We start from the raw sequence: 57,671 nt of genomic DNA on the forward strand, positions 1-57,671 counted from the left end.
CAGGTGTTGCCCGCTTTCGCTGACTCGTCCGATTCATTGCCGGACATGGGCACCACGGCAGGAAGCACGCTCTCTATCGGCCAGGAGATGCAAATGGGCGATTACTATGTGCGTCAGCTGCGCGGCAGTGCCCCGCTGATCAATGACCCCCTGCTGGTACAGTACATTAACGGGCTGGGGATGCGTCTGGTGGCGCATGCCGACTCGGTAAAAACGCCCTTCCATTTCTATTTAATCAATAATGACGAAATCAACGCCTTCGCCTTCTTTGGCGGGAACGTGGTGCTGCACTCGGCCTTATTCCGCTACTCAGACAACGAAAGCCAGCTGGCTTCGGTGATGGCGCACGAAATTTCGCACGTCACCCAGCGCCATCTGGCGCGTGCGATGGAAGATCAGAAGCGTAACGCCCCGCTGACCTGGGTAGGGGCGCTGGGCTCTATTCTGCTGGCGATGGCCAGCCCGCAGGCCGGGATGGCGGCGCTGACCGGTACGCTGGCGGGAACACGTCAGGGGATGATCAGCTTCACCCAGCAAAACGAGCAGGAAGCAGACCGCATCGGCATTCAGGTTTTACAGCGCTCCGGCTTTGACCCGCAGGCGATGCCGAGCTTCCTCGAAAAACTGCTCGACCAGGCGCGCTACTCGTCGCGTCCCCCGGAAATTCTGTTAACCCACCCGCTGCCGGAAAGCCGACTCTCGGACGCGCGTAACCGTGCCAACCAGATGCGTCCGGTGGTCGTGCAGTCATCGCAGGATTTCTACATGGCGAAAGTGAGAACGCTTGGCATGTACAATTCCGGACGTAACCAGCTCACGAGTGACCTGCTGGATACTCTGTCAAAAGGCAACGTGCGGGAGAAGAACGCCGCGCAGTATGGCCAGGCGTTGCAGGCGATGGAAGCCAGCAAATATGACGAGGCGCGTAAAGCGCTCCAGCCGCTGCTGACAGCCGACCCGAACAATCCGTGGTATCTCGATCTCTCGACAGATATCGATCTGGGGCAGAAAAAAACCACCGATGCGATCAACCGCCTGAAAGGGGCAAAAGAGATCCGAACCAACCCGGTGCTGCAGCTCAACCTGGCGAACGCATACTTACAGGGCGGCCAGCCTGCGCAGGCCGTGACCATTCTGAACCGCTACACCTTTAACAATAAAGACGACCAGAACGGCTGGGAGTTGCTCGCCCAGGCCCAGGGACAGCTGGGTAACCGCGACCAGGAGCTGGCGGCGCGGGCGGAAGGCCTGGCCCTGGCGGGTCGTCTCGATCAGGCTATTTCCCTGCTCAGCAGCGCCAGCTCGCAGGTGAAGCTCGGCAGCCTGCAGCAGGCCCGCTATGATGCGCGAATCGACCAGCTGCGCGGTCTGCAACAGCGCTTTAAGCCGTACGAAAAGATGTAATCAAGGAGAAGTCATGACAGACGCGGTAAAAATTTACCATAACCCCCGCTGCTCCAAGAGCCGCGACACGCTCAGCCTGCTGAAATCTAACGGCATCGACCCGGACGTGGTGCTGTATCTCGAGACGCCGCCGGACGCACAGACGATCCACCATCTGCTAAAAATGCTGGGGATGGGCAGCGCGCGCGAACTGATGCGTCAGAAAGAAGATCTGTATAAATCACTGAATCTGGACGACGCGCATCTTACCGAAGAGCAACTGATTCAGGCGATGGTCGAGAATCCAAAGCTGATTGAGCGCCCGATTGTAGTGGCGAACGGCAAGGCGCGCATTGGCCGTCCGCCGGAAGATGTGCTCGACATCCTCTAGTCCTTACGCCGCAGCGCTTCCAGAAACGCCTGCGGCGTCCTTTCTCCCAACTTTTTCTGCGTTTTTCCCCGGTTATAAAACTCACACAACGTGATTAACACCTCTCCTGCTGGCACATCATTCACGCGCGGAATAACGTCGCGTAATGGCACCGCCACCTGAAGCACGCTGTGTTTTTGGGGATGCATTTTTACCACCACATCGTGTGCAAGCGCCGTCGGCTCAAAGCCAAAAGTCTCAATAGATTGTATATCAGCCGGACAGGCATCGAGCAGCGCCCGCGTCCAGGTATTGAGCAGTTGAGGCGACAGCCCCGCATAGAGCCGGGCATAACACCAGCCGCTCACCGGTTCGCGCGCCCAGAGCAGGTGCTGCTCACCGCCATCGTCCATGTGAAGGGACAGAGGCAAATGATGGAGCACCAGCGTGTTTGGCCGCATGCCAGCCTTGAGCGCTTTTATTCCCTGCAACGGCCCCCCTTTTAACTTCGCGGAGGCCGGTTTGAGATAGCGGTTCAGCGTTGCCCTTGAAACGGGGATCCCCAGCACGTCATTAACCATCTGCAGCAGTTCATCCAGCGGCGCCCCCGAGATGTCGCGCAGGGCATTGACCAGCGCAGCCTGCTCCTGTCTCAACGCTTTGTGTATCACTTTTGGCGTCGTGTGATTATCCGAAACCTGTTCACGGTTGCGCCAGCGCCTGACGGTGGTAACGGAGATCCCCAGCTCGGTAGCCAGCTCCCTGTCGCTTTTATCTGACTGTTGAAGGTAGCGGCGGATGCGCGGCGTGGTGGTCGCATTGGCGTGCAGTTTAATTTCCATCGCAACAGTTCCGTTAACTAAACATATGAGATTTATATAACACAGGCGATTGCTTTGTGACCGATTTCACCTTTCGCTCGCCGCGCTTCACTGATAATCCACAGACATAACATAAACCATGCCACTCAATCTTGTACGGAGTTCACAATGAACAATGTTCTGGGATTTCTTGAAGCAAAACTGATGCCCCTGGCGGCGAAAACGGCCCAGCAGCGTCATCTCGGGGCCATCCGCGGTGCCTATGTTTCATTCATGCCGTTTATCATCGTCGGCTCCATTCTGCTGGTGATCTCCTCTTTCCCGAACCAAACCTATCAGCAGTTTATGTCTCAGGCCTTTGGTGAGAACTGGAGCGCGATTATTGAAATTCCGTTCAACGCGGTGTTCTCCACTATGTCGCTGTTCATTAGCTTCCTTGTCGCCTTCCGCCTGGCGGAACACTACGGCGAGGACCGCATCTCCTGCGGCATTCTGGCGCTGGTCGCGTTTCTGATCCTGACCCCGTTTATTAAGGTGGCGGAAAACGGCGGTATTACCGTCATTCCAGTGGAGTGGATTGGCAGCAAAGGATTGTTCGTGGCGATGATCGGCTCTCTGCTCTGGACGGAACTGTTCTGCTGGCTGAAGCGCAAAAATCTGGTCATAAAAATGCCGGACGGAGTGCCGCCGGCGGTGCAGGAGTCGTTCGCCGCGCTGATCCCGGCCCTGCTGGTGATGATTCTGGTGCTGGGTATCCGCATCGTGTTTGAAAACACCCACTACAACACCATCCACCAGTTTATTTATGAAGTGGTTGCCACGCCGGTGCGTCATTACGGCACCTCATACTTTGGCGCGCTGATGACGGTGTTCAGCATCACCATTCTCTGGTCAGTGGGCATTAACTCCGGCTCGATGATTAACGGCATTATTCGTCCGCTGTGGATGGAAAACCAGACCGACAACATCGCCGCGATTCAGGCCGGCACAACGCCGCCGCACATCATTACCGAACAGTTTTTTGACATGATCTGGATGGGGGGCGCGGGCGCCACGCTGTCGCTGGTGATAGCGATGCTGATCTTCGCCCGCAGCAAAAACATGCGCGAAGTGGCGCGCCTCGGTGCCGGGGCTTCGGTGTTTAACATCAACGAGCCGATTCTGTTTGGCCTGCCGGTGATCATGAACCCGATCATGCTCATCCCGTTCAACCTGGTGCCGCTGGTGCTGGTCACCGTGCAATACGCGGCGATGAAAGTTGGCGCGGTCGCCGTCACCACCGGGGTGTTTATCCCCTGGACGCTGCCGCCAGTCATCAGCGGATTTATCGTTACCGGGCACCTGAGCGGCAGCGTGATGCAGCTTATCAACCTGCTGATTGGCGCCATGCTGTACCTGCCTTTCATGCGTATCGTGGATAAACAGTACCGCGCGGCGGAAACTGCCACCGTATCGCAAACCGACGCAACCCTTGCAAAACAGGAGTAAAGCATGTGGGGAATTATCGCCACCTGGCGAATGGCACTTGAAGGCGTCACGGAGTCTGCGTCTGCCCTCGCGGCGGGTAAACCGGTCGCTTCGGCAGTAGTCGATGCCGTCGCGGCCGTGGAAGACTTTCCGTTTTATAAATCCGTCGGCTACGGTGGCCTGCCGACCGAAAACGGCGAGGTGGAGCTGGACGCGGCGTATATGGATGGCGACACGCTGGCCTTTGGCGCGGTGGGTAATCTGGTGGATATCGCCAACCCGGTGCGCGTGGCGCACGCACTGAGCCGTCAGCGCTACAACAGCCTGCTGGTCGGCCAGGGCGCGCGGGAATGGGCTCTGAGCCAGGGCTTTGCCGACAAAACCATGCTCACCGACCGCGCGTTGCAGCACTACCGCAAGCGCTGCCGCGAGACGCTGGATAAGGGCTTAAGCCCCTACGACGGGCACGACACCGTCGGCATTATCGGTCTCGACAAGCAGGGCTCGATGAGCGTTGCCACCTCCACCAGCGGTCTGTTTATGAAAAAGCGCGGCCGCATTGGTGATTCGCCGATTATCGGTTCCGGCTTTTACTGCGACAGCGAAACCGGCGCGGCCACCGCCACGGGCGTCGGCGAAGATCTGATGAAAGGCTGTACCAGCTATGAAATCGTTCGCCGGATGGCGCAAGGGATGACGCCGCAGCAGGCGGCAGACTCCGTGGTGTTCGAACTGGAGGACAAGCTGATGTCGCGGTTTGGCCGCGTGGGCGATCTCTCCGTGGTGTGCATGAACAACAGGGGCGAGTTCGGGGCCGCGACCAACATCAAAACCTTCTCGTTTGTGGTAGCGACGGATCGTCAGCCTCTCACTGTTTATCGTACCGAACGCCTGCGGGAGAAAACGCACTATCACGCGGTGGATGATGAGTGGATGCAGGCCTATGCCGCACGGATCCGCGCGCCGATTGAGGAGTCATGATGATCACGTATCAGTTTATCACCGCGCTTTCTGACGCGAAGCCGCAAAGCCATTTCCTCGCGTCCGCCTCCTGTACGCTATTGCCTGATACGGCGCTGTTTGCCGAAATGCGCGAGTCTGACCACATCGCAGACACGCGCTTTGGCTGCGCGCCGTTTGCCCGTATCACTCTGCTGCCCGATGCGCTCTGGCATGACAACCTGACCGAAGGGTTGCTCACTGCGCTGCGGCCGCTGCTGGCCTCACCCGTTAGCCCGAATGTGATACTGGACGTCACGAATATTGACGACGTTGTGCTGGCACAGGTGCTGCGTTTTCTCTTTAACCAGGCGCACAGGCTGAGCGATCTGAAGCTGAAGAAAACCGATGAATCGTCGGTACGCCTTGCGCACATCACCGCCCTCTGCCTGCCGGAGCAGCAGGAAAAGCTGGAAACAATCTTCCGCCAGCAGGATGCCATCGCCCACGGCATGGTCGCGGCGCGACGCCTGGCGGATGTTCCTTCCGACCACTGCACGCCGCAGTTTGTGGTGGAAGAGGCGCAAAAAATGTGTGCCGCCTTCCCTGCCCTGCGGTGCGACGTGTTGGATGAAAAACAAATCGTTGAGCGAGGGCTTGGACTGCTGCACGCCGTCGGCAAAGGGGCGACCTGCCCGCCTCGTCTGCTGGCGATTCATTATGATGGTGTCAACGACGGCCCGGTACGCTGCTATGTGGGAAAAGGAATTACCTTCGATACCGGAGGCCTGTGGCTGAAGGAAGGCGCGGGCATGTACACCATGAAATATGACATGTGCGGCGCAGCTAACGTGCTGGGGCTGATGCAGACCGTGGCAGAGCTGGCGCTCCCCGTACGCATCATGGGCGTGCTGGCGCTGGCGGAAAACGCCATCGGGCCGGACGCCATGCAGCCCGGCACGGTGGCAACGGCCTGCAACGGCATGACGGTTGAAATCAACAATACCGATGCCGAAGGCCGGTTGGTGCTGGCCGACGCCATCGCCTGGACCAGCCAGCGGCACCCGCAGGCGCGCTATATTATTGATATGGCGACCTTAACCGGTGCGGTCGTGAAAGCGCTGGGATATGAGTTGAGCGGGCTGATGACCCAGGATGAGCCGCTGCGCGCGGCGCTGACAATGGCAGGAAAACGGAGCGGCGACGAAGTATGGTCCCTGCCGCTGGATGCGCGACTGAAAAAGCAGACCGACAGCGCCATCGCCGATCTGTGCAACACGCCGACCAACAACGCGGCGATCAGCGCGTCGGCGGCCTGGCTGCTGCACCACTTTTGCCCGCCGACAATCCCGTGGGCGCATCTGGATATTAGCGGTACGGCGCTGTGGCGAGAGAGCGGCAGAAGCGTGGCGTCGGGAAGACCGATTCCGCTTTTGGTTGAGCACCTGATGGGGGATCTTTAGCCGCCACCGGGCAAAAACTCAAAGCTTAAGAATATCTTTCACAAACGGAATGGTCAGCTTGCGCTGGGCGGTAATGGAGGCGCGGTCGAGCTGATCGAGGGTATCAAACAGCGTGCGCATTTCGCGATCCAGACGCTTGAGCAGGAAGCGCCCCACGTCCTCCGGCAGCTCAAACCCACGCTGCTTTGCGCGCAGCTGTAAAGCCTGCAGCTTATCTTCATCAGATAACGGCTGAAGCTTGTAGATTTGCCCCCAGTCCAGACGAGACGCCAGATCCGGCAGCCCCAGATTCAACTGGCGCGGCGGGCGATCGCCGGTGATCAGCAGCCGGGTTTTACCTGATTCCAGGATGCGGTTGTAGAGGTTAAAGATCGCCATTTCCCACGGCTCGTCCCCCGCCACGCATTCGATATTATCGATGCAGACCAGCGAGAGATGTTCCATTCCCTCAAGCACTTCAGGCACGAACCAGGTACGTTTATCCAGCGGCACATAGCCTACCGCGTCACCGCGCGCCGAAAGCTCCGCGCAGGCGGCATGCAGCAGGTGACTGCGCCCCGCGCCTTCGCGTGACCAGATATAGATGTATCCGCTGTGATCCTGGCGCAGCACGTTTTGCAGTGCAGCCAGTAAAGAGGGGTTATCACCCGGCCAGAAACTCGCGAAAGTTTCGTCGTCAGGGAGATAAAGTGGCAGAGAGAGCTGTGCCGGTCCGTTCAGAAATACCTCAACCAGAGATCTTGCATAAAATCGGAATGAAGTTTAACACGGAACCTGCGAGGAGAGAACCGGGCGATCCTTCGCCCGGCTTTTCGATCAATGTGACGCTTTTTCGCTTTCGTCCGCGTCCAGCACCACCTCTTCCGGGCGGATCACTGAGATCAGCTTGAAAATCAGGCTCAGGCCGACACCGACGATGGTCGCCAGCGCCATGCCTTTCAGCTCCGCCGCGCCAATGTGCACCTTCGCGCCGCTCACGCCGATGATCAGGATAACGGAGGTCAGGATCAGGTTCTGCGCCTTACTGTAATCCACTTTGGATTCAATCAGCACGCGTATACCGGAGGCACCGATCACCCCGTACAGCAGCAGGGAAACGCCGCCCATCACCGGCACCGGGATGATCTGAATCGCCGCCGCCAGTTTACCGACGCAGGAGAGCAGAATGGCGATGATCGCCGCGCCGCCGATAACCCAGGTGCTGTAGACGCGGGTGATCGCCATTACGCCGATGTTCTCGCCGTAGGTGGTGTTTGGCGTGGAGCCGAAGAAACCGGAGATGATGGTGGAGAAACCGTTGGCAAACATGGAGCGGTGCAGGCCCGGGTCGCGGATCAGGTCGCGCTTCACGATGTTCGCCGTTACAACCAGGTGCCCGACGTGCTCGGCAATTACCACCAGCGCCGCAGGCAGAATGGTGAAGATAGCAAACCATTCAAAGCGCGGGGTGTAAAAGGTTGGCAGCGCGAACCAGTGCGCCTCGGCAATCGGCGTGGTATCCACAACGCCCATCACGAAGGAGAGCGTGTAGCCCGCCAGCACGCCGATCAGGATCGGGATAATCGCCATGAAACCGCGGAACAGCACGGAGCCAAATACCGTCACGCCCAGGGTTACCAGCGAGATGATGATGGTTTTGGAATCCGGTGACTGACCGTCCGCAGGCAGCAGGCCAGCCATGTTCGCCGCCACGCCCGCCAGCTCCAGGCCAATGACGGCAACGATGGCACCCATCGCCGCAGGCGGGAACATCACGTCCAGCCAGCCGGTACCGGCTTTCTTCACGATGAAGGAAACGAGGCAGAACAGCACGCCACACATGATAAAGCCGCCCAGCGCGACCTCATAACCCAGCGGCAGCAACAATAACACCGGCGAGATAAAGGCAAAGCTCGACCCGAGATACGCCGGGATTTTGCCTTTACAGATGAACAGATAAAGCAGCGTACCAATGCCGTTGAACAGCAGCACGGTAGCCGGGTTAATGTGAAACAGGATTGGCACCAGCACGGTTGCGCCAAACATGGCGAACAGATGTTGCAAACTAAGCGGGATAGTCTGTAAAAGCGGCGGTCTTTCACTCACCCCGATAGCACGGCGCGTCATAGTGTTTTCCTCTGAGATGGTTAGTTATGTGTGTTTTATTCAAAAAAAAGCCGACTATCAAAGTCGGCTTAGTTATCGTTATTCGATTATTTCGTACCAAAGATCTTATCGCCGGCATCGCCGAGCCCCGGAATAATGTACCCGTGCTCGTTCAGACCCTGGTCAACAGACGCGGTGTAAAGCTCAACGTCCGGGTGCGCTTTTTCCAGCGCCGCGATACCTTCCGGTGCAGCCACCAGAACCAGCACCTTAATGCTGCTGCAGCCCGCTTTTTTCAGCAGGTCGATGGTGGCGATCATAGAACCGCCGGTCGCCAGCATCGGGTCAACCACCAGCGCCATGCGCTCGTCGATGTTAGAGACCAGCTTCTGGAAGTAAGGCACCGGCTCCAGCGTCTCTTCATTACGGTAGATACCGACCACGCTGATGCGCGCGCTTGGGACGTGCTCCAGCACGCCTTCCATCATGCCAAGACCGGCGCGCAGGATTGGCACCACGGTAATTTTCTTACCTTTGATCTGCTCAACCTGCACCGGGCCGTTCCAGCCTTCGATGGTCACTTTTTCTGTTTCCAGATCAGAGGTCGCTTCGTAGGTCAGCAGGCTGCCCACTTCAGAAGCCAGTTCGCGAAAACGCTTCGTGCTGATGTCATGCTCACGCATCAGGCCCAACTTGTGTTTAACGAGTGGGTGTTTCACTTCCACAATCTTCATTCTCTTTCTCCTCTGAGGTGGCATCCGCAAAAAAATCGCGGGATTATACCGCTTTTTTCGGATTAGACCATACCCATCTTGCTTGACGTACATCAATCAAAAACAAAAATGCCGGAGGCTGGGCTCCGGCTTGGGTGCGGGATTCTGCCGGGTGGCGCTAACGCTTACCGGGCAATTATAGCTGCTCGCCGTTGCTCGCAATCACCTGCTTATACCAGTCGAACGATTTCTTCTTGCTGCGGTTCAGCGTGCCGTTGCCTTCATTGTCTTTATCGACAAAGATAAAGCCGTAGCGTTTTTTCATTTCGCCCGTTCCGGCAGACACCAGGTCGATACAGCCCCATGGGGTATAGCCCATCAGATCCACGCCGTCTTCCACCACCGCTTTTTTCATCTCGCGGATGTGCGCGGAAAGGTAATCGATGCGGTACTGGTCGTTCACCGTGCCGTCGCTCTCCTGCACGTCGATCGCGCCAAAGCCGTTTTCAACAATGAACAGCGGCAGCTGATAGTGATCCCAGAACCAGTTCAGAGAGTAGCGCAACCCGACCGGATCAATCTGCCAGCCCCAGTCGGATTTCTGCACGTACGGGTTGGAGACCAGGCTCTTGCTTTCGTCGTAGTCCAGCGCCGGGTTATCTGCCGTCGCTTTGGTGGCGAAGGACATATAATAGCTAAAGCCGATGTAATCCACGCAGCCCTGCTTCAGCGCGGCTTTATCTTCTTCGGTAATATCCAGCGCGAAGCCCCGACGCGCAAAGTAGTTGAGCAGATGCTGCGGGTACGTGCCGCGCACGTGAACATCGGTAAACCAGTAGCGGCGGTGCATGGCGTTCATCGCCATCATCATGTCGTCCGGCGCGCAGGTCAGCGGGTAGATAGGACACATGGCAATCATGCAGCCGATCTGCAGCGACGGGTTGATCTCGCGTCCCGCCTTCACCGCCAGGGCACTGGCCACCAGCTCGTAGTGCGCCGCCTGGAACATCACCGGCTCGCGGTCTTCGCCCGGCGCATATTTCAGCCCGGAGTTGGTAAACGGCGCAAAGTCTTCGTGGAAGTTGGCCTGGTTGTTGATCTCGTTGAAGGTCATCCAGTACTTCACTTTATGCTGATAGCGCTGGAAAACCACTTTTGCGAAACGAACGAAGAAGTCGATCAGCTTACGGTTGCGCCAGCCGCCGTATTCCGTGACCAGGTGGAACGGCATCTCAAAATGGGAAAGCGTAATCACCGGTTCGATGCCGTACTTCAGGCATTCGTCGAACAAATCGTCATAGAATTTCAGCCCGGCCTCGTTCGGTTCAAGCTCGTCGCCTTTCGGGAAGATACGCGTCCAGGCGATGGAGGTGCGGAAGCATTTGAACCCCATCTCGGCAAAGAGTTTGATGTCTTCTTTATAGCGATGGTAGAAATCGATGGCCTCATGGTTAGGGTAATTTTTCCCCTCCAGCACGCCGTTGGTGATTTCACGCGGCACGCCGTGCGCGCCCGCGGTCATGACGTCGGCAACGCTTACGCCTTTGCCGCCCTCTTTCCAGCCGCCTTCAAGCTGATGTGCCGCAACGGCCCCCCCCCACAGAAAACCTGCTTTGAATCCTGACATTCGCTTTCCCTCATTCTGCGTTATTTTCTGCAAAAACAATTACAGAAACCGGTTTCAGTCCGATGATGTGCAAAGGCGATATTCGTTGCAAGCAGATTGCCGAAACCGGTTTCATTTTCGTGAACGGAGTCAAGTTTGGCTGCATTAACAGATCGCTAAGAAAAAAAGATCCCCGCGCCGAGAATAGGCTCGCAAACGTTTGCCTGGACTGTTAGAATTGCGCCGATTTTTCTTACTAGCTATGCAATCGCGTGGGGATTTAAGCCGTGACCAACAAAACTTCTCTCAGCTACAAAGATGCCGGTGTTGATATTGACGCAGGTAATGCGCTGGTTGACCGAATCAAAGGTGTGGTGAAGAAAACCCGCCGCCCGGAAGTGATGGGTGGTCTGGGTGGCTTCGGCGCACTGTGCGCGCTGCCGCAAAAATATCGTGAACCTGTTCTGGTCTCGGGTACTGACGGTGTAGGCACCAAGCTGCGCCTGGCGATGGATTTAAAACGTCACGACACGATCGGTATCGACCTGGTCGCGATGTGTGTGAATGACCTGGTGGTTCAGGGCGCAGAGCCGCTGTTCTTCCTCGATTACTACGCGACCGGCAAACTGGATGTGGATACCGCAGCCAGCGTCATTAACGGTATCGCCGAAGGCTGTCTGCAGTCCGGCTGTGCGCTGGTGGGCGGCGAAACCGCTGAAATGCCGGGCATGTACCACGGCGAAGATTATGACGTCGCGGGCTTCTGCGTCGGCGTAGTAGAAAAATCAGAAATTATCGACGGCAGCAAAGTGGCCGATGGCGATGTGCTTATCGCGCTGGCCTCCAGCGGCCCGCACTCTAACGGCTACTCTCTGGTGCGTAAAATCCTCGAAGTGAGCGGCTGTGACCCGCTGACCACCGAGCTCGACGGCAAACCGCTGGCCGACCACCTGCTGGCCCCTACCCGCATTTACGTGAAAAACGTGCTGGAGCTGATCGAAAACGTTGACGTTCACGCTATCGCTCACCTGACCGGCGGCGGCTTCTGGGAAAACATCCCGCGCGTTCTGCCGGACAACACCCAGGCGGTGATCGACGAATCCTCATGGCAGTGGCCAGCCGTCTTCAACTGGCTGCAAACCGCAGGCAACGTGAGCTCTCACGAAATGTACCTCACCTTTAACTGCGGCGTGGGCATGGTTATCGCCCTGCCGGCAAGCGAAGCGGATAAAGCGGTTAAGCTGCTGACTGAAAAAGGTGAAAACGCGTGGAAAATCGGTACGATTAAGGCTTCCGACTCCGAACAGCGTGTGGTCATTGAATGAAAAACATCGTGGTGCTCATTTCCGGCAACGGAAGCAATTTGCAGGCCATCATAGACGCCTGCAAACAGAAGAAAATCAATGGCACCATTCGGGCAGTTTTCAGCAACAAGGCCGACGCGTTCGGCCTTGAGCGCGCGCGGGAAGCGAACATTCCCGCGCACGCGCTGGAAGCCAGCCAGTTTGCCGGGCGTGAAGCCTTTGACCGCGAGCTGGTGCAGGAGATTGACGCCTACGCGCCTGACGTGGTGGTGCTGGCGGGCTATATGCGTATCCTCAGCCCGGCCTTCGTCGAACACTACGCCGGTCGACTGCTGAATATTCACCCTTCCCTGCTGCCGAAATATCCCGGCCTGCACACCCATCGTCAGGTGCTGGAAAACGGCGACGAGGAGCACGGTACCTCTGTCCATTTCGTGACCGACGAGCTGGACGGTGGCCCGGTGATCCTGCAGGCGAAAGTGCCGGTCTTTGACGGCGACAACGAAGACGACGTGACCGAGCGCGTGCAGACCCAGGAACATGCCATTTACCCGCTGGTGGTAAGCTGGTTTGTTGACGGGCGTCTGGCGATGCGCGACGGCGCAGCCTGGCTGGACGGCGTGAAGTTACCCCCGCAGGGTTATGCAGCCGAAGAGTAGTTTGTTATGTCGGGTGGCGCTGCGCTTACCCGACGTACACATTGCATTACCCGATATTCCCTTCTCCAACCTTCTAAAATCCCCAACAAAAAAAATAACTGTCATACTTTTCTGGCACTGTTGGACATATCGTGGAAATGCTCGCCATAATAAGGACGAGACGGATTTACCACGTCCTGTGATTGAACTGGAGTGTGAGCTGTAATGGGTCAGGAAAAGTTATATATCGAGAAAGAGCTAAGCTGGTTAGCATTTAACGAACGTGTACTCCAGGAAGCGGCAGACAAAAGTAACCCGCTGATCGAACGCATGCGTTTTTTAGGCATTTATTCCAACAACCTGGATGAGTTCTACAAGGTTCGCTTTGCCGAGCTGAAAAGACGGATCATCATCAGCGAAGAACAGGGCTTAAACTCGCACTCGCGGCATCTGCTGGGCAAAATCCAGTCCCGCGTGTTGAAAGCCGATCAGGAATTTGACGGCCTGTATAACGAACTGCTGCTGGAGATGGCGCGCAATCAAATCTTCCTGATTAACGAACGCCAGCTTTCCGTTAACCAACAAAACTGGCTGCGCCACTACTTTAAACACTATCTGCGCCAGCACATTACCCCAATACTGATCAATCGCGAAACCGATCTGGTGCAGTTCCTGAAGGATGACTACACCTATCTGGCGGTGGAAATTATTCGCGGTGAATCCATCCGTTACGCCCTGCTGGAGATCCCGTCCGACAAGGTGCCGCGCTTTGTGAACCTGCCGCCGGAAACTCCGCGCAGACGCAAGCCAATGATCCTGCTGGATAACATCCTGCGCTACTGTCTGGACGACATTTTTAAAGGCTTCTTCGATTACGATGCGTTAAACGCCTACTCGATGAAGATGACCCGTGACGCCGAATATGACCTGGTGCACGAGATGGAAGCCAGCCTGATGGAGCTGATGTCCTCCAGCCTGAAACAGCGCCTGACCGCCGAGCCGGTGCGCTTTGTCTATCAGCGCGACATGCCGGACGCCATGGTGGAGATGCTGCGTGAGAAGCTGACCATTTCGCGCTATGACTCCATCGTGCCGGGTGGCCGTTATCACAACTTCAAAGATTTTATTGGCTTCCCAAATGTCGGCAAAGCCAATCTGGTGAACAAGCCGCTGCCGCGCCTGCGCCATATCTGGTTCGATAAGTTCCGTAACGGATTCGACGCCATCCGCGAGCGCGATGTGCTGCTCTACTACCCGTACCACACCTTTGAACACGTGCTGGAGCTGCTGCGTCAGGCCTCCTTCGACCCGAACGTGCTGGCGATCAAAATCAACATCTACCGCGTGGCAAAAGATTCCCGCATCATCGATGCGATGATCCATGCCGCACACAACGGCAAAAAAGTCACCGTGGTGGTTGAGCTGCAGGCGCGCTTCGACGAAGAGGCAAACATTCACTGGGCGCGCCGCCTGACGGAAGCGGGCGTGCACGTGATCTTCTCCGCGCCGGGGCTGAAAATTCACGCCAAGCTGTTCCTGATCTCCCGTAAAGAGGGCGATGACGTGGTGCGCTACGCCCACATTGGTACCGGGAACTTTAACGAAAAAACCGCGCGGATTTACACCGATTACTCGCTCTTAACCGCTGACGCCCGCATCACCAACGAGGTGCGCCGGGTCTTTAACTTTATCGAAAACCCGTACCGTCCGGTGAGCTTTGACTATCTGCTGGTCTCGCCGCAGAACTCGCGCCGCCTGCTGTACGATATGATCGACAAAGAGATCGCCAATGCCCAGAAAGGCTTGTCGTCCGGCATCACGCTGAAGCTCAACAACCTGGTTGACAAAGGGCTGGTGGACAGGCTGTACGCGGCGTCCAGCTCCGGCGTGCCGGTTAACCTGCTGATCCGCGGCATGTGCTCGCTCATCCCGGAGCTGGAAGGCATCAGCGACAATATTCGCGTCATCAGCATCGTTGACCGCTACCTGGAACACGATCGGGTCTATATTTTCGATAATGCGGGCGATAAACAGGTCTATCTCTCTTCGGCTGACTGGATGACGCGCAATATTGACTACCGAATTGAAGTCGCGACACCGCTGCTGGATCCGCGTCTGAAACAGCGTATCCTCGACATTATCGAGATCCTGTTCAGCGATACGGTGAAAGCACGCTATATCGACAAAGAACTCAGTAACCGCTATGTACCGCGCGGCAACCGCCGTAAAGTGCGGTCGCAACTGGCGATTTACGACTATATCAAATCACTCGAGCAACCCGATTAACCTATGCCGATAAATGATAAGACCCCACGCCCGCAGGAATTCGCCGCGGTCGATCTAGGCTCAAACAGTTTCCACATGGTCATCGCCCGTGAGGTGGATGGCGCGCTGCAGATCATCGGTCGTCTGAAGCAGCGCGTCCACCTGGCGGATGGTCTTGATGAACGCAGCATGCTCAGCGAAGAGGCGATGGAGCGCGGGTTAAACTGCCTGTCGCTGTTTGCTGAACGCCTGCAGGGCTTCTCGCCCTCCAGCGTATGCATCGTGGGCACCCACACGCTGCGCCAGGCGCTGAACGCGCCGGAGTTCCTCAAGCGGGCCGAAAAGGTGATCCCCTACCCGATTGAGATCATCTCCGGTAACGAAGAAGCGCGTCTGATATTCATGGGCGTGGAGCACACCCAGCCGGAAAAAGGGCGCAAGCTGGTGATCGACATCGGCGGTGGTTCAACGGAACTGGTGATCGGCGAAGACTTCGAGCCACGGCTGGTGGAAAGCCGCCGTATGGGCTGCGTCAGCTTCGCGCAGATGTATTTCCCGGGCGGTACCATCACCCGCGAGAACTTCCAGCGGGCGAAAATGGCGGCTGTCCAGAAGCTGGAAAATCTGGCCTGGCAGTACCGTATTCAGGGCTGGAACGTGGCGCTGGGCGCGTCGGGCACCATCAAAGCGGCGCATGAAGTGCTGCTGGCGATGGGTGAAAAAGACGGCTTTATCACGCCCGAACGCCTGACCCTGCTGACCGAAGAGGTGCTGAAGCATAAAAGTTTTGACGCCTTAAGCCTGCCGGGGCTTTCCGACGAGCGTAAGGCGGTCTTTGTGCCGGGGCTGGCGATCCTCTGCGGCGTGTTTGACGCGCTGGCAATTAAAGAGCTGCGCCTTTCTGACGGTGCGCTGCGTGAGGGTGTACTGTATGAGATGGAAGGCCGCTTCCGCCATCAGGATATTCGCAGCCGTACCGCGCAGAGCCTGGCCAACCAGTACAACATCGACCGTGAACAGGCGAAGCGCGTGCTGGAAACCACGGTGCAGATGTACGAGCAGTGGGAGGAGCAGAATCCTAAGCTCGCGCACCCGCAGCTTGCTGCGCTGTTGAAATGGGCCGCAATGCTGCACGAGGTGGGGCTGAACATCAACCACAGCGGCATGCACCGCCATTCCGCCTATATTCTGCAAAACAGCGACCTGCCTGGCTTCAACCAGGAGCAGCAAACCATGATGGCGACCCTGGTGCGTTATCACCGCAAAGCCATCAAGCTCGACGACCTGCCGCGCTTCACGCTGTTCAAGAAAAAGCAGTTCCTGCCGTTAATTCAGCTGCTGCGCCTGGGCGTGCTGCTGAACAACCAGCGTCAGGCGACCACCACCCCGCCGACGCTGAAGCTCAAAACCGACGACCATCACTGGACGCTGAGCTTCCCGCACGACTGGTTCAGCCAGAACGCGCTGGTGCTGCTGGACCTGGAAAAAGAGCAGCAGTACTGGGAAGCGGTCACCGGCTGGATGCTCAAAATCGAAGAAGAGAGCGCGGACGTCGCCGCCTGAGGGCTCAGGCGTCCCCGGTGGACGCCTCTGCTTCCGGCAGTGACTCAAGCGCAACAGTGCTGCCAATCAGGCAGCCCTGGACATAATCGATACCCAGCGCGTGAACCGCGCAACGTATCTCTTCGGTCTCGACATATTCCGCCACCACCAGCATCTTCTTCATGCGCGCCAGATGACAGATAGACGCCACGATCTGATAATCCAGGCTGTTGTTGACCATATTGCGGATAAAGCTGCCGTCAATCTTGAGAATGTCGGCATCCACGCTTTTCAGCCGCGCATAGCTCGCATACCCGGTACCAAAATCATCAATCGCAATGCGTACCCCCATTTTCTGCAGCTGCTGGAGAATGTGTAGCGCCTGCTCCCCGCTGCCGAAGGTGCTGCACTCCGTCACCTCAAAAATCAGCTGCCACGGCTCAATGGCGTATTTCGCCAGCAGGCGGCTCACCTCGATCGGGAACTGCACCCGGCACACGGTCGACGGGGCCAGATTAATGGCAAAGCGCTGGCCGGGCAGCCTTTCGCGATGCGCGGCGAGGAAGCGCAGCGTGTGGTCCAGCACCCACAAATCCACCCGCGAAGAGAGGCCAAACTCCTGGGCGACGGGCAGGAACTGTTCAGGCGAGATTAACAACCCGTTTGCATCTGGCATGCGCAGCAACACTTCGTGATAGCCATCACCGCGCAGGCCGCGAACGGGCTGCACTAACAGCGTGAATTCGTCATTATCCAGCGCGTGCTGCAGGCGGCTCATCACCGCGACTTTATCCTTCAGGCTGCGCTGCAGATGGACGGCACCGCGCTGCTGAAGATTTTCCGGATGGTTAGAAGAGAGCGACAGATCGGCAACGACACCGAGTTCCCCCAGTACCAGATAGAGGTGGTTAACCGGCGAACGCACATAGCAGTAGCTCACGCCCACCTGCGGCTGCAGCGGCATCCCGTCCCAGACAAAGCGGAACTGCTTGATGTGCTCGTCCAGGGTCTCGATCCGCTGCTGATGCGACTCGGCGTTAAGACGAACCGCCATGTCACAGCCCGTCAGGTGATAGACCTGCTCATTGGGCTGGAGCGTACCGTTAATCCACTGCGCCAGCTGCTGCTTGTACTGAATGCGCAGCAACACGCCATAGTTACGGCCCAGAACCTCCAGCTCAGGAATGCGCAGTAAACAGAGCGCCGACCAGGGGGTTTTCGCCAAATCGCGCGACAGCGCCCGCAGGTTAGGCATATGCACGACCGGGTCAAGCAGCGCCAGCCTGCGGGAACGTTTGTTCACCGTGCGCTGCCGTGTCGCCAGCATCGACATGTAAATCACGACAAACGAAAAGACCAGATAACTGGAAGAGGTGATCGCCAGCTGGATATCGTACCCCTGGTTCACAGGGATATAGCGGTAAAAATAGTGAATAGAAACCAGCAGCACCGGCGTCCAGATCAGTGAAATCAGCTTATAGCCAAAACGCATCGCGCCCCAGAGCATCACCGGCATCAGTAGCGACAGGGTATAGTTGGTGGTGAAAATCGAACTGTTTTCATTCATCGGGAGCAGCAGCAGCGAAAGCAGCCCGCCAAGTGCCACCGTCCACAGCAGAAATTCTGTTGCCGTCACCTTTTTGTCTATTTGCACACGGATTTGCGAGATGAGGCTTTTGATATACCTTGGATGGCGAATCAGGCGGATAAGCAGATAGCTCAGCGGCACGCCCGTCAGCCCGCTGACCAGCAGCGCCTGATAGTTGATCAGCGTGCGAATATTGAGCGGGTTTAGCCCTGCCAGGCTCTGACGACTCTCATACACGCCCAGATACACCGCGAACTGGAACAGCAGCAGAAACAGCGTCGCGGGGCAGAAAGCCTGCCAGAAGATGCGCTGCGCCATCAGCCGCACGTCGCCGTACGCCGTCATATTACGTCTGGGGGCAAACACCCGGTAGCCGCCCCAGCTGAGCACTAAAGGAACGACAAAATGGAGGATCCCTGCGACGGTTTCAAACAGCCCGACCGAGGGGTAATAGCGGATAAACAGGGATAATATAATCCCGGGAAGCGCTTCCAGACCAAAAAACATCATCAGTGAAAGCAAAAATGAGAGCGGTAAATAATAGAGGGCCGCAATACCGTCCCCCAGCTGCGTGAACGTATTCGCCACGCTCAGTACGGGAAGTAAAGCCACGGGTAAAATAAGCGGCAATGCCCACCAGCGGTGTTTATTATTTTTCAAAAAAGCGAAAATGTTCATAGATGCCCGGTTAAACCCCTTTTTCTCCAGAGGGAAAATAAAGACAGGCATCCAACCTGACCTGGCGCCGCCCGGCGACGTGCGGGGCGAACTGTGTGGAGGAGGGATTTTAAATAGCAGGGCCGGAAATCTGTTGACTTAAATCAAACTATTTTACGCAAATAAGCCTTACTTGAGATTTTTTTGAAATAATTTTCTTCATATTATCAATATGGTAAATGCAAATATTAATTTCAATAACAATAATTAATGTAAACGTTGACGGTTATTTACACATTACGGAATTGACCCTCACATCCCGCTGTGCCTTAATATCCCCGTCGCCCAAAAGGGCATACCCAGGAAAAAGAGAGTGAGTCAGGCCACGCGTATGCGCAAACGACACCGTTTTAACACCCGGATGACCCGCATCATACTGCTCATCAGCTTTCTGTTTTTCTTTGGCCGCTTCGTTTACTCTTCTATCGGCGCCTGGTATCACCACCAGGATAAGGCCCAGGCGCAGCAGTCCAGCCTGAACGTCGACGCCGCCGATCGCTAACCCGCTGAAGGGTTTTGCACCAGCCGAATGATTCCTGCTATCCCTTTGCTGAGAATTTTATCCTGCCGCATCACAATGGCGAGCTGGCGCTGCGGCATGGGCGTGAGCGACATGACGCAGAGCCCTTCACGGTCAGCGTCATGCTCTACCGCCATTCGCGGAACGATACTGTAGCCTAGCCCAACCCGAACCATACGCTTGATCGCCTCAATGCTGCCAAGCTGCATTACCGTGGCGATCGTTAACTCATTGGCCGCAAACCAGCCATCAATGAGCGCCCGGGTACCGCTGCCAGACTCAAAGGCAATCAGCGGCTGAGCATGAAGCGCCTCTGGGGTTAACTCCCTGAAAGCGTCCTGCTGCTCCCGCGACGCGATAAAAACAAACTCCTCGTCCATCACCGGCATAACCTCCAGCGCGCGCCCGTTAACCGGCAGCGTCACCAGCCGCGTTTGCAGAAACTGCTCCAGCTGGCGTATTTGCAGGCTGACGGCGGGCTGGGAAATGCCCAGCAGATCCGCCGCCGCGGAAAAACTGCCGCGCTGAATCACCAGACGGAACGTCGCGAGATAGCCGAGATTAAGCGTCGTTATTCTAAGTTTCTCTTATACAGCGCATAAGGTCGCTGCTCCGCCAGCACCATACCGCGCCCGCTATGCTCAGGACAACTGCCCGACGGAATGAAAAACAATGGAAACACCTGCCCTGCCTCGCCGCCTTGCCCTCACAGCCGGATGTAATCAGCTCATCAACTGGGGGATCTCGTTTATATGCCCGGCACCTTTGCGCTGGCCATTTCAGCCGACCGGGGCTGGTCATCACCGCAGATTTACCTCGGCCTGACGCTGGTGATTGCCGGGCTGGCGATAGCGATAGTGCGCCGTCCCGGCAGGCAATCTGTATCGCACTGTATCCAGAACCCTGCGCTGACAAACGGGTACAAAACGCCGCCTCCGGCAAATATCTCCGATACATAAAAATGGTTTTCTTTCCCTGTCGCCATTCAGAACCGATAAGGAGAGAACCATGATTCGTCGTTACGCGCTTTTCCCCCTGCTTGTCCTGGCATCTGTAGCACATGCCCAGGCCACACCGCTGGACAACCTCAGCGCCGCAGACGTTAACGGCCCCGCCGCCGTTGCGCCGCTGGCGCAGCCGCAGCCGCCCGCAAAGCTGATCGTCGATCCGCCGCTCGCAGGCCCGCTAAGCAAAGGCGCGGTGTTTATCCAGTACCGTGCCGAAAACCTGCGCATCGAGCCGGTATTTGGCCCCGAGGCGCTCAAGATCACCCCGCGCATCGGACACATTCACGTGGTGGTGGACGGTGCGCCGTGGCACTGGGCTGACGCCAGCGGCGAGCCGGTGATCCTGGTGGGGCTGCCCGCCGGTAAGCACAAGGTAACGATCATCCTGGCCGACCCGACACACAAGCCGCTCGACCACAAAACTATTGAATTCACCGTACCGCCCCATGCGGCGGTCCACCACTTTTAAGGAGTCTGAAGATGAAAGCACTGTCTGTAGTGACGGCGGGCCTGCTGGCGCTGTCCGCCAGCGCCTTCGCGGAAAGTAAAACCAGCGTCGTGCTGGTGCACGGCGCGTTTGCCGACGGCAGCAGCTGGAATAAGGTGATTACCCTTCTGCAGAAACAGCACGCAGAGGTCATTGCCGTCCAGCTCCCGCTCACCTCGCTTAAGGATGATGTTGCAGCCACAAAACGGGCCATCTCCCGGGCGCACGGCGACGTGGTGCTGGTGGGCCACTCCTGGGGCGGCACCGTCATTAGCGAGGCGGGCAACGATGCGCGGGTAAAATCACTGGTGTATGTGGCGGCATTCGCGCCGGACTCCGGCCAGTCGACGGCGGATCTGGCGGGAAGCTACCCGCCGCCACCGGGCAGCGCGGGCATTGCTAAAACGGCGGACGGCTATTTATACCTGCCGACGGATGCCGTCAGGAAGGACTTCGCGCCTGATGTGAAGCCTGGTGAACAAAACGCTATCGCGGCCACGCAGGGGCCAATTAAGGCCGAGGCGTTTGGTGAAAAGGTCACCCACGCGGCGTGGCATGACAAACCGAGCTGGTTTGTGGTCAGCAAACAGGATCGGATGATCAACCCTGAGCTGGAACGGGCGATGGCGAAGGCGATCCACGCGAAAACCACCGAGGTGTCCGCGAGCCACGTGTCGATGGTCAGTCAGCCGCAGATCGTTGCCCGGACGATTGAGCAGGCGAGGCGGATGCACTGAGGACCATTCGCCCGGCGGCGCTGCGCTTGCGGGGGCCTACGGTTTCACAGGTCGGGTAAGCGCAGCGCCATCCGACAAGAAAGGCCGCCTCAGCCACCCCTCTCTGCAGGATAATCGCGATTAATCCACGCGTGATCCTCTTCCCAGGTGAACATCCATTTGCGCACCGGTCCCGCCATCACGTTGAGATAGTAGCTGTCATACCCGGCCATTGTCGCCACAGGATGGTAGCCCTTCGGCACCATCACCACGTCACGGTTATAGACTGCCATACACTCATCCAGCGTTCTGTCGTCGGTGTAAACCCGCTGCATGCAGAACCCCTGCTCCGGGTTGAGGCGATGGTAGTAGGTCTCCTCCAGATACGTCTCCTGCGGCGGGTTATCCGTGTCGTGCTTGTGGCTCGGGTACGAGCTGGTGCAGCCCTCATTGGTCCACACCTCCACCACCAGCAGGCTGTCGGCGGTCTTGTCTTCCGGCAGAATGTTGTGCACATAGCGCTGGTTGTGGCCTTTGCCGCGCGCCTCGGCGTCGATGTCCTGCGGGGCTATCAGCCGCGTCGGGTACGTGCCGTTGCCGGGGGCGGCGCAGACCGCCAGCTCCAGTTTCGTCAGCGCCTTCACCTGCACCGTCTCCTGCGGGGTGACGTACACCGCCCACGGCTTTATGCGCTCGAACGGGCTCATCCGCTCGCCGATATCGTTAAACTGCGCGGAAGAGGTGCTGATGGAGGCGCGCCCGGCGACCAGCACCAGGCAGCGCTCTTCGCTGACGGCGGGCAGCGTCAGCGTCTGCCCCTCCTGTAGCTCATACGCCTCAAAGCCGACGTAGCCCCACCCTGCGCTTTCCGGCGTGACGGACTGGGTGCGTCCCTCCGCGTTCGGCTGTTGCCAGCGTGATAACAGACGTGACATGTCGCCTCCTCAAATCAGTCCGGCGTCGCGGGCCAGACGGCTCAGGTTGTTATACCCCAGACGGGCATAGGTCAGCGGATGGGCTATCGCCGGATCCTGCTCTGCCTCAACCACCAGCCAGCCGTGATAGTCCTGTGCTTTCAGCAGGCTCATGATCGGCGGGTAATTGACGCAGCCGTCTCCCGGCACGGTAAACACGCCGCTCAGCACCGCATCGAGGAAGCTGGTTTTGCGGTTTTTGACCTCCGCCAGCACGTCAGCGCGCACGTCTTTACAGTGAACGTGGTTGATGCGCGACGCCCAGCGCTGCGCCACCGCCAGCGGATCGGCCCCGGCAAAGGTCAGATGACCGGTGTCCAGCAGCAATCCGACCTCCTCGCCGGTATGGGTCATCAGATTGTCCACGTCGTCAGCGGACTCAATCACCGTCCCCATATGGTGGTGATAGGCAATCTGCACCCCCTGCTGCTGGGTGTAGCGGGCAAATTCGGTGAGCTTCTCGCCGTACTCCTTCCAGCGCGCCTGTGGGAAGCGCGGGCGCAGGTGAACCGGGGTTTGCTGCTCGCCGTGAATGCAGCCGCTCACTTCCGCAAAGACCAGTACCTTCGCCCCCAGCTCGCGCAGCAGCGTCAGGTGTGACTGCACGGCGGCGATCTCTTCCTCCACGCTGCGCTCCAGCAGGCGGCCGGAGTACCAGCCGGAGACCAGCTGCAGGTCGTGGCGCTGCAGGATGGGGCCGAGCAGGCGCGCTTCGCGCGGGAATTTATTGCCCAGCTCGAAACCGGCAAAACCGGCCTCTTTCCCTTCGCTCAGGCAGGTCTCCAGCGAGGTTTCCGCGCCGAGAGAAGGCAGATCGTCGTTCGTCCACGTCAGCGGGTTAATGCCCAGTTGTACACTCATTGTCGTCTCCATTATGCGTGTCCGCGCTCGCGCCACCAGGCGATAAGCTGCAGGTAGTTGTCCCGAATGCGCGCCACCAACTGCGCATCGTCAATATCGTGTTTCAGCCACGCGCGGGAAGCCTCGCCAAACAGCGTGCGCCCCACGGCAAAGCCTTTGACTACCGTCTGCCCCGCTGCGGCTCTGAAGTCGGCGCGCAGCTGTTCCGCCGGAGCATCCAGGCCGAGGATCACCACCCCACGGCAGTGCGGGTCCCGGCGTTCGATAATCTCGCTCAGCGCCGTCCAGCCGTCGGCGGAAAGCGGCGGCAGCTTCCACCAGTCCGGGTAAATGCCCAGGTTGTAGAAGCGGGAGATGGCGCGCAGGTAGAGCTCGTCGCTGCGCGGCATGCTGGCGGGCAGAATCACCTCCAGCAGCAGCTCGTGCCCGGACTGGCAGCAGGCGTGGTACACCTCGGCGATTTTCTGCTCCTGCTCCAGGCGCAGGCCGTGGGCGTCTTCCGGGTGGAAGAAGACCAGGCACTTCACCACGTGCTCCTGCGGCCAGCTGATAAGCTGGGTGCCGATGTTGCCGTGCTCCATCTCCAGCGGCCGGGAGCCCGGCAGCTCAATGGGACGACCAATCCACCACCCTTCCCCGGTGATCGCGTTCAGCGCATCCTGCCCAAAGGTGCCGTCGCACAGCAGACCGGCTTTGCCCTCCAGCCCGGCGCGGCTTGCCGCCTCGCGGCTGGCCTGCAGGATCAGCTGCTTCAGCGCCGGAATGCGCTTAAGCGACGCGCCGCACTGCATCGCCATATCCTCAAGCTGGCTGCGGTGATCGAACGCCATCACGCACAGCTCCGGCCATTCGCGGCGGCGGGTGGTGACGCGGTGCAGATGGTTAAGACGCGGGTCAAGATCCGGGCGCGGCACCCTTGCTGCGCGGGAGAGATAGTCATCCAGCTCGATTTTGCTCGGCATCGCCGGGGCGCAGCCGTGGCGCGAGACCACCAGCGCACCGCAGGCGTTGGCGTAGCGGCACGCCTGCTCCCAGCCTTCGTCGTTCAGGTAGCCGCGCAGCAGGCCGGACATAAATGCGTCCCCCGCGCCGAGCACGTTCAGCACCTCCACGCGCACGCCGGTTACCGTCAGGCCATCGTCCAGACGGGGCGGAATGGCGTCGGTGTAGACTGAGCAGCCGAGCGCTCCGCGCTTGCAGACCAGCGCAGCGTCACTGACGGCGCGCACCTGCCCCAGCGCCTGCAGGGTATCCGTGCTGCCGCCCGCAATATGAAACTCCTCTTCGGTGCCGACAATGACGTCGAAGAGGTGCAGCACCTCCTGCAGCTCGCGGGTGACCTGGTCGGCAGCGATAAAGCGCGTTTCACCGTCGCCTAAAGAGGTCAGCCCCCACAGCACCGGACGGTAATCGATGTCCAGCACCGTGCGCACGCCGTGACGGCGGGCATATCCCAGCGCCGTCAGCACCGCCTCGCGGGTCTGCGGATGAGAAAGATGAGTCCCGGTGATGGCAAGACAACGTGCGGAGGCAATGTAGCTTTCGTCCACATCGCTGGCGGTAATCGCCATATCCGCGCAGTTATCGCGATAAAAAATCAGAGGAAAGGTGTCCCGGTCTTTAATGCCGAGTAGCACCAGCGCCGTGAGGCGTTGTTTATCCGTAATCAGATGGCTGGTATCGCAGCCTACCTGGTTGAGCTCTTCCCGCAGGAAGCGGCCCATATGTTCATCGCCGACGCGCGCCAGCATCGACGAACGTAAACCCTGACGCGCGGTGCCGTACGCCACGTTGCCGGAGGATCCGCCAAGGTATTTGGCGAAGCTCGACACATCCTCCAGCCGTGCGCCAATCTGCTGACTGTAGAGGTCTACCGCCACGCGGCCCATGCATATCACATCAAACTGCTTTTCCACGTTGATACCTCATCAGACAATGTCGTTCACGTTCAGCCAGCGGCCTTGCAGGTGTGAGAGCGCAATCGCGTCCAGCACGCGCGACACCTTCCAGCCCTCTTCGAAGTCCGGCCACATCGGCGCGTCGGCGGCAATCCCGTCCACCAGGTCGCGCACCTCCACCGTTTTTTGATCGTTAAAGCCAATTCCGTGGCCTGCGCCCATGCAGAACGCGGCGTAGTCAGGGTGTGCCGGGCCGACGAGCAGCGTGCGGAACCCCTGACGGTTCACCGGATCGTCATGCAGATAGAGCTTTAGCTCCGCCATGCGCTCCTGGGTGAAGCTGATGGCGCCCTTCGTCCCGGTGATCACGTACGACAGCCCCATCTTGCGGCCGCAGGCGACGCGGGAGGTTTCAATCACGCCCTGCGTCCCGCCCGCGAAGCGCACCATCGCGTGGGCCTGATCCTCGTTTTCCACCGCAATCATCTCTGACGATCCGGCCTTCGCCGGGCGCGCCGGGACCACGATCTTCAGGTCGCCACAGACCTGCTCGATCTCCCCCACCAGGTACTGGGCCATATTGACGATGTGCGCCGCGAGGTCGCCCAGCGCCCCCAGCCCGGCGGTCTCTTTAAAGCAGTGCCAGTGAATGGGCGACAGCGGGTCGGCCATATAGTCCTCGTTGTGGGTGCCGTAGAAGTGGATCACCTCGCCAATCTCGCCGCGCGCGATAATCTCCTTCGCCAGCTGCGCCGTCGGGTTCTTCATGTAGTTGAACCCTACCAGCGTTTTCACCCCGGCCCGCTTCGCGGCGTCGACCATCTCGCGCGCGTCGTGGGCGTTCAGCGCCAGCGGCTTCTCCGAGTAGACGTGCTTGCCGTGGCGGATCGCCTCCAGCGCCATCTCCTTATGCAGGTGGTTGGGTGAGCAAATATCCACCACGTCAATGGCCGGGTCGGCCACCAGCGCCCGCCAGTCCCCGGTGGAGCGATTGAAGCCAAACGCCTGCGCGCGCGCTGCCGCCAGCTCCGGCGTGACTTCCGCTACCATCTCGCGTACCAGCCTGCCGCGCAGGTTGAACACCGTCGGGGCCTGGGCATAGGCGATAGCGTGCGCCTTGCCGATATACCCGGTGCCAATCAATCCAATACGAACCTCTTTCATCGTGATCCTCACAGTGCGCCGCGACGGCTTTTGGCATAGGTATCGAATGCCACCGCCAGAACGATAATTAATCCGGTGATAATCTGCTGGTAGTAGGCCGAGACGTTCATCAGCACCAGGCCGTTAATCAGAATGCCCATGATGATGGAGCCGATTATGGTGCCGCCGATGCGCCCGTAGCCGCCCATCAGCGAGGTGCCGCCGATCACCACCGAGGCGATGACGCGCAGCTCAAAGGAGATCCCGGCCACCGCCTCGGCGCTTCCCAGACGCGCGCTCAGGATGAAGCCCGCCAGCCCCGCCAGACAGCCGATCAGCACGTAGACGCTGACCAGCACGCGCTTGACGTTCACCCCCGCCAGTCGCGCCGCCTCCGGGTTACCGCCGATGGCGTAGACGAAGCGGCCCCAGCGGGTTTTATGCAGTGCCAGATAGCCGCCGACGGCGACGATGGCGAAGATCCAGATCGGAATAGAGATGCCGAGCAGCTCCCCGCGCCCCCACCAGCGGTAGCCAGGGTCAAAACCGGCAATCGGCGCGCCGTCGTTAATCACCAGCGTCAGGCCGCGCCAGATGGTCATGCCGCCGAGGGTAACGATGAACGGCGGCAGGCGCAGGCGGGTGACGCCCAGACCGTGCAGGAAGCCAATCGCCGTGCCCATGGCCAGACAAATCCCCAGCCCAATCAGCCAGCTCATGCCGCCCCAGGCGTTCGGGTCGACGGTGGTGAAGTTGTCGCCTTTGATCACGTACGCCGCGGTCATGGCGCACACCGCCAGAATGGAGCCCACGGAGAGGTCGATCCCGGCGGTCAGAATGACAAAGGTCATCCCCACGGCCATGATCCCGTAGATGGAGACTTCGGTCAGGATGTTGAAAATGTTGCGTTCAGAGAAAAAGTTGCTGTTCTGCGACTGGAAGAAGATCAGCAGCAGGATCATGAAAATCAGCACCCCGAAGCGCTCGAAGAAGGCGATGGGATCGATGCGTCCGGCGCGTTTGACCGGGGCCTGCGTTTTAGAAATCATCTGCGTCATGAGTTACTCCGTTATGCCGCGTTCAGGGCGTTGTGGTTGATGGCCATCATCGTCATCAGCCGTTCTTCGTTAGCGTCGTCGCCGTGGATCTCGCCGGTCACCCGGCCTTCGCTGAGGGTGATGATCCGGTCGGACACCGCCATCACTTCAGGCAGATCGGAGGAGATCACGATCACCGCCACGCCCTTTTTCGCCATGTCAAACAGCACCTGGTGCACTTCCGATTTGGTCCCCACGTCGATGCCGCGCGTCGGCTCATCGACGATCAGCACCCGCGGGTTGAGCGCCATGCAGCGCGCGAGAATCACTTTTTGCTGGTTGCCGCCGGAGAGCTTGCGCACCTCCTGCGCGCTGTTGACCATTTTGATCTGCAGCGCCTGGCGGTAGGACTCAATCAGATCGTCCTCTTTACGGGTATTCACGAACCAGCGCCACTGCAGCAGCGAGGAGAGGCAGGAGAGCGACAGGTTGTCGCGAATCGACAGCCCCAGCACCGCCCCCTCTTTTTTGCGATCTTCCGGCACCAGCGCCACGCCCTGGTCGAGGGCATACAGCGGGTCGCGCGGCTGATACGGCACGCCGTCCAGCTCAAAGCTGCCGGAGGTAAAGGCATCTGCACCAAACAGGCAGCGCGCCACCTCGGTGCGTCCCGCGCCCACCAGCCCGGCAATGCCCAGCACCTCCCCGGCGTGGACGTGGAAGCTGATGTCGTGCAGGGCGATACCGTGCGGATCCAGCGGCGGCTTCTCGCGGCTCAGCCCCTTCACCGCCAGGCGGACAGGTTTGTCTTCATGATGGGTTTCGCTGGCCGGACGGCGGTTAAAGGCCACGTCGCGCCCGACCATCAGGCGGATCAGCTGCTCTACGTTGGTCTCTGCCACCGCGCCGGTGCCGGTGAAACGGCCGTCCTGGAAAACGGTAAAGCGATCGCAGAGCTGGAAAACTTCGTGCAGACGGTGGGTAACATAGATAATGCTCACACCGCGGTTTTTAAGCTCGCGCACCACGCGGTGCAGGCTTTCCACCTCGCTGTCGCTCAGCGCGGCGGACGGTTCGTCCATAATGATTAACCGGGCGTTGAGGGTCAGCGCCCGGGCGATCTCCACCATCTGCTGCTGGGCGACGCTCAGACGGGCGACCGGCGTGGTCGGGGCGACGTTCAGCTGCAGGTAATCAAGAATGACCTGCGCCTCCTGGTTTACCGCCTTTTCATCAACAATCAGGTTACGTTTACGCGGCTCGCGCCCGAGAAACATGTTTTCCGCGACGGTCATGTTGGGCAGCAGGTTGAACTCCTGATAGATGGTGATAATGCCCTTGTTCTGGCGTTCCACCGGGGAGTCGTCCACCGGCAGCGTTTCGCCGTTGAACCAGATTTCCCCGCGCGTCTGCGGCTGCGCGCCCGCGAGCGCCTTCAGCAGCGTGGATTTTCCCGCTCCGTTTTCTCCCAGCAGGGCGTGAATTTCTCCGCTGCCGACGGTCAGCTGGGCGCTGCTCAGCGCCCAGACGCCGGAAAAGCTTTTTGCCAGGTCGGTCACTTTCAGTAAGGGTTGCGACATCGGTCTGCTCCTCCTCATGATGAGCCGCCAGAGGCGGCTCGGGACATATCAGTTACCGGCCTCACCGATACGCTCAGCCTGCTGCAGGTTCTCTTTGGTGATCAGCGTCGGCGGATAGTCGGCCCCGGTGATGGCTTTCTTCTCGCGCACGTTGGCCACCAGCTGGCTCATCGCTGTCTGCACCGCAAAGCCCGGACGCTGATCCGCCGTTACCCCCAGCCAGCCGTCGCGCACGCGGGCCAGCGCTTCCGGCACTGCATCAAACCCGGTCACGAGGATTTCACCCGGCTTCACGCCCTGGCTCTGCAGCGCTTCAATCGCGCCCAGCGCCATATCGTCGTTGGCGGAGAGGATCACCTGCGGGCGCTTCGGCAGCGATGGCAGCACGCTTTCGACGATGCGCATCCCTTCAGAACGCATCCAGTTGCCGGTCTGATCGGCGACGATCTTGTACTTATCCCCGCCCGCCTTCAGGCTGTCGCGGATCCCTTTGGTGCGTTCAATATTGGAAGAGGAGCCCGGCTGACCGGTGAGGAGAATGATGTCCGCGCCGTTGGGGAATTTGGTTTTGACGAAATCGCCAATCGCCTGGCCGCCCTTGTAGTTGTTGGCGCCAAAATGCGGCACTTTCTTCTGGCTGTCGACGGAGCGGTCAAGGGTGACCACCGGCAGCTTCGCATCCTGAATTTCATCTACCGCGCTGGAGACCGCATTTACGTCGTTCGGGGAGACGATAAAACCCTGCGCCCCGCGGGTGATGGCATTTTCCAGGTCGGCCACCTGCTTCGGCGAGCTGCCCTGTCCGTCCAGCACCTGAAGCTTTACGCCCATCTCTTTTGCGGCTTTCACCGCCGTGCGCTGCATGTGAACTTCAAACGGCATGGCCAGGTTTGGCGTACTGAAAACAATTTGCTCGTTTTCGGCGAGGGCGGCCCCGGACGTCATGGCGATGAGGGCGGCTACGATCAGTTTTTTCATTATTATGTCTCTCTGTGTAGGGTTGTTGTGTTTAGAGGACGATCTCGCGCTGGCTACGCAGCGACTCCAGCGCTTTATCCGCAAGGTACAGCGCACGTTCACCATCATCGCCGCTGCAGTCAGGCACCGCTTCGCCGCGCAGGACCGCAACAAAGTGTTCCCATTCCGCGGCGTAAGCGGATTTGTAGCGCTGCAGGAAGAAGTGTTCCGGCAGCGCGCTGGTGCAGCCCTGTTTGCCGTAGTGCTGCACCTGGTTTTCCAGAATATTGCCCGCGCACAGCAGCCCTTCGGAGCCGTGCAGCTCCAGGCGCTGGTCGTAGCCGTAAGATGAGCGGCGGCTGTTGACGATGGTCGCCATCGCGCCGGAGGCATATTTCAGAACGATAAACGCGGTATCGATATCCCCCGCCTCGCCAATCGCCGGATCCACCAGGTTGCTGCCCTGGGCATACACCGACACCGGCTCTTCGCCCATGATGAAACGGGCCATGTCAAAGTCGTGAATGGTCATATCGCGGAACATGCCGCCGGAGACGCGCACGTACTCCGCAGGCGGCGGAGACGGGTCGCGGGAGATGATCAGCAGCGATTCCGGTTTGCCGATGCGCCCGGCCTGGGCATCGGTTTTCACGCGGCGGAACTGCGGGTCAAAGCGGCGGTTAAAGCCGATGAACAGCGGCACGTCGTACTCTTTGACCACTTTCAGGCAGTCGCGCACGCGGGCGAGGTCAAGGTGTACCGGCTTTTCGCAGAAGATGGCCTTGCCGTGGCGGGCGGCCATTTCAATCAGATCCGCGTGGGTATCGGTGGCGGAGGCGATCAGTACGGCGTGAACGTTAGGGTCGGTCATCGCTTCATCCAGACTCTGCTGACGGGCCTGATACTGCGCGGCGAGACGGGTGGCAAATTCCTGATTCGGGTCAACCACGGACCAGAGCGTGGTCGCGCCGTGGCTGGCGATGTTAGCTGCATGTACCTGGCCAATTCGGCCAGCGCCCAGTAAAGCAATGTTAAACATAACGGCTCCCGGTGTTGGTGAATGCTGTGAACTAACGACTCTATAAATAAAACATTTATTTCATTTTTATAAATAGTGAAAATTATATTTTTGAGTGCGGGTTAACAGTTTTGAGATGAATGAGATAAATTTTGTTATCAATCTCACAACATGGAAGGACATACAGAAGCGCCCCTCACCCCGGCCCTCTCCCCAAAGGGGCGAGGGAGAAAAGACAGCCCCGAGCCGTCCCCACTCCCCAAGTGGACAAGGGAGAAAAGGCCACACAGAACCATCCCCTCTCCCCTTTGGGGAGAGGGTTAGGGTGAGGGGAAATGAAATGAAAATTTCGTTACGGCAGGAAAACTCAATACTGACGGGCTTTTTTCACCTGCGCCTGCGTTTGCTCGGCGGCTTCACGCACAGCAGACGACGCCGCCACCTGCGCATCACCGGTTCGCCACCACGAGGCGTAGTCGTGGGTCATGGTCTTCGGCAATACCTTGATGTCCAGCAGCGTCGGGCCCGGATGCGTCCGTGAGGCCTCAAGCGCCGCCAGCAGGCTTTGCTCATCGTTCACCCGCCACGCGCGGCAGCCGTAGCTTTGTGCGTTTTGCGCAAAGTCGACCTTCACCAGCGGTCCGTCAAGCCGCCCGGTTTCCGGGTTGCGATGGCGGTTTTCCGTGCCAAAGCTGCCCATGCCGTGCCCCATCTGCAGGTTGTTAATGCAGCCGAAGCTGGCGTTATCAAACAGCAGAACGGTGATCTTAATGCCCTCCTGAACGGCGGTTTGCAGCTCGGAGTGCAGCATCATGTAGGAGCCATCCCCCACCATGGCGTACACCGGCAGTTCGGGTCTGGCGAGCTTCGCGCCGAGGGCCGCCGCAATCTCGTAGCCCATGCAGGAGTAGCCGTACTCCAGGTGATAGCTGTCCGGCGTTTTGACCTGCCAGAGGCGCTGTAAATCGCCCGGCAGCGAACCGGCCGCGCCCACCACGACGGCGTTATCTTCAATATGCTGGTTGATCAGCCCCAGCACCCGCGTCTGGGTCAGGTGGGTGTTGAGCGTCTCGCCGTACTCCGCCAGCTGCGCATCCAGGTGCCCCGCCACTTCGGGGGCGTCGTCAGGACGCCACTGGCGATCCCACAGGCGACGGCACTCGTCGCGCCAGGCGGACTTCGCCTCAGCGATCGCCTCTCCCCAGCCGCTGCGATAATCCCCGAGCGCGTGGGTTAATGCCTGGAGCCCGGTTTGGGCATCGGCAATCAGCGCGGTCGCGTCCAGCTTCAGGGCATCAAACTCGGCCACGTTCAGCAGCAGGAATTCGACGTCCGGGTGGGAAAAGAGCGCCTTGGAACCGGTGGTAAAATCGGTCAGGCGCGTGCCGACGCCGATCACTAAGTCAGCCTGTGGCGCGAGCTGGTTGGCGGCCATCCCGCCCGTCACCCCTACGCCGCCCAGGTTAAGTGGGTGGTCACTTACCAGCGCCCCCTTTCCGGCCTGGGTTTCGGCAAACGGCAGCTGCAGCGTCTCGACAAAGTCGCGAAATGCCTCATGCGCGCCGGAATAGCGCACGCCGCCGCCGCACACCACCAGCGGACGACGCTTGCGGGCAATCAGCGCCCGCGCCTGCGCCAGACGCTGCGGATCGGGCGGACGACGCTCGATGTGGTGCACGCGACGCGCGAAGAAGCTCAGCGGGTAATCCCAGGCTTCTCCCTGCACGTCCTGCGGCAGGCAAATGGTCACCGCGCCGGTATTCGCGGGGTCAGTAAGCGTTCGCATCGCGCTTAGCATCGCGCTCATCAGTTGCTCGGGGCGGTTAATCCGGTCCCAGTAGCGGGAGACCGGACGGAAGCAGTCGTTAGTGCTGATGCTGAGGTCGTGATACTGCTCAATCTGCTGCAGCACCGGGTCCGGCTGGCGGCTGGCATAGATATCGCCCGGCAGCAGCAGGAGCGGGATGCGGTTCGCCGTGGCGGTGGCCGCGGCGGTTACCATATTGGCGGCACCCGGCCCGACGGAGGAGGTGACGGCAAAAATGCGCTGACGGCGGTGCTGTTTGGCGAATCCCGTCGCCATATGCGCAATGCCCTGCTCGTTGCAGCCCTGCATCACCTGCAGATGGCCCGGATCCTGCTCCAGCGCCTGGCCGATACCGAGCACGTTGCCGTGCCCAAAGATGGTGGCCACGCCCTCCACGAAGGGCGTTTCGTTGCCGTCAATGCTGACGTACTGTTGATTCAGGAACCGGACCAGCGCCTGGGCCATGGTCATACGTTCGGTTTGCATAAAACCTCCTGTCAGCCCAGCGTCGGCATGGAGAACGCAGCGCCTGTCTCCTGCTGCATTTCCGGCCAGCGCGCGGTGATGGTTTTCATTCGGGTGTAGAAACGCACGCCGTCGTTGCCGTGGACGTTGAGCGCACCAAAGATGGAACGCTTCCAGCCGCCGAAGCTATGGAATGCCATCGGCACCGGGATCGGCACGTTGACGCCCACCATGCCCGCCTGCACCTCTTCGCAGAAGCGGCGCGCGCAGCCGCCGTCGCGGGTGAATATGGCGGAGCCATTACCATATTCATGGCGGTTAATCAGGTCCACCGCGCTGGCGTAATCTGCTACGCGCACCACAGAAAGCACCGGGCCGAAGATCTCTTCTTTATAGATGGTCATCTCCGGGGTGACGTTATCGAACAGCGTCGGCCCGACGAAGTAGCCCTGCTCGTGGCCCTTCACGCTGAAGCCGCGCCCATCCACGCGCAGTTTCGCCCCCTGCGTTTCCCCGCTGTCGATATAGCCCAGCACCTTGCTGCGGTGCGCGGAGGAGATGAGCGGCCCCATTTCGTTTTCCGGCGACTGATCCAGGCCCGGCCCGACGCGCAGCGTTTCAATCTGTTTTTCCAGCCGGGCGCAGAGGTCGTCGGCGGTTTTATCCCCCACCGCCAGCACCACCGAGAGCGCCATGCAGCGTTCCCCCGCCGCGCCGTAGGCCGCGCCCATGATGGCGTTAGTCGCCATCTCCATGTCGGCATCCGGCATCAGAATGCAGTGGTTTTTCGCGCCCCCCAGCGCCTGACAGCGCTTACCGTGGGCGGACGCGGTCTGGTAAATGTATTCCGCAATCGGCGTGGAGCCGACAAAGCTTACCGCCTGCACGCGCGGGTCGGTCAGCAGCACGTCAACGGACTCCTTATCGCCCTGCACCACGTTGAAGACGCCGTCCGGCAGGCCGGCCTCTTTCAGCAGCTGCGCCAGCGCGAGCGCCAGAGAAGGATCTTTTTCCGACGGTTTCAGCACGAAGGTGTTGCCGGTCGCCAGCGCAATCGGGAACATCCACATCGGCACCATTGCCGGGAAGTTAAACGGCGTGATCCCGACGCAGACCCCGAGCGGCTGCATCAGCGAGTGGCTGTCCACGCCAGTACCGACGTTCGCCGAGTGTTCGCCCTTTTGCAGATGCGGGATGCCGCAGGCAAACTCCACCACTTCCAGGCCACGTGTCAGTTCGCCCACCGCGTCGGAGAAGACCTTGCCATGCTCTTCGCTGATGATGCGGGCCAGTCGCGGCATGTTCTCTTCCAGCAGCGCCTTGAAGCGGAACATCACGCGCGCGCGCTTAAGCGGAGCCTGGCGCGACCACGCCGGAAACGCCTGCTGCGCGGCGGCAATGGCCTGTTCGGTTTCCCGTGCCGTACTCATCACCACCTGGCGGATCTGCTCGCCGGTGGCCGGGTTGAAGATCGCCTGAACGCGCTGGCCTGAACCGGTGACACATTCGCCGTGAATAAAATTCGCTACCGTCTCCATCCTTAACCTCTCGCTGTCGATACGTGACTGTTACCTGAACACTGTGTACTGAACACTATATATGAAACAAATATTCCATTTTAAGTTGAAATAAAATAAATGATGATTATTGTGATCAAGGATGGATTTTTATGTTAACAGCCAACAGCACTGACACAGCGTGCGCTATTAAGGGATTTCGGGCGAGGAAATGACTGAAGCTTCTGTTTCATTTTTGCTGCCAGATGGAGGGCCGACATTTAAAAGACGCGGTTTTGCGTTTAGAATCATATGACTGTATTTGGGGGATAACATGACGACAGCAACCAGCCTGAACGAACTGCAGCAGCAAATCCGCGATCGCTACGATAGCCTGAGCAAGAGGCTGCAGCAGGTCTCCCGCTACGTGCTGGATAATACCAACAGCGTGGCCTTTGATACGGTTGCCGTCATTGCCGAGCGCGCCGACGTGCCGCCCTCGACGCTGATCCGCTTTGCCAACGCCTTTGACTTCACCGGCTTCAACGAAATGAAACAGCTGTTTCGCATGAACCTGGTGGAGGAGACCGCCAGCTACAGCGATCGCGCCCGGCTGTTTCGCGAAATGGAGAGCGAGGCCGTGCCGGAAACGCCGCTCGATATCCTGCAGGAGTTCGCCCGTTCAAACGCGCAGGCGCTACAGCAGCTGGCCGCCCGCGCCGAGCCGGAAATGCTGGAGCGCGCGGTGCAGCTACTGGCCGACGCCGACACCATCTACATCGCCGGACTGCGCCGCTCCTTTAGCGTCGCCGCGTATCTGACCTACGCCCTGAGTCACCTCGAGTGTCGCCCTATCCTGCTCGATGGCATGGGCGGGATGCTGCGCGAGCAGATCAGCCGCATTAAGGCGCGCGACATCGTGGTGTCGATCAGCTTCTCGCCGTACGCGGAAGAGACGGTGATGGTCAGCGAAACCGCCGCCAGCGTCGGCGCGCGGCAGATCGTGATTACGGACAGCCAGATCAGCCCGCTGGCGACGTTCAGCGATCTCTGCTTTGTGGTGAAAGAGGCGCAGGTTGATGCGTTTCGGTCTCAGTCGGCGACGCTGTGCCTGGTGCAGTCGCTGGTGGTGGCGCTGGCGTATCGCCAGGATAACAGCGGAAAATAGTTCACGCTTCCGGCCCGGCATGCCGGGCCGCGGGCTTTACTCTGCGAATGCCCTCTCCCGTCACGAAATACAATAAAATAATCACCCTCCGTAATGACATTTAATCATTTGATTTAAATAAGTTAATTGCCATTTCATTTCCGATTCCTTTTGCTTTGCCCACCATTCTGTGAATACCCTCAAGGAATTAACACCACTGAAACAATAATATAACTTTCAGAGGTGACATCATGCTCAATAAAGAACGTCATTACGCAATACTGACCTACCTCAACCGATATGAGCGCGCGACGGTAAGCCATCTTGCTAAAATTTTTGGCGTCACCCGAGAAACTATTCGCAGTGACCTGAATATATTATCGAAAGAAGGTGGCGTTGAGCGCTGCCATGGTGGCGCCCTTATTAAGCGCCGTATTTTTCACACCCAGTCCGTAAATAATCTTGATAGCAATATCATTCATTTTTTTGAATCTGCTCAGTCAAAAAAGACAGCCAAATCTCGACATAAAGGGCGAAAGATGAAAGGCAAAGTTTGTATTTTAGGGTCGTTCAACGTTGATATTATTGCGAATGTGGATCGTTTTCCGCAAAGCGGTGAGTCCATATTTTCAGAAAATACCATTATCGGGCCGGGGGGAAAAGGGGCGAATCAGGCCCTGGCAGTCAGCAAATGTAATGTGAAAACGCACTTTGTCGGCAAAGTCGGAAACGACCAGTTTAGCCAGATGGCATATGAACATCTTACCTCGTCGGCAATTAACAGCTTTATGCTTTATCAGGATAAAGAAAAGAAGACCGGCACGGCGCTTATTTATGTTTGTCAGGGCGACGGTGAGAATATGATTGCCATTAGCCCGGGTGCTAATCAATCGATTACCGCAGATGAGGTTGAAGCCATTATCCCGGAGTTAAAAAACTCGGATATCTTTTTAACCCAGCTGGAAAACAATCTGCCCGCCACGTTCCGCGCCATTGAACTGGCTCGTTGCTGTGGCATTAAGGTGGTTTTAAACCCTGCCCCCTTTTCCTCTGAGGTGGAGAACTGCCTGAAAAACGTTGATTTTCTTACGCCCAATGAAACAGAAGCGTCATTGCTTTCGGGTGTTGCCGTTACGGACATGGCCAGCGCGAAAGCGGCGGCAAAAGCGATAAAAGCCAAAGGCGTGGGGTACGTCATTATTACGATGGGAGCAAAAGGCGCGCTTATTTATGACGGCGAGCAGTTCACGCATATTCCGGCGCTAAAAGCGTTATGCGTGGATACGACAGGGGCCGGAGACGCCTTTAACGGTGCATTTACGGCCAGTATGGCCAAAGGCGAGTCTCTCGTTCAGGCGGCAAAATTTGCCTGCGCGTTTGCCTCCCTGGCCGTCGAAAAAGAGGGGGCATCAAATATGCCTGAGTACAAAGATGTGCTCACCCGTCTGACGCAATATGAAAATATCGCCATTCACGTTGAGAAAAATTAACACCACGGCTTATCGTTTTTTTATTAACGTCCGATGCAGTTTTTATATTGCATTCGCTGCAACCATTAAAGTAATGGGAGTAAGTTCGATGAAGGCTTTAACTGAAACAAAACCCAGCGAGCGGATATCCCTTGCAAGCCATATATCACAGCAACGAACCGTCACTCGCGCCGCGCGCTTTCGTCAAAAGATGCGCAGATGGTGGCCATTTTATGTGATGGCGCTTCCGGGTGTGATCTATTTTTTTATCTGGCACTATTTACCCATCTGGGAAACGAAAATCGCCTTTGAGCAATACCGGATCATTCCGCCCAATATTTGGGTCGGCATGCAATATTTCACGACGCTGATGTCGTCTCCCGTTTTCTGGCAGGTGATCCAGAATACGGTCATCATTGGCGCGATGAAACTGGTCTTTATTTTCCCGGTACCTATTATTCTCGCCCTGCTGCTTAATGAGGTGCGTTCATCCGGCTATCGTAAATTCGTCCAGTCGGTCATTTATTTACCGCACTATTTATCATGGGTTGTTATTGCCAGTATCGCTATCGCCACGCTGTCCCCGGTCGACGGGGCGATTAACGACGTCATCAAATCTATGGGATATGACCCGATTCCGTTTATGACGGATACCGGCTCGATTCGCTGGGTGCTGGTTTTCACTGAAATGTGGCGCAGCGCCGGGTGGGATTCCCTGCTCTATATCGCGGCGATTCTGGCCATTGACCCGCAGCTGTACGAAGCAGCGGAGATGGACGGCGCAGGCCGCTGGCGAAAAATCTGGCATATCACACTGCCTGCCATTACCCCCACGATCGCGACGTTGTTCATCCTTAACGTCGGACTGTTTCTGAGCCAGGGCTTTGATCAGGTGTTCAACATGAGCAACGACGTGGTGAACGGGCAGATTGATATCATCGACACCTATGTGTACCGCATGGGTCTGCGCACCGGCGAATTCTCACTGGCAACGGCGGCAAGGTTATTCAAAGGCGTGATTGGCATGGTCCTTATCGTGCTGGCTCACAACGTTTCTAAACGCCTGACGGGTAAAGGAGTCTGGTAATGCGCTGGTCATCTCGAAGTACCCCATTTGAACGCATTGAGTATGTTCTCATTCTCTCCGTTCTGCTGTTGCTGGTCATCGTTACGCTTCAGCCCATCCTGAATCTGGTAGCCGTCTCCTTCTCAAGCCCGGCGAAGGTCGCGGGCATGAGTGGCCTGGCGATTATCCCGGACGGTTTCTCGCTCGATGTCTGGAAGCTGCTGCTGAGCAATAAGGCTGTTCTTCGCGGGTTTGGAAACGCGATGCTCATCACCGTGGTGGGCACCGTTATTAACGTGGTCTTTACCGTGCTGCTGGCCTGGGCGCTGGCGCAAAAACGGCTGCCGGGACGTCGCCTGCTGTTCATCTTCGTCCTTTTCACTATCGTTTTTGAACCGGGCATCATTCCCGACTTTCTGGTGATGAAGAAGCTGGGTCTGCTGAACAGCTACTGGTCGGTCATTCTCTATCGCGCTGTTTTCGCGTGGTATCTGATCATTCTGGTACGTCTGTTCGAAGAGATCCCGGAGGAGCTGCTGGAAGCCGCCGAGCTGGATGGCGCGAATCCTTTCCAGACGCTGTGGCACGTCATTCTGCCGGTTGCCAAATCCTCTATTGCCATGATCACGCTGTTTTATATGGTGCTGCACTGGAACGAATTTTTCCGCGCCATGGTGTACCTCAACGATCCGGACAAGTGGCCGCTTCAGGTTGTGCTGCGTCAGTTTGTCGTTGAGGGAGATAAGTTATCCATGGTCGGTGTGGAAAGCATGTCTAACTACACCGATGCCAGCCAGATCAGCATTAAGGCACTTAAGGCTGGCATGATCACGCTGACCATTGCCCCGCTTATCGCCATTTACCCCATTATTTTGCGCTTCTTCACCAAAGGCACCATGTCCGGTGCGGTGAAGGGTTAACAAGGAGCGATGACGATGAACGTATTTAATGCTCTTACCCGCGTCCTGCTGGGCGGCGTACTGCTGTGTCAGGTTGCGCAGGCAGAGCCGGTGACGATTCGGGTGGTTGAGAAAGATCTGCTCACCACCAACCGGGAAGACGTGGAACACATCCACCGGATAGAACAGGCGCTGGCGCGACAGGGCCACGATATCAAAATTGAGATCGTGAACCTCTCCTCCTCCGGCTATTCCGACGTGCTGAACGTGATGCTGCTGTCCGGCACCATTCCGGACCTGATCTATTTCAACGGCAGCGATCAGAAAATGGTTGAGCAAGGCATTCTTGTGGACTGGCGTCCGTGGATTGCCCAGACTCATTACCTGAAAGAGGCGCTGTGGCCGCACAACAAGCTGCGTCTGCAAAACCATCCGACGCTGCTTTACGTCTATCCGCTGCGGGCGCGCCAACCGGTGATCCGTGAAGACTGGCTGCAAAAGAGTGGCTTCAGCGCGTCACCCAAAACGCTGGAGGAGTACGTGACGCTGTTTAGCGCCATTCACAGCGGTGATTTCAACGGCGATGGTAAAGCGGACACGTCCGGGATCACCTCTGAAAAAGATCTCCGCGATCTGGATGGCTTTTTAAATCCGGCGTTTGGGATCCACGCGACGTGGCTTAAGGACGCGCAGGGTCAGTGGATCCACGCGCAAATTAGCCCGCAGGAGCGCGACAAACTGCAGTATTACCACGCCCTCTACGAGAAAGGATTGCTCTCTTCGCAGTACATCACCACCAACTGGGAGCTGAAAGAAGATCAGTTTTACACCGGTAAAGTGGGCGTCGTTTCCGTCTCATCACCGGGGAACGTGGGGGTCTATCAGGAGAAAATGCGCCAGGTCCACCCGGATGCCACGCTGACGCTGCTCGATCCGCCGAAAGGTCCGGGCGGGCAAGGTCTGGCGGCAGTGGATGTGTCGATGGAGACCCGCGGTTTCGCGATGTCGACGCTGTCGAAGCATAAGAAAGAGGTGATGATTTTGCTCGATTTTCTGGCCAGTCCGGAAGGGCAAATGATGGAGCAGATGGGGTTTGAAGGCACCCACTACGTTCGTAAAGACGATGCGGTTACCGTCACGCCAAAGATTAATGCCTGGTATCCGCGATTTATTTATGCCGCCAACTGGAAACCGCCGGTGGAGTGGCGTTCGCCTGCCATGCTGCGCTACATCGACAATTCACAACGCTATTTTGCGGCCGACAACGCGTTTATTTTCCCGTCGACCTTTGCGGCCGCACTCGATTCCACCAGCAGCATTTACAACGAATGGGCCTACAAATTCGTCTCAGGCAAGGCCTCGTTTGATATGTGGGATCAATACGTCAATGCCTGGAAATCTGCCGGGGGTAACGCCATGACTCAATACGCACAGGAAAAATTAAAATGACAGAGAACTTATCTTTCAGCTCCCGGGTTCTTGGCATGCTCTACGGCGTCGCATTTGGTGATGCGCTGGGAGGCCCGGTCGAGAAACTGTCTGCCCGTCAGATTCAGGAAAAATATGGCAAAGTGACCTCTATCAACCAGCGCTGGCACCGGATGGACGAACCGTCCTCACGGCGCAATAACCGTATTCGCGGCAACGGAATCATCACCGACGACACGTTAATGACGCTCTGTCTGATGGAAGTGTACGACGAGCTGGGCCGCCACATTGACGCCTGGGACATGGCGGGACCGTTTGTCCGGAAAATTGCCTGGGAACCCCGTTGGGTGCCGGAGCTGGACAGGGAAGCGCTGGTCATTGAGCGCCTGTTTTACCCGGAGAAATGGATATTTCACCGTCTGCAACTGGCGGCCTGCGATCCTCGCCAGGGCGGCGTTGGCAACATGGTCAACTGCGGCGCCGCCATGTATGCCGCGCCCATCGGGGTGATTAATGCCTGTAACCCCACCGCCGCCTACCAGGAGGCCATCAACTTCACGCTGGGGCACCAGCAGAGTTACGGACTTGAAGCGGCCGGCGTGTTCGCCGCTTGCGTCTCGGCGGCGTTCATTCCGGGGATCACCCTGGATGCCATCGTTGATATCGCCCTGCAGCTGGCAAAAGACGGCACGCGTGAGGCTATCAGCGCCACGCTGGATGTCGCCTGCTGCTATCGCGGACAACCCTGGGATTACCTGCAGGTTGTCGATGCGCTCCACGAGGCGCTTCTGCCCTGGTCCCCAATGGGTGATGACCTGATGCACGGACCGGAAAAAGCCGGGGTGCCGACCATGGCGTACCAGCCTTCACGTCTGATGTCGATCGAAGAACTCCCCATGGCGCTGGCGTTCTGCCTGCTGCGGGAAGGCGACTTCCGTGGCGCGGTGGAGGATTCCATCAACTCGGGGCGCGACACGGATTCAATCGGGGTGATGAGTGGAGCCATTCTCGGCGCCCTGCACGGTAACACGATTATCGAGCCGGACGTGCTTGCCGGGATTGAACACGCCAACCGTCTCGATCTCCGCGCCGCCGCGCGACGCTTCACAGGAACAGCGCAGTGCATTATTCAGCAGGATCTCTGTGCCGCTGAGGAATACCGCCAGCACGTCACCCCGTTTTTGCAGCCGGTGCATCGCGCCGGGCAAGGAGAGTAACATGAGCCAAATCGTACTGAACAACCTGGGTAAATCCTACGGCAACGTCAGCATCATCAAAGACATCTCGTTGAATATCCACGAAGGTGAATTCATTGTGCTGGTCGGCCCTTCCGGGTGCGGTAAATCCACGCTTTTGCGGATGATCGCCGGGCTTGAAGATATCACCTCTGGCGAACTGCTCATGCAGGGCGAAGTGGTGACCACCCTGCCCGCCAAAAAACGCGATATCGCGATGGTATTCCAGAGCTACGCGCTTTACCCGCACATGAAAGTGCGGGACAACATGAGCTTTGCGTTAAAGCTCGCCAACGTGCCCAAAGCAGAGCGCATGGCGCGGGTTGAAGAAGCGGCTGAAATTCTCGGGCTGACGCATCTGCTTGACCGGGTGCCGCGTGAGCTTTCCGGGGGCCAGCGCCAGCGCGTGGCAATGGGCCGGGCCATTGTCCGCGATCCCAAAGCCTTTTTGTTCGATGAACCCCTGTCCAACCTTGACGCTAAACTGCGCCATAAAATGCGCGGCGAAATTCGCAAGCTGCACCAGCGAATCGGGCGCACGACAATTTATGTCACCCACGATCAAACCGAAGCCATGACCATGGCGGACCGCATCGTGGTGCTGAATGCCGGAAATATTGAACAGGTCGGGACACCGGAAGAGCTTTATCATAATCCGGACAACCTTTTTGTCGCGGGGTTTATCGGCACCCCGGAGATCAACACCATTAAAGGGGTCATCCATGACGGCAGCGTGGTGCTGGCAAACGGCTACCGCTTCCCCTGCCCGCTGACATCGTATATCGACGGAATGAAGATCGTCTGCGCCATTCGTCCGCATCATCTTCGCATCAGCAATAGCGGGGTAGCAGCAGAAATTGTACTGGTTGAGATGACCGGCGAAGGCCAGGAGATTCTGGTTCGCGTCGGCGACCAGGAGATGATTGTCGTGTCGCATGAAAAACTGGATGTCAGCCCTGGCGATGGAGTATTGCTGGAAGCGGATCTCTCGAGGGTCTTCCTGTTTGAGGAGAAAACCGGGCGTCGGTTGCGTACGTAAATGACAAAAAAGCCCGCATCATGCGGGCTTTTGTTTTTAATGCGGAGGGATTATTCCCACTCTATTATAAACAAACTTATTAAGTTCTTATTAAACAGTGAGTTAATATAAACCGCAATCGAAAAGCCATGAAAAGTGCCATGCACAGTAAAAACATTTAAGAATATCGGATTAACCTCTATCAGGGCAAAGGCTGCCAATTGCTGCCTCTCCAAGATGACCAACTCACCTACATAAGCTGACGAGCAATCTCAACCAGCAGCTCCACAGCATAAGAAAATCGGCCTTGAAAAGCTCTTCCATTGCCACATCGTGACAACAGTCTTCATCAATCGCCCTCGCCCGTAGATGCTCTCATGCCTAAAATAACCTGCTCAGGCCACTACATGTCCGCCCGTTTCTGCCCGCCACCATATGTCACGATTGACAGAAACCGGCCAAAAGCCTTTATCACTTAGCAACAGATATTGAACCGATTCAACGATGCAACCGACTATTTCCTCTGTTTAAACGCTTTCAATAGCTTCTCGGGCATGAAATACAGGTCACCCCGCGCCCTTGTGCAGGCAACGTACAGCTTGTTGCGCGTTTGCGGATTTGCTTGGTGTAGCCTTTCTGCCAAATAGTCTTTCCAGATACCTGGCCCCATCACAACGCAAACATCATTATAGTGATCCATGCCCTTGCTCGCTCCCCAGTTCTCCGAGTAGCAGCCGTACTTGTAGTGTTCGCTCAAAAACAGCTTCACAATGGTTGGATCAGAGTGCAACAAGTTCGCTTGCTCTTGGTCATCAACCTTAATGATCCGGCTGACTCTTTCCTCATGAGCACCCATCGGGATATGTAACTTTGCACTAATGAAATCGCAGACCATTTTTGTGCATCGCCAGCTACAGCTCAGAGTTTCCTTGTCTACCGTGATGCCGACATCACGAAAGCGTTTCTCGTAACGGACAACATCGGCGTGGAGGTTGTTGTTTATCGCACCGTCTCTACTGGTATCAAAGGTATGTTGGTGGAAGTCACCGACGAACGTTATACCAATATTCGCTTGTGAAATCTCCAGCAGCAGGTTGAAGTCGTGGCCCGCAAAATCCTGTACCTCGTCAACGTAGAGGTGGTCGTAAAAGCGCTCCAAGCGAGCACGCACGTCCGGTATAGCCTCTACGACCTGTAGCAGTTTGGCGAGGCGGCAGTGATAGAGTCTCCCGCTGCCATCGCGATACCGATTGAAATCGTCCAAGCGGAACTGTCTATTGGGCGGACGCCTGAAATTTAAGCCTCTGGTCCCTAGTTTCAATTGCATCAAAGGCCTATAACAGAATCCATGCAGGAATGAGAAGTACGTAGTGAGCGTAATGTTGGGTGGGAGCATCCCGAACTTCTGGATGATCCTGTTGCGCAGGTGCCGGTAATTGTTCTCCGTGTAAGTGACGATCAATGCCCGCTGAACAAAGCTGAGCCCTTCAATGATCAGACTGGTTTTTCCAGATCCTGCGACGGAAAAAATTACGCTCTTATCCACTCAATCGCATCCTGTATATATTTCGGAACGATCAGCTCAGCGGACTTCTTAGTTAGCAGCTCGAAAGCAGCATCCGCTTTATTTTTCAACATGTAATCTTGAACGGTCAGTTTTTTTCGACCTGCAGCAAAAAGGTCGTCGCAGAGATGCTGATTGTCTCTGTAGAGACCTATTTCAAAGGTGCTTCGGTCAGGATTTGTATCGGCAAAGATCTGGGCCGACTCGTACAGGTAACCTTCGTAGTTCATTACACAGTTCTGTTGGTAATCGCCGTCGTTATCCCGAATTGCGGCGATCCTGATGCTCAGGAGCTTTCCGAGCTCCAAGTAGCGTTTGAAGCTCGTACCACCGATCGAGATGATGTGCACATTATCAGCCTGAGGAGGAGAGCCAGCCAGCTGCTTGTAGAAGTGCTCCATGAGGATAAATTCTGCATCCCCCTCGACCAATATGACTCTCTTGGAGAGAGCGAGCTCAAGGACATTGTTATCGGGCGCTTTCATAAAGAAGTTTGCGGTGGGCTCCGACAGGTCTTTCAAGCGTCCCGCACACCCTGCTCCAAGCAGTAACGCGTGGCGTAGATCGAGCCTAGCACAGATATGGCTACTGTGCGTGGTAATGAACAACTGAGTGCCCGTCGTATCAGCCAGTCTTTCAACCAAGCGTTTCATATTCGTGTGGCTTAGATGGTTTTCGGGCTCCTCCAGTAGGAGCGCGTTCAAGCTCCCTTTTTCCTCATATTTCTTCAGGGCGAAATTAGTCTTGATAAAACACTGTTCACCTTTGCCACGATTCTCAATAGGGATGCCGTCTTTAGTGATCACCAAGTCGGTTTCAAGGTTGGCGCGAGAACTTGTTCTCAAGGAAAACTGATAATCACCGAGCGCATTGTTCAATTCCTTCAGACTCTCTCGACTGAAAGCTTCTTTGCCTTGCCGATAGCGATTTTCGAGGCGGTAGCGATCCGGCGTATTGACATGGAATCCGAACAGTGTTCGGGTGTATTCACGAGCGGCGTATTCACTGTCGATACGAGAACTATCGATCATCAGGTGTTTGACCGGACGCCGGTAGCTGACGTGAGGTGCCCCGGCGAACGTTGAGAACTTGACACTGTAATATTCAAAAGGAAAGCTGTCCTTGTTTGCTTTGAGCAGATCGACAATTGTCTGGCCGAACTCTTCGATCAAGGGGACAATCGCCATGCGCAGGCCATCTGTCTGTATTCCAAGAACGTTTTGGGTACCGTAAAAACCTTGATCGTCCCCCTCTTCCAGAAAAACGTCCACGATGACTTCTGGAAGCAAATCCAGTCTTGCTGGCCCTGCCAAGAAATTCTGCACCGCCCCCTGATTCAGCAGGGCTTCATAGCCTATGTTTTCAACTCGACTGCGGCTTGCGCTAAGTGCCAGATCTAATGCCAATAGCACGCTGCTTTTACCCGTTTCGTTGTCGCCGATCAGTATGTTCTTGCCAGGGTCGAACTCAAGGGTCAGGTCGGCAATTCTTTTGAAATTTTTGATCACGATTTTTTTTATTGCCGGCATGTTAACTCCTTAACCTCTATGGCATCAGCTAAAGCACGTACCTTGTCCTAAAAACAGAAGCAAGTTTAACCACTTAAAGGGCGGTCCGTAAAAAGCTGTTACTTCGCAGCCTTAATTCAACAGTAAATATTGAATATTCCAACCCCTTTAAGAACAACTTTTCCCACTTTCGACATTCAAACCAGCTATGCTCCAACAGAGATGCTTCTCTCAGCCCAACCGAGCAGCCTCTGCCGCTATGTGACCAGCCAGTGCAGATACGAATGCCCTGAGACTGGTCATGGACGATAGCTCAGTGAAATCACCAGTATTTACCGCGCCGCGCTCCGCTGCGATGACAGCAGCGGTCGTGTAAAGCTGCTCTTGAACCAGCCTCTGACACAACAGGTCGTACCGCTTGAGATATGATGCTCCCTTGAATTCATCAAACACAGGAAAATGTGGCGACGAGTCGCGAACGGGCTTGCGAGACTCCGGTGCATCTTCAACCATCATCATCCACCCTACAAATGGACGCGGTTGCTTCCCAAAAGCTTCTTCGCGGAAGGCTGTCCATAAATCATGGGCCGTCCCGATTGCTTCTTCAGTTCGGTTATTAAAGTTATTGCCGAACGAGGGTCCTACCTGGCTTTTCAGCTCAATTGCTGCAATCAATTCTCCTTTGTAGATAACTAATAGATCCCACAGCTTAGTTGGGCGGAAATATCCGGGAAGGGTCAACATCGCCCGGTTCTGGTAAATCTCAGCATGGGCTAGTCCATTAGCCTTTATGAGGTCTAGCACCAAGGCCAAGAACCCGTCCATATTCTTTCCAGCAGTGACGCCCGCACGTTCGCCTTGGTCGGCCTTACCCGACTCAATTTGCTTTTGTCTTGCTGCTTCACGGTTGCCCCAAAATGCCTTCACGGCTTCGCGGGCTTTCTTTTCATAATCAACGAGATCGAGCGCCATTTATTCTCCATTTCCCCCAAGGGATGATTGTTCTTCCTGATTCAGACCATAAAGCTTAAACACCGCCCGATTACAGGCCTGAATGTCCCGTTTGATAGCCGCCTCAGCCAACTCGTGGCGTAGCATTTTAGGCACGTCAGCCCAAGACGGAATACGAATTCTGCGAAGGTACTGCGCCTGAAAACGCATGAATCCCCCCCGCATTTTCGTTGAATATGTCGCCACAAATAAGCGGCTGACGGCAGACAGTAGTACTGCCTGCAGGGCACGCAAGTCCCAATCATCTGAGGTGACGTAATAGAGGTTGTGATGAGGATATAGTTCGCCACCTTCATAAACGATATGAGCCTGTCCCTTGATATCTGGGATCAAAAGCTTTGGCCTCGCGGCTAATTTCGGAGTAATGCGATCAATCGTGCGATACCACTTGAGCGGGTTTTTCTGCGCACAATGACGTCCAGCAATCACACTACGTCTTGCTTCAAGATAGCTTCGCAAGAGTGGATATTCACCAAGTTCGACCAACCCACCTTGCTCAGTAAAGGGGTTGATGACCCCCAGACCACGCCACTCAACTTCACCGCTCACGATGTCTTTGGTTGTTACCAGCGGCACTTTCCGGTCTTGCTCAACATTGAGTGCTTCAAAATCTCCGATAAACGCTTTGTCCGCACCTGTCGCAACACCAATCCCGACCTTGCACCCTACCTCTTCAAGCAGGGGAAAGTCTCTTTCCAAACGGCGAATAAGCGCCATTTGATCGAATGATTCCAGCAACCACGGCTCCGAACCATTGGTCACTTGAGCAAGCTCACGCGTCGGTCCGACTTCCTTAGGAAGAGAGTGGGCTGTGAGCAGGCCAGACAATTCAGTCAGTGTTACCCGGTCAATAGCTGGCCGATGAGCGATGCGAGTTGGCCCCGGCATTTCACGGCTGATGATAGTAATTGCTGGGTAGGCAATCACATCGGAGTGAAAGGCCTGAGTATCCACCATATCGACATAAACTTTTAGGTGGAACCTCTCAGCAACAAGGCTGCGAAGCGGTCCCCCATAGCGATTCTTCATCCAGCGATCCGCGCAAATGAAACCTAGGCTGCCACCATCCGACAAAACCGACAGAGATCGCTCGATGAATGGAATGTAAATATCTGCACGATCAAACATTGTCTTGTAACGACAGCGGTATTCAGCAAGTAATGGTGCGGGGATTAACTCCTGACGGACGTATGGTGGGTTACCAATGACGAAATCGAATTCCCCCTCCAAAGGAGTAAGCAGGAAATCGCCTTGCGACAGCCAACAACAAGCCAAGGCATTAGCATCATTCGAAGAGATGCCTTGATGCTTCAGCAGTTCGACAACTGCAGCCTGGGTGCTATAAAAGGTCTCGTGGTGCAATTCCACAGCCCGGATTGCATCGGCCAATTCACCTAAAGCTGAACCGTTTGGCCTCGCCATCCGCCATGCAGCCAATAACCGCTCGATGATAGGTAATAGGAAGTCCCCAGCACCAAATGATGGCTCTAAAATTCTCTTCTTATAAAGCGGTTGATCCTCTGTGTAACCAGCCAAGTCGAGAATGAAATCCACCACCTCAGAGCGCGTGAAAATGGCCCCCCTGGCTTCGAGCCCCCCCTCTGTCGCCAATAACTCTATCGCTGATGTGACGGGACATACAGGTACTGCTATAGCTCCAGGAGCGACCTTGCTGCGCACGCTATCAGCGGCGTCTTGTTGTTGAGTCATCCAAAGTCCTCATTGGGGCGGCGTTATAACGCCGACATACTTGTAAAGGGTGGTTCGGGGCGAGCCATGGATCTGGCTAGATTGGCCACCAGAATATCTGGATAGCAAAGCAGAACTTCGTTCTCGCATACCCTACGGCCATCTAACATTGGCTCTTAGCTAATGACCGCCCACGTGCACGAGTTGATATCACTCGGACCTACGTCTGTTTTAGCTAGTTCACACTGCATTTGGTTTGCTTGATACAAATCCCAAAACTAATCGACGGTAGAAATGCGGATGATATCAAATGCAGGGATTCACTAATATCTCCGAAAAAATTGACTGATATACTAACACGAATTGATGCGTCCAGACACACAGGTACAAAGCCCTGTATACCTTTATAAAACAATAGCTTCTTAGGTGGGTATAGTAATTCCACAAGCCTATGACCTGTGTTATTTATTACTGAACAGCCCCCAAACAGGAAGGAGTGCTTTTATGACACTTGAGGGGCAACTGGTTCATGACATATGGCGTAGCCACCGATGGATTACTTCCGTCGTTCCTTCTGTTGATCTTGCAACTTCTGCAGATTGCTCCAAAAATCCTCATCAGTACCAAATACTGCAGCAAGAATGCGAGTATCGTCATTTGTAAGACGACGCAAGCCGCAGAGAATATCGTCAATATACTGCTTGCAGCTACCCATAGCTTCCGCCAGTTCATCATTAGACATGTTCAGCGGTTTCAAAAATTCTTCTGTCAGAATTTCTCCCACTGTCACAGGCCCGGCGGTATCTGATTTTGTGTAGTATGCAAGAATCTCTGAACGCCCCTGCTCATACGTAAGCTCACCTGAAATAATACGTGCCTTAATGGACTCGTACAGTGGCGTACCACTGGGGTCCATTCCTTCAAGTCTCAGGGAAGCCTCTGCTTTGCGGAAGCCCTCAATACGTAACCGTGTATAGGGAGTCCTGGACATGTTTTTCCTTTGAATTGCAGGAGTAAAGTTCGCACAGTGAAAGCGTCAGCTCACGCTACCTCGTTAACTGACGCACGTGATTCAAGATTTATTATTACCCGATAAGCTATCATCGGCAAAATCATCATGTTCGCGGTTATCCCGATGAGTAGCTGTCTGCTTACGTATCTGAGTCGCCAACTCCCCTCCAATGGTTTGTTGGACACGAGAAGAATTGCTACTTCGCTTCATTTTCTGGTACTCAGCAGCTCCGTTGGCCATGATGCTTCCCATATGGCTTGCCATGCGGCCAGCTCGTGAGAATGAAGCAAACCCCTGACTTCCTCCGCTGGCGCTAACTGAACTGCTCCATGCTGACGAACCACCGGAACTGCCTGAGGGTTGGCCTCCAGAAGTATCTACAGAACCGGTATCTTCCCCGCCGCCAAATCCTCCACCGGAACCGCCTCCACCGCCTGAACCAGATTCCTCGGCCATGGCAGCTTGCGCAGACTCGAACGCTGCCTTTAATGCAGAGGCTCCGCCGCTGACTTGAGCTGATGCCCCCATTGCCATTGCTCCAGCACCGCTGATGGCAGTAGCGGCAGCGCCAGTAATCATACCCGCCCCAAATCCACCAATCCCTTGTAAAGAAGCCCCTCCTACAACACCTGATAACAACAGTGGTAGCTTATTCGTTAATACTAACAGGATAATTGACGCCAGAAGCAAAACGATAAGACTATTAAGATCAGGAACATCATCTTTAATAAGAGAAAAATATTGATCTATAAATGATTGTCCAATCCCAATAATTAATGTCATCGTGAATAATTGAATGCCAATCGATAAAACAGTTCGTAAGTAATTAATTGCTATATCAGAGGTCCATTTCGAACCACCAAATCCAAGCAATATAACTCCTGCATAACATAACACCCATGCAGAAACCAACATGATTAGCATATTTATCGCTATAAGGGACATCACTACCAAAACGATTATCGCGACTGTTATCATAATGGTGGATATCATTGGCGACCAAATTGATGCGGCTGAACTGACCTTTGTTAATATAGCAAACGCCATATCAACTATGCTTGAGGGCGAAATACCAGTACTTATTCCTAAAGCGTTTGCTGCAAGTTGCCTCATTGAATTAATTATGGATTGCGATATGGATGGGCCGTTGATTAAAAGATAATAAAAAAAACCAATGACGGCAAAAAAGCGAACTATTTCAGCAAGTACGCCTGTCAACCCTTCCCCTTGCATTGCCATCATACCAAATGTCCAAACCATACTTATTAATACCAGCCCCCAGAAGAGCCAATTTGCATAGTCAGCAATTACTGTTGTCCATGTACTGGCTACTTGTTGAAACTTATCTAATAAAGAATCAAGTAGCCCGCTACTATCTAATTGACCAGCATAGGCATTTATAGAAAAGAAAATTATGATACCTAGAAAGGTGAGCTTACTTACTATTTTCATGATTACCATTCTCGTTTAGGGCTTGGTTTATTATTACTCCGTAGAGCACATTTATCGTATTTATTTTCATCAAATTTATTATCTGGCGTCGATAAACAATCTTTATCATTTTTATCGCAAGAACATATAGCCAATAAACTGATCAGAATAAATACAATCAAAAGATTATCTTTCATTCTGCGTTTCCTCACCAAATTCGCTTCGGGCTTGGTGTATTCTCTCCAGCTAACGCTTTTTCATCAGCGGCTATCTGTTGTGATTCTTTATCTGCCTGAGCCTGTGCCAGTGTTGCTGCAGCGTTTTGCTGGGCTACCAGGAGCGAGCGGATTTGCAGCAGCTGGTTCGTTTGAGCACTGGCAAGCTGGTTAGCGGCCTGAATAGCTTCCATTTGCCCTTGTGCGCCGGTTGCCTGAGTTTGCAAATCTGCCAGGTTATCAGCATCGCTTTGCAGTGTTTCTTGCTGTTCATCAAGAGCCTTAAAAACGGCGTCATTGGCCTTTTTACGCGCCTCAGAGCTGTTCTGTTCTGCTTTACGCAGTGCGCTGATTTCATCTGCAGTACATTCAACATTACTGTTAAAGCACGGTGATGAGCGGTAGTAATTCACGTCCTGATAACGTTTCAGATATGAATCAAGACTCCCGGCCTGATTTTTGTAGTAATTAAGAGTGTCCTGCGCCTGCAACAATTTGTTGATGGTTGAATTGGCCTGATCCCAGATATAGGCCGCAGGTGCGACGGTATTTTTGAGCATGTTTTCATACTGCTGCAGCTGCGTCTGGTACTGCTGGATCTGTTTAGTCACAGCCTGAACGTTGTTAACTGCGCTGATTGTGGTCTGAACCACATTAGTGCCATCAATAACGGGAATTCCGGCCTTAACCGGTAATGCCATGACGGACGCCACGAAAGGAACTATTAAAGCTTTTTTAGCGGCTAAAATCCCTCTTTGTAATGAAACCACTCGGAACATTAAATTCATTTGCTCACCTCTTTTTCATCAGTTCAGTAATATTTAACACACTGTTTTTTAACAGACGCAGGTATATAGGAAACCACACATTTATTTATCCAAGATTTTATCCATAATGTTCCTTAGTTCTTGCCGAGTTGATTCTATTTTCGCAAGCAAGGTTCTTATCAGTGTGGGTGAAAAATCAACTGTTCGAGGATCATTTGCGAGCCATAATTTAAGTAATCCGCCAAGTCTTCCAAGATCAGCGTTTACTCGGCTAAGTTCATTAACCTGTTTTATATCTACGATAGAATCAACCTGATAACCCATTGCAACTCTACGAACAAAACAGGCAACACTTAATCCAGATGCTTCTGCATTTTCTTGGATGAGAATTTTTTCTTCGGGTAAACAATAAACTTTTATTGGCGTACTATTTTTTCTAGTCTGAGTAACTTTCATATAGCTCTCCATACAGGTGGTAGCCTGGCAGCCTCGCAGAGCAGGACGCCCTTGAGCCGCGATGCGGCGAATAGGGAGTGGTAAAGTTGGAACACCGTAGCGGTGGGCCTACTTTACATGTCCTGCCCTCCTGTTGCCGTAGTATATCTGTGCACATCAATGTGTATTTCAGTGTACAGGATGTGTTTTCTTAGCGTATAAATATAGGATTACTCGGGTAAAGATCTGCAGCAAATGTGTTTTTTGCAAGGAAACTATATTTCTCCCTTTTGAAAATGACCTTTAGTAGTTATAAATGGGCGTCCACCAACTGTATTTATGTTTCGATATATTGTAAGAAATCTTTTATTTTCTCATGCACTTTTTTACTTACATTGTCAAAGCATGTGCATTGCAGATTTTAGCGGCTAAAATCTTCCTCCCTATGCCTAAAGCTAGGGGCGTACCTCATATGTCATAAAATCTACCTCAAGTGTCAATATACCAAACGAGTAAGTAATCTCTTCTTCTGGCGTACAACCATCGGCCTTTGGCCGATTCTAGATTTGAAAGCGCCTGCTCAGGCAGGTGATTTCAAAGACTGTAGATCCTGAACGATCCTGTAAATACTGCTGAATAGTAAAAAATCGGGCCGCTGTAGCACGCTACCGGGCCGCTATAACACGCTATCGGGCCGTTGTGACACAATATCGGGCCGTTGTGACACGTTTTATCCTAGAACCGTTCAAATCAATTCCAATTTCCAGCAATTGCACGGAATCTTCTTTCAATCTCCGACGATAGTTACGTAAAGTCATATTACTCGTTCCTTCACCGCACACTGCTAATATCAACGTATCCATATACCACCCTCCTAAAGGATTATTCCTATGGGTTAAGACATGACGAGCGACTGCCTGGCTAATACCATGTTGTAGCCGAGCTATGGGGCCAGGATGATAATAAAATGGCAAATCTTTTTTGAGTAACATCGCTAATGCAACACCCAGACGGACACGCCATAAACGGCGTTCTCCCCCAGTCAAAGGATCTGGACGCGTCATAGGTGATGGCACTACATGATCGATCAGTCCCCCTATTATACAGTCGCCGCTTTTCTCCAGCTCTGGCGTTATAATTTCAACTGTTGCGACGCGCAGATCTAAAAGCAATTTCTGTATACGACCATAACTGTATTGTGCATCGGATAGCGTTCGGCGTACTTTCGCTGGATCTACTAATAATTCGATTCCACCATCAGAAATTTCACGACGTTGCTCGGCAACATATAATATTGTCTCTACGATATCGGCATGACGCTGTCCGAGCCGTCCGGTAACACGACAACGACCAAAACTAGTCTCCATCCATTGTCCCTTCACCTCCTTAGGACGCTGGCTTGGCTGGTACAGAATTACTCGGGCTTGCCAAGCTGTACTTGTGGGTGCCACTTTATTACCAGTTGTCATTGTCAGCGCCACTCCAGGTAGATGTTCTTTCTTTAGTAAGCTTTTTATTATTCTTCGAGCTGAGCGCCGTTATTTTTAATACTCCCCCCTCATGTCTCTGTAACCAACGATCTGGCGCACGTTCTCCATAATTTACTTTATTTATTCCAAATCTAACAAATTGACCTCGAACATCATCAGAAATACCATACGTCTTCGCTTCCAAGGCGGTCATGCCCGCCAGATAAGATTGCCACCGTATATTATCAACCAGGACGCTACTACCCCTGCTTGCCTGCTGTATATCACCAACCCCCATCGTGGCAGCGCCTTTGTTTGAATGGTGTAGAAATATAATCGAACATCCAGTATCAGCAGCAATACCTTCTAGCTTTCCAATGACTTTGGACATTGCTGCGCTATTATTCTCATCCTCCTGGTGGAAACGGCGAAGAGTATCCAAAATTATTAAACGTCTACCTTTTGAAACTTCATTGATCAAGTTGCTCCAATCCGGCAAGAAAATATTTGGACACTTCCCTACCAAAGGTTCGACCAGTAGCTTATCAGCTACAATCTGCTGCTGACGTGCTGTTAGATATTTTCCCAAAGCATATAAACGATGGTGAACGATGGTTTCAGAGTCCTCCACAGGTAAATATGCCACCAACCCAGTCGGATATTCACCAAAGTTTAAAAGATCTACACCACAAGTAATCTGCACAGCCAATTGTAATGCCAGCATTGACTTTCCAGCGCCTCCCGGAGAAACAATCGCTCCGATAGTACCAATAGCCAAATTAGGCAAGACGTAATCAATTGGTTGTGGCTTAGCTTCAAATGCTTCCATTATGTTCAATGACATTGCTGTTACCTACCTAAAACAACACCGGGTCTGGCCGCTTTAAACATTGCTGATTTACGATCCGCAATCCACTGTTCTACTTCGGATAACTGCCATGCAACATTTCGGCTAGTAAGTGCTATACGGCGAGGAAACTCGCCTCGCTGTTCAAGGTTATAAATAGTGCGGGCTGACAATGGGATCATTTCCAGAAGTGTTTTTCTGTTAATGAGCGTGCTATGTGCCTTTGTTTGCATCTGCCTTCCTCCTGTTTCCAATCAGGCCTATACAATGCCAAGCATTACCACTTGCTAAAACCTATTCATTGGCTAAAATGGTTGACATGAAAATTACTATCTGGGAAGGCTGTGACCTCACAGTTGCAGCTGCAATTAAATTATTTGTAGAGCGTAGTTATCCGTACTCCATATTTTCACGGAGGTATCCAATACTGCGTCTCATACAGGAAGTTATTGATCCAGCAGTAGCTGCTTATGTAAATTCCCTGCCACCAAGTCATAAAGACTACATTTCTGGAGTAAATCTAGGATTTAGTGATGTACTTAAAAAAGTGGGCTTAAACGTCGTAGTACAGGCACAAAGACTTCTTTTGCGTAATTTCGTTCTGACTTTAGATCAACAAACTTCTCTTGATAAATGCTTTACCGCTACGATTGAGTCTCTTATTGAATTAGTCAGTGAGTGCGCATCCAAGCGGCCGAAGAAGTCCTCTCCTGCAAAAGGAGTAACTATAAATTCACAGCGTAAGCTCGGTTATTGCGAGTTCTGCGGTAATCTAACCGAATTTTCCAAGTTGATCAGTGAGATATCAGAATTTGTTGCTAACGATAATGAGTTCCCCGTTCATGAAAATGAAAAACAGGTCCTTAGTCATCGATATTGTTCTGACCATAGGCCCAAACTCACCAATGGTCTATGGAATCCCAAATACAGACAAGGAAAGCGGTCTCTCGAACAGTTCAATAAAGAATTAATAAGGCTTAGACGGCAATGCGCTAAACCGCATAAAGCTAACGCAAACACAGGGGATATATTGATTGATACCTATTTTCATGAGTGGATGCAGGGTCAAACTTTAACCCCAGCAGATCTAGATAAACTTAGGAATATCGCCAGACGAATGGTTGACTCCAAATTCACTGATACTAAGAAAAAAATAATCATATTAAAACACCAAGGTTTTAACCAGTTTGAAACCGCACAGGTTTTAGAAAAAAATCACTACACAACTATGACGAAGCAGGCTGTGTCCAAGGCCTTAGCGTCTGTGAGGAAAGAATTTTATATTTAAAATAGTATATCCACGAGCTATTATGGTGGCAGTTTAAGTCTTAATATCATCCACTTTATTGAATTATAACCAGCCACTTACGAGGGTTTTTCGCGATTACCCTGCTTCAAATTGATGATTTTGAAAATACAGTATTATAGTTTATTGTTTGTAGCGCAGCTGTAAGCGTTATGCAAAACGGATCACAGTGATACTACCTCACCAGTAAATCACTGAAGCCGATCTGTAATGACATAGAACGAATTGGTTTTATGGTTATGCAATGGCTCATCCCCTTACTTGTCCCTGACCATAAAAAGCATTCGCTTTCCTGAAAGCAAGTCTAAGCCAAAGGGCGTTTACAGTTGTCTTATCTTGGCTCATTAGGTACTGGCTTAATTATTAGAATCATGTCGGTGGCATTTAAGTCCAAATATGCCCAAACTTTTAGCAGCTAAAATTCGTCTTCTCATGTAGGGTCAAGAAGCTTATGACTTAACCTATTGATTATGTGAATTACCTTGTGAGTATTACTCGTAGGATGGAATCTTCCAAAACTCTGACAATTCACTCTGAATGCATGGTAACAAAGAACAGTTTAAACCATGGTCTGTTCAGCGTTAAATTTCTCAAGATAGACTTCCATTTCGCGAGTCCACCTAGGGGTAGGTACCGAGGTGATCATTAGCCAAGGAAACCACCATACAAGCATGAAGAGTAACATAAGCGGTGCGATCATTTCGGCCGAAGAATGAGAAACTATATACATAATGAATAATATTAGTAGAACTGTGTTTACAATCTGACCTACCAGAAAAAGACGCCAGCGAAAACAATGCCATTTCCTGTTGAACACAATCCGTCCATCCCGTTCTTCGAGCCAGTTACGCCACGGCTTGAGATAACCAGCCCGCAACCCATAACGATCACACATTATTACAGCCAAATCCTGCAGCCGATAATTATACAAGCCTGTGAGCCGATAAAGGCTGCGCTGACGAAGCTCACGCTTTGCCAGACGGACCGCATTTTTATTCAAATATGGCTGTGTCAGCATTTGCTCTAGCCGGCGCTTCCTAAGATTGAGTAGTCCACGAAATACACTTCCAGATTCAGCATTAATTACTCTGTGACGAACTACACCGAGTGCAATATAGATACACAGCAATAGCCAGCCGGTCTTAGGGTATTGATTCATCCATTGTATAATTACAGACAACTCAGGCACTTTTATTTTTCCTTTTTATGCAATCCAGATAAAACCAGTAAAGATTCAGTAAATTTTAGCGGCTAAAATTGCTCTCCTAGCGTAGATAAAAGAAGCATA

The 57,671-nt window shown here is 55.0% G+C and carries 50 protein-coding genes and 1 pseudogene (1 of these 51 cut by a window edge); 21 read left to right on the forward strand and 30 right to left on the reverse strand.

Features of this window, described 5'->3' with window-relative positions; all coding sequences use genetic code 11:
• Both bepA and arsC read left to right on the forward strand, forming a co-directional pair.
• Positions 1 to 1,404, forward strand: partial view of a beta-barrel assembly-enhancing protease gene (gene bepA, locus ACWKXT_RS12370; RefSeq protein WP_454532551.1) — the 3' portion only. Its footprint begins 60 nt before the window's first position; the window shows 1,404 of its 1,464 coding nt (coding positions 61–1,464); its start codon lies off the left edge, out of view; its stop codon occupies positions 1,402 to 1,404.
• A gap of 13 nt (positions 1,405 to 1,417) precedes the next feature.
• On the forward strand, positions 1,418 to 1,774 hold the full coding sequence (gene arsC, locus ACWKXT_RS12375) for an arsenate reductase (glutaredoxin) (RefSeq protein ID WP_454529072.1): 357 nt from the start codon (positions 1,418 to 1,420) through the stop codon (positions 1,772 to 1,774).
• Here arsC and ACWKXT_RS12380 read toward each other — a convergent pair.
• Complete coding sequence (locus tag ACWKXT_RS12380) at positions 1,771 to 2,595, reverse strand: XRE family transcriptional regulator (RefSeq protein WP_454532552.1); 825 nt, start codon at positions 2,593 to 2,595, stop codon at positions 1,771 to 1,773. The genes arsC and ACWKXT_RS12380 overlap by 4 nt on opposite strands.
• Before the next feature lie 147 nt (positions 2,596 to 2,742).
• On the opposite strand from ACWKXT_RS12380, the gene celB reads away from it, so the two are divergent.
• From celB to ACWKXT_RS12395, 3 genes are read left to right on the forward strand one after another with little or no spacing between them, the layout of a single operon-like run.
• Positions 2,743 to 4,062, forward strand: a complete 1,320-nt coding sequence (celB, locus tag ACWKXT_RS12385; protein ID WP_454532553.1) for a PTS cellobiose transporter subunit IIC — start codon at positions 2,743 to 2,745, stop codon at positions 4,060 to 4,062.
• 3 nt (positions 4,063 to 4,065) lie between these two features.
• Positions 4,066 to 5,022, forward strand: coding sequence for a N(4)-(beta-N-acetylglucosaminyl)-L-asparaginase (locus tag ACWKXT_RS12390; protein ID WP_454529075.1), 957 nt, complete (start codon positions 4,066 to 4,068; stop codon positions 5,020 to 5,022).
• Positions 5,022 to 6,443: a leucyl aminopeptidase family protein gene (locus ACWKXT_RS12395; RefSeq protein ID WP_454532603.1), complete on the forward strand. Its 1,422-nt coding sequence runs from the start codon at positions 5,022 to 5,024 to the stop codon at positions 6,441 to 6,443. The genes ACWKXT_RS12390 and ACWKXT_RS12395 overlap by 1 nt, the downstream gene beginning before the upstream one ends.
• Before the next feature lie 18 nt (positions 6,444 to 6,461).
• Here ACWKXT_RS12395 and ACWKXT_RS12400 read toward each other — a convergent pair whose 3' ends face one another.
• The 4 genes from ACWKXT_RS12400 to ACWKXT_RS12415 all read right to left on the reverse strand — a co-directional run bounded on the left by ACWKXT_RS12400 (position 6,462) and on the right by ACWKXT_RS12415 (position 10,868).
• The gene (locus tag ACWKXT_RS12400; protein WP_211438414.1) at positions 6,462 to 7,163 is read right to left on the reverse strand and encodes a DnaA inactivator Hda; all 702 of its coding nucleotides are present in this window, start codon (positions 7,161 to 7,163) and stop codon (positions 6,462 to 6,464) included.
• A gap of 96 nt (positions 7,164 to 7,259) precedes the next feature.
• The gene (gene uraA, locus ACWKXT_RS12405; RefSeq protein ID WP_454532554.1) at positions 7,260 to 8,549 is read right to left on the reverse strand and encodes a uracil permease; all 1,290 of its coding nucleotides are present in this window, start codon (positions 8,547 to 8,549) and stop codon (positions 7,260 to 7,262) included.
• Positions 8,550 to 8,635: 86 nt separating this feature from the next.
• A complete protein-coding gene (gene upp / locus ACWKXT_RS12410; protein ID WP_003860560.1) occupies positions 8,636 to 9,262 on the reverse strand; it encodes a uracil phosphoribosyltransferase in 627 nt (208 codons plus the stop codon).
• Positions 9,263 to 9,437: 175 nt separating this feature from the next.
• Entirely contained in the window at positions 9,438 to 10,868 is a 1,431-nt protein-coding gene (locus tag ACWKXT_RS12415) for a 6-phospho-beta-glucosidase (protein ID WP_454532555.1), read from the reverse strand.
• 266 nt (positions 10,869 to 11,134) lie between these two features.
• On the opposite strand from ACWKXT_RS12415, the gene purM reads away from it, so the two are divergent.
• From purM to ppx, 4 genes are all read left to right on the forward strand, one after another.
• Positions 11,135 to 12,172 carry a phosphoribosylformylglycinamidine cyclo-ligase gene (gene purM / locus ACWKXT_RS12420; protein ID WP_454532556.1) on the forward strand — a complete coding sequence of 346 codons (1,038 nt, stop codon included), beginning with the start codon at positions 11,135 to 11,137 and terminating at the stop codon, positions 12,170 to 12,172.
• The gene (purN, locus tag ACWKXT_RS12425) at positions 12,169 to 12,810 is read left to right on the forward strand and encodes a phosphoribosylglycinamide formyltransferase (protein ID WP_119915375.1); all 642 of its coding nucleotides are present in this window, start codon (positions 12,169 to 12,171) and stop codon (positions 12,808 to 12,810) included. Before purM ends, purN begins: the two co-directional genes overlap by 4 nt.
• 204 nt (positions 12,811 to 13,014) lie before the next feature.
• Positions 13,015 to 15,075 carry a polyphosphate kinase 1 gene (gene ppk1, locus ACWKXT_RS12430; RefSeq protein ID WP_454529077.1) on the forward strand — a complete coding sequence of 687 codons (2,061 nt, stop codon included), beginning with the start codon at positions 13,015 to 13,017 and terminating at the stop codon, positions 15,073 to 15,075.
• Between the two features lie 3 nt (positions 15,076 to 15,078).
• Entirely contained in the window at positions 15,079 to 16,617 is a 1,539-nt protein-coding gene (gene ppx, locus ACWKXT_RS12435) for an exopolyphosphatase (RefSeq protein WP_119915374.1), read from the forward strand.
• A gap of 4 nt (positions 16,618 to 16,621) precedes the next feature.
• Here the strand turns inward: ppx and ACWKXT_RS12440 are convergent, their stop codons facing one another.
• Entirely contained in the window at positions 16,622 to 18,862 is a 2,241-nt protein-coding gene (locus tag ACWKXT_RS12440; protein ID WP_454532557.1) for an EAL domain-containing protein, read from the reverse strand.
• A gap of 352 nt (positions 18,863 to 19,214) precedes the next feature.
• Here ACWKXT_RS12440 and ACWKXT_RS12445 point away from each other — a divergent pair, with 352 nt between their 5' ends.
• Positions 19,215 to 19,403 carry a YfgG family protein gene (locus ACWKXT_RS12445; RefSeq protein ID WP_454529266.1) on the forward strand — a complete coding sequence of 63 codons (189 nt, stop codon included), beginning with the start codon at positions 19,215 to 19,217 and terminating at the stop codon, positions 19,401 to 19,403.
• Here ACWKXT_RS12445 and ACWKXT_RS12450 read toward each other — a convergent pair.
• Positions 19,400 to 19,996 carry a LysR family transcriptional regulator gene (locus tag ACWKXT_RS12450; protein WP_454532604.1) on the reverse strand — a complete coding sequence of 199 codons (597 nt, stop codon included), beginning with the start codon at positions 19,994 to 19,996 and terminating at the stop codon, positions 19,400 to 19,402. The genes ACWKXT_RS12445 and ACWKXT_RS12450 overlap by 4 nt on opposite strands.
• A 97-nt stretch (positions 19,997 to 20,093) precedes the next feature.
• Here ACWKXT_RS12450 and ACWKXT_RS12455 point away from each other — a divergent pair.
• The 3 genes and pseudogenes from ACWKXT_RS12455 to ACWKXT_RS12465 form a co-directional block, all read left to right on the forward strand.
• Positions 20,094 to 20,269: pseudogene (locus ACWKXT_RS12455) on the forward strand (MFS transporter); the annotation flags it as partial.
• Between the two features lie 160 nt (positions 20,270 to 20,429).
• Positions 20,430 to 20,897 (forward strand): DUF6130 family protein, encoded by a 468-nt coding sequence (locus ACWKXT_RS12460; RefSeq protein ID WP_454532558.1) that lies wholly within the window; start codon positions 20,430 to 20,432, stop codon positions 20,895 to 20,897.
• 11 nt (positions 20,898 to 20,908) lie between these two features.
• Positions 20,909 to 21,652: an alpha/beta fold hydrolase gene (locus ACWKXT_RS12465; RefSeq protein WP_454532559.1), complete on the forward strand. Its 744-nt coding sequence runs from the start codon at positions 20,909 to 20,911 to the stop codon at positions 21,650 to 21,652.
• Positions 21,653 to 21,741: 89 nt separating this feature from the next.
• Here ACWKXT_RS12465 and iolB read toward each other — a convergent pair whose 3' ends face one another.
• From iolB to ACWKXT_RS12515, 10 genes are all read right to left on the reverse strand, one after another.
• Positions 21,742 to 22,566 carry a 5-deoxy-glucuronate isomerase gene (iolB, locus tag ACWKXT_RS12470; RefSeq protein ID WP_454532560.1) on the reverse strand — a complete coding sequence of 275 codons (825 nt, stop codon included), beginning with the start codon at positions 22,564 to 22,566 and terminating at the stop codon, positions 21,742 to 21,744.
• A 9-nt stretch (positions 22,567 to 22,575) separates the two neighbouring features.
• Entirely contained in the window at positions 22,576 to 23,466 is an 891-nt protein-coding gene (iolE, locus tag ACWKXT_RS12475) for a myo-inosose-2 dehydratase (RefSeq protein WP_454532561.1), read from the reverse strand.
• Between the two features lie 11 nt (positions 23,467 to 23,477).
• Positions 23,478 to 25,382 (reverse strand): bifunctional 5-dehydro-2-deoxygluconokinase/5-dehydro-2-deoxyphosphogluconate aldolase, encoded by a 1,905-nt coding sequence (locus tag ACWKXT_RS12480; protein WP_454532562.1) that lies wholly within the window; start codon positions 25,380 to 25,382, stop codon positions 23,478 to 23,480.
• A 12-nt stretch (positions 25,383 to 25,394) separates the two neighbouring features.
• Positions 25,395 to 26,528, reverse strand: a complete 1,134-nt coding sequence (locus ACWKXT_RS12485; RefSeq protein ID WP_454532563.1) for a Gfo/Idh/MocA family protein — start codon at positions 26,526 to 26,528, stop codon at positions 25,395 to 25,397.
• An 8-nt stretch (positions 26,529 to 26,536) separates the two neighbouring features.
• The gene (locus ACWKXT_RS12490) at positions 26,537 to 27,565 is read right to left on the reverse strand and encodes an ABC transporter permease (RefSeq protein ID WP_028014045.1); all 1,029 of its coding nucleotides are present in this window, start codon (positions 27,563 to 27,565) and stop codon (positions 26,537 to 26,539) included.
• A gap of 11 nt (positions 27,566 to 27,576) precedes the next feature.
• Positions 27,577 to 29,124, reverse strand: coding sequence for a sugar ABC transporter ATP-binding protein (locus ACWKXT_RS12495; protein ID WP_454529273.1), 1,548 nt, complete (start codon positions 29,122 to 29,124; stop codon positions 27,577 to 27,579).
• 48 nt (positions 29,125 to 29,172) lie between these two features.
• The gene (locus ACWKXT_RS12500; RefSeq protein WP_454532564.1) at positions 29,173 to 30,102 is read right to left on the reverse strand and encodes a substrate-binding domain-containing protein; all 930 of its coding nucleotides are present in this window, start codon (positions 30,100 to 30,102) and stop codon (positions 29,173 to 29,175) included.
• Positions 30,103 to 30,133: 31 nt separating this feature from the next.
• Positions 30,134 to 31,120 carry an inositol 2-dehydrogenase gene (gene iolG / locus ACWKXT_RS12505; RefSeq protein WP_042715811.1) on the reverse strand — a complete coding sequence of 329 codons (987 nt, stop codon included), beginning with the start codon at positions 31,118 to 31,120 and terminating at the stop codon, positions 30,134 to 30,136.
• A 346-nt stretch (positions 31,121 to 31,466) separates the two neighbouring features.
• Complete coding sequence (iolD, locus tag ACWKXT_RS12510; RefSeq protein WP_454532565.1) at positions 31,467 to 33,392, reverse strand: 3D-(3,5/4)-trihydroxycyclohexane-1,2-dione acylhydrolase (decyclizing); 1,926 nt, start codon at positions 33,390 to 33,392, stop codon at positions 31,467 to 31,469.
• Between the two features lie 11 nt (positions 33,393 to 33,403).
• Entirely contained in the window at positions 33,404 to 34,909 is a 1,506-nt protein-coding gene (locus ACWKXT_RS12515) for a CoA-acylating methylmalonate-semialdehyde dehydrogenase (RefSeq protein WP_454532566.1), read from the reverse strand.
• A 292-nt stretch (positions 34,910 to 35,201) separates the two neighbouring features.
• On the opposite strand from ACWKXT_RS12515, the gene ACWKXT_RS12520 reads away from it, so the two are divergent.
• The 7 genes from ACWKXT_RS12520 (at position 35,202) to ACWKXT_RS12550 (ending at position 43,150) form a co-directional block, all read left to right on the forward strand.
• Positions 35,202 to 36,035 carry a MurR/RpiR family transcriptional regulator gene (locus ACWKXT_RS12520; protein ID WP_454529276.1) on the forward strand — a complete coding sequence of 278 codons (834 nt, stop codon included), beginning with the start codon at positions 35,202 to 35,204 and terminating at the stop codon, positions 36,033 to 36,035.
• 230 nt (positions 36,036 to 36,265) lie between these two features.
• Positions 36,266 to 37,504 (forward strand): PfkB family carbohydrate kinase, encoded by a 1,239-nt coding sequence (locus ACWKXT_RS12525; RefSeq protein ID WP_454529277.1) that lies wholly within the window; start codon positions 36,266 to 36,268, stop codon positions 37,502 to 37,504.
• A gap of 232 nt (positions 37,505 to 37,736) precedes the next feature.
• Positions 37,737 to 38,570, forward strand: a complete 834-nt coding sequence (locus ACWKXT_RS12530) for an ABC transporter permease (RefSeq protein ID WP_454532567.1) — start codon at positions 37,737 to 37,739, stop codon at positions 38,568 to 38,570.
• Positions 38,570 to 39,469 (forward strand): carbohydrate ABC transporter permease, encoded by a 900-nt coding sequence (locus tag ACWKXT_RS12535; protein ID WP_454529279.1) that lies wholly within the window; start codon positions 38,570 to 38,572, stop codon positions 39,467 to 39,469. The genes ACWKXT_RS12530 and ACWKXT_RS12535 overlap by 1 nt, the downstream gene beginning before the upstream one ends.
• A gap of 15 nt (positions 39,470 to 39,484) precedes the next feature.
• Complete coding sequence (locus ACWKXT_RS12540) at positions 39,485 to 40,897, forward strand: extracellular solute-binding protein (protein WP_454529280.1); 1,413 nt, start codon at positions 39,485 to 39,487, stop codon at positions 40,895 to 40,897.
• Entirely contained in the window at positions 40,894 to 42,093 is a 1,200-nt protein-coding gene (locus ACWKXT_RS12545; protein WP_454529281.1) for an ADP-ribosylglycohydrolase family protein, read from the forward strand. The genes ACWKXT_RS12540 and ACWKXT_RS12545 overlap by 4 nt, the downstream gene beginning before the upstream one ends.
• 1 nt (position 42,094) lies before the next feature.
• On the forward strand, positions 42,095 to 43,150 hold the full coding sequence (locus ACWKXT_RS12550) for an ABC transporter ATP-binding protein (protein ID WP_454532568.1): 1,056 nt from the start codon (positions 42,095 to 42,097) through the stop codon (positions 43,148 to 43,150).
• Between the two features lie 493 nt (positions 43,151 to 43,643).
• On the opposite strand, the gene ACWKXT_RS12555 is transcribed toward ACWKXT_RS12550, so the two are convergent.
• The 12 genes from ACWKXT_RS12555 to ACWKXT_RS12610 all read right to left on the reverse strand — a co-directional run bounded on the left by ACWKXT_RS12555 (position 43,644) and on the right by ACWKXT_RS12610 (position 55,310).
• The gene (locus ACWKXT_RS12555; RefSeq protein ID WP_454532569.1) at positions 43,644 to 44,675 is read right to left on the reverse strand and encodes a DNA helicase UvrD; all 1,032 of its coding nucleotides are present in this window, start codon (positions 44,673 to 44,675) and stop codon (positions 43,644 to 43,646) included.
• Positions 44,660 to 46,222, reverse strand: a complete 1,563-nt coding sequence (locus ACWKXT_RS12560; protein WP_454532570.1) for an ATP-dependent nuclease — start codon at positions 46,220 to 46,222, stop codon at positions 44,660 to 44,662. The genes ACWKXT_RS12555 and ACWKXT_RS12560 overlap by 16 nt, the downstream gene beginning before the upstream one ends.
• 210 nt (positions 46,223 to 46,432) lie before the next feature.
• Complete coding sequence (locus ACWKXT_RS12565; RefSeq protein WP_137659228.1) at positions 46,433 to 47,173, reverse strand: PaeR7I family type II restriction endonuclease; 741 nt, start codon at positions 47,171 to 47,173, stop codon at positions 46,433 to 46,435.
• Complete coding sequence (locus tag ACWKXT_RS12570) at positions 47,174 to 48,922, reverse strand: Eco57I restriction-modification methylase domain-containing protein (RefSeq protein ID WP_454532571.1); 1,749 nt, start codon at positions 48,920 to 48,922, stop codon at positions 47,174 to 47,176.
• A 535-nt stretch (positions 48,923 to 49,457) separates the two neighbouring features.
• Complete coding sequence (locus tag ACWKXT_RS12575; RefSeq protein WP_061891906.1) at positions 49,458 to 49,892, reverse strand: HigA family addiction module antitoxin; 435 nt, start codon at positions 49,890 to 49,892, stop codon at positions 49,458 to 49,460.
• Positions 49,893 to 49,973: 81 nt separating this feature from the next.
• Complete coding sequence (gene trbL, locus ACWKXT_RS12580; RefSeq protein WP_032655586.1) at positions 49,974 to 51,365, reverse strand: P-type conjugative transfer protein TrbL; 1,392 nt, start codon at positions 51,363 to 51,365, stop codon at positions 49,974 to 49,976.
• Between the two features lie 2 nt (positions 51,366 to 51,367).
• The gene (locus ACWKXT_RS12585) at positions 51,368 to 51,541 is read right to left on the reverse strand and encodes a hypothetical protein (protein ID WP_023308170.1); all 174 of its coding nucleotides are present in this window, start codon (positions 51,539 to 51,541) and stop codon (positions 51,368 to 51,370) included.
• Between the two features lie 11 nt (positions 51,542 to 51,552).
• Positions 51,553 to 52,347, reverse strand: a complete 795-nt coding sequence (trbJ, locus tag ACWKXT_RS12590; RefSeq protein ID WP_028120226.1) for a P-type conjugative transfer protein TrbJ — start codon at positions 52,345 to 52,347, stop codon at positions 51,553 to 51,555.
• Positions 52,348 to 52,428: 81 nt separating this feature from the next.
• Positions 52,429 to 52,782: a conjugal transfer transcriptional regulator TraJ gene (traJ, locus tag ACWKXT_RS12595; RefSeq protein ID WP_001588179.1), complete on the reverse strand. Its 354-nt coding sequence runs from the start codon at positions 52,780 to 52,782 to the stop codon at positions 52,429 to 52,431.
• Between the two features lie 665 nt (positions 52,783 to 53,447).
• The gene (locus tag ACWKXT_RS12600) at positions 53,448 to 54,230 is read right to left on the reverse strand and encodes a hypothetical protein (RefSeq protein ID WP_050868168.1); all 783 of its coding nucleotides are present in this window, start codon (positions 54,228 to 54,230) and stop codon (positions 53,448 to 53,450) included.
• A complete protein-coding gene (locus ACWKXT_RS12605; protein ID WP_431520349.1) occupies positions 54,217 to 55,059 on the reverse strand; it encodes a helicase RepA family protein in 843 nt (280 codons plus the stop codon). Before ACWKXT_RS12605 ends, ACWKXT_RS12600 begins: the two co-directional genes overlap by 14 nt.
• Before the next feature lie 20 nt (positions 55,060 to 55,079).
• On the reverse strand, positions 55,080 to 55,310 hold the full coding sequence (locus ACWKXT_RS12610) for a helix-turn-helix transcriptional regulator (protein WP_023308174.1): 231 nt from the start codon (positions 55,308 to 55,310) through the stop codon (positions 55,080 to 55,082).
• A 77-nt stretch (positions 55,311 to 55,387) separates the two neighbouring features.
• On the opposite strand from ACWKXT_RS12610, the gene ACWKXT_RS12615 reads away from it, so the two are divergent.
• The gene (locus ACWKXT_RS12615; protein WP_214710424.1) at positions 55,388 to 56,365 is read left to right on the forward strand and encodes a LuxR family transcriptional regulator; all 978 of its coding nucleotides are present in this window, start codon (positions 55,388 to 55,390) and stop codon (positions 56,363 to 56,365) included.
• A 577-nt stretch (positions 56,366 to 56,942) separates the two neighbouring features.
• Here the strand turns inward: ACWKXT_RS12615 and ACWKXT_RS12620 are convergent.
• The gene (locus ACWKXT_RS12620; RefSeq protein ID WP_023308176.1) at positions 56,943 to 57,572 is read right to left on the reverse strand and encodes a hypothetical protein; all 630 of its coding nucleotides are present in this window, start codon (positions 57,570 to 57,572) and stop codon (positions 56,943 to 56,945) included.
• Between the last annotated feature and the right edge of the window lie 99 nt (positions 57,573 to 57,671).

Source organism: Enterobacter sp. UPMP701 (genome assembly GCF_053709515.1).

Excerpts from the sequence above, each read along its gene's own strand:
- arsC (WP_454529072.1), top strand. The coding sequence starts at position 1,418 with ATGACAGACGCGGTAAAAATTTACCATAACCCCCGCTGCTCCAAGAGC.
- ACWKXT_RS12380 (WP_454532552.1), bottom strand. The coding sequence starts at position 2,595 with ATGGAAATTAAACTGCACGCCAATGCGACCACCACGCCGCGCATCCGC.
- celB (WP_454532553.1), top strand. The coding sequence starts at position 2,743 with ATGAACAATGTTCTGGGATTTCTTGAAGCAAAACTGATGCCCCTGGCG.
- ACWKXT_RS12390 (WP_454529075.1), top strand. The coding sequence starts at position 4,066 with ATGTGGGGAATTATCGCCACCTGGCGAATGGCACTTGAAGGCGTCACG.
- ACWKXT_RS12395 (WP_454532603.1), top strand. The coding sequence starts at position 5,022 with ATGATCACGTATCAGTTTATCACCGCGCTTTCTGACGCGAAGCCGCAA.
- uraA (WP_454532554.1), bottom strand. The coding sequence starts at position 8,549 with ATGACGCGCCGTGCTATCGGGGTGAGTGAAAGACCGCCGCTTTTACAG.
- upp (WP_003860560.1), bottom strand. The coding sequence starts at position 9,262 with ATGAAGATTGTGGAAGTGAAACACCCACTCGTTAAACACAAGTTGGGC.
- ACWKXT_RS12415 (WP_454532555.1), bottom strand. The coding sequence starts at position 10,868 with ATGTCAGGATTCAAAGCAGGTTTTCTGTGGGGGGGGGCCGTTGCGGCA.
- purN (WP_119915375.1), top strand. The coding sequence starts at position 12,169 with ATGAAAAACATCGTGGTGCTCATTTCCGGCAACGGAAGCAATTTGCAG.
- ppk1 (WP_454529077.1), top strand. The coding sequence starts at position 13,015 with ATGGGTCAGGAAAAGTTATATATCGAGAAAGAGCTAAGCTGGTTAGCA.
- ppx (WP_119915374.1), top strand. The coding sequence starts at position 15,079 with ATGCCGATAAATGATAAGACCCCACGCCCGCAGGAATTCGCCGCGGTC.
- ACWKXT_RS12440 (WP_454532557.1), bottom strand. The coding sequence starts at position 18,862 with ATGAACATTTTCGCTTTTTTGAAAAATAATAAACACCGCTGGTGGGCA.
- ACWKXT_RS12460 (WP_454532558.1), top strand. The coding sequence starts at position 20,430 with ATGATTCGTCGTTACGCGCTTTTCCCCCTGCTTGTCCTGGCATCTGTA.
- ACWKXT_RS12465 (WP_454532559.1), top strand. The coding sequence starts at position 20,909 with ATGAAAGCACTGTCTGTAGTGACGGCGGGCCTGCTGGCGCTGTCCGCC.
- iolB (WP_454532560.1), bottom strand. The coding sequence starts at position 22,566 with ATGTCACGTCTGTTATCACGCTGGCAACAGCCGAACGCGGAGGGACGC.
- iolE (WP_454532561.1), bottom strand. The coding sequence starts at position 23,466 with ATGAGTGTACAACTGGGCATTAACCCGCTGACGTGGACGAACGACGAT.
- ACWKXT_RS12485 (WP_454532563.1), bottom strand. The coding sequence starts at position 26,528 with ATGAAAGAGGTTCGTATTGGATTGATTGGCACCGGGTATATCGGCAAG.
- ACWKXT_RS12490 (WP_028014045.1), bottom strand. The coding sequence starts at position 27,565 with ATGACGCAGATGATTTCTAAAACGCAGGCCCCGGTCAAACGCGCCGGA.
- ACWKXT_RS12495 (WP_454529273.1), bottom strand. The coding sequence starts at position 29,124 with ATGTCGCAACCCTTACTGAAAGTGACCGACCTGGCAAAAAGCTTTTCC.
- ACWKXT_RS12500 (WP_454532564.1), bottom strand. The coding sequence starts at position 30,102 with ATGAAAAAACTGATCGTAGCCGCCCTCATCGCCATGACGTCCGGGGCC.
- iolG (WP_042715811.1), bottom strand. The coding sequence starts at position 31,120 with ATGTTTAACATTGCTTTACTGGGCGCTGGCCGAATTGGCCAGGTACAT.
- iolD (WP_454532565.1), bottom strand. The coding sequence starts at position 33,392 with ATGCAAACCGAACGTATGACCATGGCCCAGGCGCTGGTCCGGTTCCTG.
- ACWKXT_RS12515 (WP_454532566.1), bottom strand. The coding sequence starts at position 34,909 with ATGGAGACGGTAGCGAATTTTATTCACGGCGAATGTGTCACCGGTTCA.
- ACWKXT_RS12520 (WP_454529276.1), top strand. The coding sequence starts at position 35,202 with ATGACGACAGCAACCAGCCTGAACGAACTGCAGCAGCAAATCCGCGAT.
- ACWKXT_RS12525 (WP_454529277.1), top strand. The coding sequence starts at position 36,266 with ATGCTCAATAAAGAACGTCATTACGCAATACTGACCTACCTCAACCGA.
- ACWKXT_RS12535 (WP_454529279.1), top strand. The coding sequence starts at position 38,570 with ATGCGCTGGTCATCTCGAAGTACCCCATTTGAACGCATTGAGTATGTT.
- ACWKXT_RS12540 (WP_454529280.1), top strand. The coding sequence starts at position 39,485 with ATGAACGTATTTAATGCTCTTACCCGCGTCCTGCTGGGCGGCGTACTG.
- ACWKXT_RS12545 (WP_454529281.1), top strand. The coding sequence starts at position 40,894 with ATGACAGAGAACTTATCTTTCAGCTCCCGGGTTCTTGGCATGCTCTAC.
- ACWKXT_RS12550 (WP_454532568.1), top strand. The coding sequence starts at position 42,095 with ATGAGCCAAATCGTACTGAACAACCTGGGTAAATCCTACGGCAACGTC.
- ACWKXT_RS12560 (WP_454532570.1), bottom strand. The coding sequence starts at position 46,222 with ATGCCGGCAATAAAAAAAATCGTGATCAAAAATTTCAAAAGAATTGCC.
- ACWKXT_RS12565 (WP_137659228.1), bottom strand. The coding sequence starts at position 47,173 with ATGGCGCTCGATCTCGTTGATTATGAAAAGAAAGCCCGCGAAGCCGTG.
- ACWKXT_RS12570 (WP_454532571.1), bottom strand. The coding sequence starts at position 48,922 with ATGACTCAACAACAAGACGCCGCTGATAGCGTGCGCAGCAAGGTCGCT.
- ACWKXT_RS12575 (WP_061891906.1), bottom strand. The coding sequence starts at position 49,892 with ATGTCCAGGACTCCCTATACACGGTTACGTATTGAGGGCTTCCGCAAA.
- trbL (WP_032655586.1), bottom strand. The coding sequence starts at position 51,365 with ATGAAAATAGTAAGTAAGCTCACCTTTCTAGGTATCATAATTTTCTTT.
- ACWKXT_RS12585 (WP_023308170.1), bottom strand. The coding sequence starts at position 51,541 with ATGAAAGATAATCTTTTGATTGTATTTATTCTGATCAGTTTATTGGCT.
- trbJ (WP_028120226.1), bottom strand. The coding sequence starts at position 52,347 with ATGAATTTAATGTTCCGAGTGGTTTCATTACAAAGAGGGATTTTAGCC.
- traJ (WP_001588179.1), bottom strand. The coding sequence starts at position 52,782 with ATGAAAGTTACTCAGACTAGAAAAAATAGTACGCCAATAAAAGTTTAT.
- ACWKXT_RS12600 (WP_050868168.1), bottom strand. The coding sequence starts at position 54,230 with ATGACAACTGGTAATAAAGTGGCACCCACAAGTACAGCTTGGCAAGCC.
- ACWKXT_RS12605 (WP_431520349.1), bottom strand. The coding sequence starts at position 55,059 with ATGGAAGCATTTGAAGCTAAGCCACAACCAATTGATTACGTCTTGCCT.
- ACWKXT_RS12610 (WP_023308174.1), bottom strand. The coding sequence starts at position 55,310 with ATGCAAACAAAGGCACATAGCACGCTCATTAACAGAAAAACACTTCTG.
- ACWKXT_RS12615 (WP_214710424.1), top strand. The coding sequence starts at position 55,388 with ATGGTTGACATGAAAATTACTATCTGGGAAGGCTGTGACCTCACAGTT.